Here is a 56,601-nt window from a genome sequence, read left to right on the forward strand (position 1 = left end):
CGGTCGGTGCCGGGGGCGGTGCCGGTGGTGGTGCGGTCGGTGTGAGGGGCGGGGGCGGTGGTGGCACGGTCGGTGCCGGGGGCGGTGCCGGTGGTCATGTGGTCGCTCCTGGGGGAAGGCGGTCGGTCGGAGGTCAACGGCACAGCGCCAGGGGGTTGGGGACGGACGTCCATTGCGCGGCGCCCGGGTTGGCGGACAGGCGCATGGCGACGGTCGCCTTCAGCGGCATCGTGTCCCCGAAGAACGCCGCCGCGTCCTCCTGGTCCGGCAGGTCGGCGAAGACACGGCGGCCGGCCTCGGCGACCGTGCCCCACAGCGTCCGCGGCTCGGCCGCCCGGGTCCGGCCGAGGACGTCGACCAGCTCGCTGAAGACGCCGCTCACCAGGCCCCCGAAGAGCTTGGTGCGCAGCGCGCCGATGTCGTCGCCGGCGCGGCTGCCGAGCAGCGGAGGCAGCGTGAAACCGCACCGGGCAAGGCGGCGCGGGCTGACCCGGACGCCGTCCAGGTCCCGGTACAGCACCCGCACCGGCCGTCCGTCCCGCAGGACGACCAGGGTGTTCTGGCCGTGTGCCTCGAGGGCCACCCCCATGGACAGCAGCGTCAGGGCCGGCGGCAGGACGAGACCGGCGAGGTCCGCCAGCCAGCGCACCGGGTCCCCCGCCACCACGGCGGCCCCGGTCGCGTGCACGGCCGTGAGCGGCACGGCGATCTCACCGGCGTCGAGATGGCACTCGGTCGATTCGCGGATCATGGCCGTCAGGCTCGCGGAGGGCCGCCCGTCCACGCGCACCGAGCCGCCGCCCAGCTCCCGCAGGACGCGCAGGACGCCGCCGTGTCCGGCCTTGTCGATGACGGCCGCGACCAGCTCGGACAGCGGGGGGCCGTCGGCGACCTCGGCCGCGGAGATGGTGCGCCGGTAGTTGGTGACCTGGACGTCGAGCGCGGTCTTGACGTGGCAGCCGGGCAGGGCGCCGCCCAGCGGGGCGAGGGTACGCAGCGACAGCAGCGGGCGGGCCGGGACCGTCTCCTCGACGACCACCAGGTCGCGGTGGTGCCGGAGCACGTGGTCGCGCTGCCAGGGGTGCACCGGCAGCAGGTGGGCGTCGCCGTCGCGCAGGGTCGCCGGCCAGTCGCCGGCGCCCTGCCACCGGTCGGCCGGGACCCGGAGCAGCGCCAGCCGGACGACCGGGTGGTGTTCGGGCGCGTAGGCGAGCACGTCGGTGACGGACATGCCGGTGCGAGTCCGGCAGCAGGGGTGCTGCGGGTGGCCGTCGACGACCGCCTGCTCGGCATCCGCCGAGTCGGCCGGAGCGGCCTTCCGGCCCGCGTTCGCGGCTCTGGCGAGGGCCAGGTTGACGACGCTGTTGTCGAGTTCGGCCGCCAGCCGCTGCGCCGCGGTGGTACGCAGTCCCAGCTGTGCCAGCAGCCGGGCCGGATCGCCGATCGGTCCCTCCGGCCCCGACACGGCGAAGTCGGGCGGTACGTCGGCGAACGGCCGCGCGTCCGCCTCGGCCGCCGAGAGCGAACCGCCCCGCCGCAGGTGCACGACCAGGGATCCGGACGCACGGCGACGCGTGGTCACACCGGGCAGCGGTTCTCGTGCGAACGCGCCCCACAGACGGGCAAGCACGGTGGCGCGTGCTCCCGGGAGCGCGGTCGTGAAGGGCTCCACCAGGTCCGGGCGGACGCGGCGCAGTTCGTCGATGGGCATGCGGTGTCCCTGGTTCTCGCGGTGGCGGGTGGTCCGGTGGTGCTCCGGTGGCACCGACCGCCCGGCCGACGCTACGGGAAGACGATCAAGGGAACTGCCAGAGCGAAGACAGCGAGAGGGGGCGCGGACACCTCCGAAACAGCGTTTCTGCCGGCGCGGTTCGGCCGGACCGGACACGGACGACACCGGGGCCCCCGGGCCGGCCCTGGATCGGCATCCGGGCCTCACCTGGGAGACCGCGGGCCGGGCGTCCGAGGTCTTAACCCTCGGCTTACGCCACGCTGGCCGGATCCTTGATGTCGTCAGGAAACCGCGCCCCACCGAATGAGCCGGTCGTGGAAGATCACTGACTCGGGGGAGCTTGCGGCGTTTGCGCCACGCGCCGGGGCCGGCGTCTGTGAGCCTTTCGGCATGCGTGTCTTGCTGATCGAGGACGACGAGCGGGTGGCCGGGCCGCTGACGGAGGGGCTGCGCCGGTTCGGGTTCACCGTGGACCACGCCAGAACGGGGGCCGAGGGCCTCGCCGCGCCGGAGGCGGCCATGGTGCTGCTGGACCTGGGGCTGCCCGACATGGACGGCATCGACGTCTGCCGGGCGCTGCGGTCCCGCTCGGCCGTGCCGATCATCATGATCACGGCCAGGGACGACGAGGTGGACCGGGTGCTCGGGCTCGAACTGGGCGCGGACGACTACGTCTCCAAGCCGTTCGGTGTCCGGGAGCTCGTCGCCCGGATCCGTGCCGTCACCCGCCGTGCCCGCCCGGCCCTCGCCGACCCCCCGGGTGGCTCGGCGCAGGGCGCCGACGGCCCTGATCGTCCCGGGACGCCCGGCGTCCAGCGGATCGGCCCGTTGACCATCGACTGCCGCACCCGGCAGGTACGCCTGCACCGGTCGTCCATCGCCCTCGCCCCCAAGGAGTTCGACCTGCTCGCCTGCCTGGCGGAGGACCCCGGCGCCGTCTGCTCCCGCCGGCAGATCCTCGACACGGTCTGGGAACCGAACTTCTTCGGCCCCACCAAGACCCTGGACGTCCACATCGCCGCGCTGCGCCGAAAACTCGGCGACGCGTCCTGGATCGAGAACATCCGCGGAATCGGCTTCCGCCTCGTCCCCCCGGCAGAGATCCGGTGACCCGTCGCCTCCTGCTCAGCCACCTGGGCCTGATACTGCTCGTCCTGCTCACGCTCGAAGTGCCCTTCGGCGTCTTCTACGCCCGCAGCGAGCTGGCCCGCTTCTCCCGGACGGCGGAGCAGGGGGCGATGACGCTCGCCGAGGTGTGCGAGGACAAGATGGAGCACGGGCTGACGGCCGACCTGCCCGACCTCGCCCGCGCGTACGGGCGGCGGACCGGCGCCACCGTGCTCGTCGCCGACCGCCGGGGCGTCGTGCTCACCGACACCGCTGCCCACGCCCCGGTCGGCACGGACCTGTCCGCCGAGCCGGACATCTCCACGGCGCTGCGCGATCGCCCCGCCGTCGGCACGCGCCGGGCCCCGTCCGCGGACGGTGGACTCCTCTTCGTCACCGTGCCGGGCGGCTCCGCCCCCACCGTCGCCTGTGTGGTGCGAACGGTGTACGCGCTGGGCCCGGTCAAGGCCAGGGTGCGCACCACCTGGCTGGTCCTGGCCGCCGTCGGTCTCGGAGTCCTCGCGGCGGCCTCGCTGATCGGGTTCGCTCTCGCGCGTTCGATCACCCGCCCCGTGCAGGCCCTGGAACGCGCCACCGCGCAGCTCGCCGAAGGCCGGATCACCGATCCGCCGGCCACCGGCCACGGGCCGCCGGAACTGCGCCGGCTCACCGCGTCGTTCACCCGGACCGCGACCCGGCTCCAGCACCTGCTCCAGGCGCAGCAGGCGTTCGCCTCCGACGTGTCACACCAGCTGAAGACCCCCCTGACCTCGCTGCGCCTGCGTCTGGAGAACTTCGAGCCGCACCTCGCCCCGTGCGCCCAGGACAGTCTCGACCATGCGCTCGGCGAGCTGGAGCGGCTCAGCCGCATGGTGCAGGGGCTGCTGGCACTGGCACGGCTGGAGAACACGGAGATCCGGGCAGAAGCCGCCGACCTGAACGCCGTCGTCTCCGGCCGCGCGGACATCTGGACGGCCTTCGCCGACGAACAGCAGGTCGACATCCGCGTGACCGGAGGAACGTCCGTGCCGGTGCTGGCGGTCCCCGGCGCACTGGAACAGATCATCGACAACCTGCTCTCCAACGCGCTCCGCGTGTCCGCACCGGGAACCGCCGTCACCCTGGCCGTCGTCGCCGCCCCCGCGCGGGGCGCCCGTACCCCGGCCATGACCGAGCTGCACGTGATCGACCAGGGTCCCGGCATGACCGAGGCCGAACGGCACCGGGCCTTCGACCGCTTCTGGCGTGCTCCCCACGCCGACCACGACGGGACCGGCCTCGGCCTGCCCCTGGTACGGCACCTCACCCGCGCGGGAGGGGGCGAGGTCACCCTGGAGGCGGCCCCCGGCGGTGGTCTCGACGCCGTGGTCCGCCTCCGGCACGCCGAAGGCCACGGCCAGTGCGCCGTACCGGTCGCGCACGCCGGGCATCCCGACCCGAGGCCCTGCCACTGACCGGCCTCGCGACCGGTCGAGGATCTCCGTCACCCGGCCGCCAGAAGGCCGCGACGGTCGGCAGGTGTGGGTGTGCGGCAGTTCGTCCGGGCCGACTACGCGGGGGCGCCCGGGGTACGGGAGCAGCCGTGGCTGCGGATGGACGGGCGCCGTGTCTTCCGCTGGGCCATGGAGGGGGTGGGCCCGGCGGCGGGGGTCGCGCCGGCCGAGCTGGACGTGTCCGCCTCCGTGCTGAGCTGTCCCCGCCGCTGAGGGCAGGGACCGGTCATCGTTCCGTGCCGCCGTTCGAGGCGGACTGGGAGAAGCTGTCGTGCCACGCCGCCTTCGCGCCCGAGTCGCCGATGCGGTAGACGTCCACCACGGCGCCCGCCGCCACCGCCAGCGAGAGGACCACCGCCGCCACCCGCAGCGGCGTGCCGGACCAGACGGAGCCGCCCGCGGAATCCGGGCCCGCCGCCGCGGCCGACGACCGGCCGGCCCACCAGACCAGGGCCGCCAGCACGAACAGGCCCAGGGCCCAGGGAAGCAGCCCGTCCCCGAGGTCGGCGTGCCGGCGCACCAGGGCGTCGTCGGTGACATGGCGCTCCAGCCATTCACCGGCCTGCGTGGTGAGCGGCACCCCGACCAGCGTGACCAGCGCGAGCAGCGGCAGCACCACGCCCATGCGCCGGGCCGCCCGCGGCGAGACCGCCGCGACCACGAGCGCCAGCGCGGTCAGGGGGACGAGGACCACGACGAGGTGCACGAGCAGGACGTGGGCGGGCAGGCCGTTTATCAGGGTCATGAATCAGGTCCTTGGGGGAGGAGTCACTGGGATACCGGGGTGCTCAGGCGCGCCAGCGTTGCACAGGAACCTCTCAGTCACCTCTCAAGGGCGCCGTCGTCCGGTCAGGGCGCAGTGGACGTCGACGACTCCGGGTACGGACCGGGCCAGCAGGGTGGCCAGCGGGACGAGCACGGTGTCCTCGACGCGTCCGGTGATCGTGACGACCCCGTCGCACACCTCGACGGCCACGGGTGCCGGGAAGGTGCCGAAGAGATGGCCGACCACCTGCCGGCGTACCTCAGCGGCGATGTCCTCGTCGTCACGCAGGAAGACCTTCAGCAGGTCGGAGCGGCTGACGATGCCCACGAGCGCCCCGTCGTGACCGACGACCGGCAGCCGCTTCACCCCGCGGCGGGCCATCAGCCGGGCGGCGTGGGCGAGGGACGCCCCGGGCGGCACGGTGACGGCCGGGGCGGTCATCAGCTCACCGGCGGTCACGGCATCCGCCTTGCGGGCGTCGGCCAGGTGCCGCAGGTGCTCCCGGGGGTTCTCCGCGCCCTCGCGGTACACCTCCTTGGGCAGCAGGTCCGCCTCCGACACGACACCGGCGACGTGCCCGTCGCCGTCCAGCACGGGAAGGGCGCTGACGCGCCACTCCCCCATGGTCTTCACGATGTCCTTGAAGGTCGCGCCCGTGCGCAGGGCGACGACGGTGCGGGTCATCACGTCGTTCACGGTCGGAGCGGTCGGCTCGGTCGGAGTTGCGTCCACGTCCTCAGCCTGCGCCGGCGGGACCGGGCACGGCTTGGGCCGAGTGGCCCCTCGCGGGGTTCGTGCGGCCCATGCCCGCCCCGGTGGTGACCGGTCACGCTGGGAGCGGGGCCCGGCGAAGGGAGTCATCGTGACCGCTCAGCACGTGGACGCGAACACGCTGACCGCACTCGTGGCCGACGCCACCACGGCGCCGTCGCTGCACAACGCACAGCCGTGGCGCTTCCGTTACCTGGCCGCCGACGCCGTCCTGCGCCTGTACGCCGATCCCTCGCGCGCGCTGCCGCACACCGACCCGGACGCCCGCGGCCTGCACATGGGGTGCGGTGCCGCGCTGTTCAACCTGCGGGTGGCCGCCTGCGCGGCCGGGTGGGCCCCGGTGGTACGGCCGCTGCCGGATCCGGCGGACCGTACGCTGCTCGCCGAGGTGACCCTGGACGCCACCGCACCAGCCGACCGGGCCCTCGCCGCTCTGTATCCGGCGCTCCCCCGGCGCCACTCCAGCCGTCGCCCCTTCAGCGAGCGGCCGATACCGGCCGGGCTGCGGGAGCGGCTGTGCGAGGCGGCGGACGCCGAGGGTGCGCAGCTGGTCTTCCCCGGCACCTGGCACGTGCAGGAGCTGCTGGAACTGGTGCAAGACGCCGAGGGCCGGGAAGCGGTCGACCCCGACCTGCGCGCCGAGACGGCCCACTGGGTCCGGTCCGGCCCGGCGGGCGGCTCCCCCACGTCGGACGGCATCCCCGTCGAGGCGCTCGGCCCCAGCCGGTACGGTCCCGCGACCGCGGTGCGTGACTTCGCCGCCGGGCACGCCGTGCCGGGGCGCGGCTGGGCGGTGTTCGAGCGGAATCCGCACCTCGCGCTGCTGGGCACCGGCCGGGACGGGCCGGCGGACTGGCTGCGCGCGGGGCAGGCGCTGGAGCGGGTCCTGCTCACGGCCACGGACGGCGGGCTGGTCGCCTCCATGGTGTCCCAGACCCTGGAGTGGCCCGAGCTGCGGCGGGTGACCCGCGACCCGGGTTCCGGCATGGCTCATGTGCAGATGGTGATCCGGCTCGGCTACGGCCCCCTCGGCCACCCCAGCCCCCGGCGTCCGGTGGCCGAGGTGCTCGACGTCGTGCCGTCCCGCCCCCGGGAGGTGGCGTATGAAGGTGTCCGAGGTGATGACCGCCCCGCCGGTGACGGTGGCCCCTGACGTGGGACTGGCCGAGGCGGCCCGGCGGATGGCGGCGGCCTCCGTCGGATCGGTGCTGGTCGTCGACGACGAGGGGGTGCTGGTGGGTATCGTCACCGACCGCGACGTCGCGCTGCGCGGGCTGGGCGGCGGCCTCGACGGAGACGCGGGGGTGGAGGCGGTCATGTCGGCCCGGGTGGTCACCGTCGACGCGGGCGACGACCTCCGGGCCGCCTACCGTGCCTTCCGCCGCACCGGGGTGCGTCGGCTGCCGGTCCTGGAGCTGGGCCGGGTGGTGGGCGTGCTGACCGTCGACGACCTGTTCCTCGACGTGTTCCGCGGACTGGCCGACCTGCTGGGGCCGGTCGCCCGGACCGTCCTCCAGGAACCGCCCTGAACCGGCATCCCAGGTGTGCGGGGCTCAGTCGGGGGCGGGGCCGGGAGCGGTCGGACCGTGCGGGGCTCAGTCGGGGGCGGGGCCGGGAGCGGTCGGACCGTGCGGGGGACGGTCGGCGGGGGGGCCGGGAGCGGTCGGACCGTGCGGGGGACGGTCGGCGGGGGGGCCGGGAGCGGTCGGACCGTGCGGGGGACGGTCGGCGGGGGGCGGGAGGACGAGTACGCAGGTCTCACCCGGTTCGACGCACACCGTGCGGTCCGGCAGCCGGACGTCGATCGGCGACTCGTCGGACGACGGCACGGCCACCTCCAGACGCCCGCGCCGCAGCCGGAGCTCCACGCCCCAATGCCCCCGGTAGCGCAGGGACATGCCGTACGACGACAGTTCCGGCAGCGGCACCGGGTCGACCCAGAGCGCTCCCTCCCGGGTCTCCAGCCCCGTCAGCCCGCGCTGGACGAGGTCGAGGGTGCCCGCCATGGCGCCCAGGTGGATGCCCTCGCCGGTGGTGCCGCCCTGGACGTCGGCGATGTCGCCGCGCAGCGCCTCCTGGACGAACGCCCAGGCGTCGGCGCGCCGGTCGCGGGCCAGGACCCAGCCGTGCACCAGACCGCTGAGGGTCGAGCCGTGGCTGGTGCGGCACAGGTAGTGGTCGACCGTGCGGGTCCAGGTCTCCTCGTCGAGTTCGTGACCCAGCCGGGCGAACAGGGACCGGAGTTCGGCGGGCGAGAAGAGGTAGCCGAGCATCAGGACGTCGGCCTGTTTGGAGGCCTTGTAGCGGTTGACGGTGTCGCCCTCGGCCTCCAGGAGGCGGTCCAGCCGGCGGATGTCGCCGTACCGTTCGCGGTAGCCGTCCCAGTCGAGTTCGGCGAGATCGCCGTAACCCTCGAACTGGCTGACGACACCGTCGTGGAAGGGCACGTGGAGGGTGCGTGACACCTCCTGCCACCGGTGCAGCTCGGCGTCGTCCAGGCCGGTGCGCGCGGTGAGTTCGCGGCGGCGGGGTCCGGGCAGGGTGTCCAGCAGTTCCAGGGTGCGGGTGAGGACCCAGGCGGCGGTGACGTTGGTGTACGCGTTGTCGTCGAGGCCGGGCCGGCTGGCGCCGGGGTAGGCGTCGTGGTACTCGTCGGGGCCGACCACACCGCGGATGCGGTGCCGTCCGAGCTGGTCGTCCCAGGTGGCCGAGTCCGCCCAGAACCGGGCGATCTCCAGGAGCATCTCGGCGCCCTTGGTGTGCCGGAACTCCGTGTCGCCACTCGCCTCGCAGTACCGCCACACGTTGTAGGCCACCGCCGAGCCGACGTGCCGCTGGAGGTGCGAGTGGTCCGGCAGCCAGCGTCCCGACCGCGGGTTGAGGTGCAGTGCCTGGGACTCCTCGCGTCCGTCGGTGGCGCTCTGCCAGGGGTACATCGCGCCGCGCCGGCCGATCGCGCGGGCGGCGGCGCGGGCGCGTTCCAGGCGCCGGTACCGGTAGTGGAGCAGGGCGCGGGAGACCTCGGGGAAGTGCAGGTCGAGGAAGGGCAGGACGAACAGTTCGTCCCAGAAGACATGACCGCGGTAGGCCTCGCCGTGCAGGCCCCTGGCCGGGACGCCGACGTCCAGGTCGGCGGTGTGCGGGGAGAGCGTCTGCAGCACGTGGAAGAGGTGCAGCCGCAGGATCTCGCCGGCCCTGCCGGGGACGTCCAGGGCGGTCCGGCGCCACAGCTGGTCCCAGGCCCGCCGGTGGGTCCGCAGCAGCGCGTCGAATCCGGGCGCGGCGCCCACCCGGTCGACGGCGGCCGCCACGGGGTCGGCGATCGCGGGGTCGCGGGAGGTGTGCACGGCGACGGTCTTGTCCACGGTGCGGGTACGGCCGGGCGACAGCGGCAGCCGCAGCCGTTGTACGGCTCCGCGGGGGCCGTCGCCCGCCGCGACCGGGGCGGCCGGGCCGAGGCGGGCGGCCATGCCGATCCGGATGTCCGAGGTGCGGGTACGGCAGCGCAGCCACACCGTGTCCGGGGCGGCGGCACCGGTGCGCACGCGGGTCAGGTGACGGCCGTCCAGCTCCCGGTAGCGGGCCACCCCGGCGTTGCGGACGTCCGCGTCGAGCGCCGCCTCCACCTCCAGTTCGCCGGTGACGCCCTCGGCGGTGAACTCGGTGCGCAGCGCGGCGAGATGCGGGTCCCCCATGTGCACCAGCCGCCGCTGGCGCACGTCCAGCACCCGCCCGGCGCCGAGCCCGTAGCGGGTCCGCCGCTCCAGTACCCCGTCGGTCAGGTGCAGGACCTGCCGGTGCTCCAGCACCGGCGCGGTCTCCGGGGTGAGCCAGTCCCCGCCCGGCACCCGGAACCGCAGCGGCAGCCAGTTCGGGAGGTTCACCAGGTCCTCGTTGTCGACCCGGCGCCCGGCGACCTGGGAGGTGAGCCGGTCGTAGCAGCCGGCCACGTAGGTGCCGGGGTAGTGCACGTCGTCCGCCGCGCACTCCGGCAGGGCGCCCCGGGTGGCGAAGTAGCCGTTTCCGAGCGTGCACAGCGACTCCCTGAGCCGCTCGTCGGCGGGTGCGTAACCGTCGTACTCCCAGTGCTCCCACCTCACCTCGGTGCTCCCCTCGGCTCCCCTCGCCACCGGCGGCGCTCACACGCCGTGCGGTACGACGGCCACCGGGCAGTCCGCCTGGTGCAGCAGGGTGTGGACCACCCGGCCGAACTGGAGGCCGTGGTGGCCGTGCCGGCGGTGGGCGCCCAGGACGACGAGGTCGGCGGCGGCCGAGCGGTGGACCAGGATCCGGTGGGCCGGGCCCTCGACCGTCACGGTGCGTACCCGCACGTCCGGGTACGCGGCCGCCGGTTCGCGCAGCAGCGCGTCGAGCAGCGCCGAGGCCCGCGCCTCGGCCTCCCGGGCGGGTGCCTCGGCGGTGCCGGGCCGGCGCCAGGCGCGGACCACGTCCAGGACGCAACCGCGCACCGCCGCCTCACGGAAGGCGAAGCGCGCGGCCGCGGCGCCGGAGGCCGGGTCGGCGGCGCCGAGCAGGATCCGCTCGTGGGTGCCCGCCAGGCCGGCTGCGTCCCCGCGGACCACGGTCACCGGGCAGTGTGCCCGGCCCGCGACCGCCAGGCCGACGGAGCCGAGGAGAAGTCCCGTCAGCTCGCCCCGGCCCCGCGACCCGGTGACGACCAGGGAGGCGTTGTTGCCCTCGTGCAGCAGGGCGTCCACCGCGTCCTCCGGGAGGATGTCGGTGGTGACCTTCACGTCCGGGGCGCGCCGGGCCGCGCGGTCCGCAGCCGAGGCGACGATGTGCTCGGCCAGCACGCGTTCGGACGGGCGCTCGGTGCCCACCTCGGGGAGGCCGCCCTCGTAGCGCTCCCACAGGGACCCGTACACCAGCCGCAGCGGCACGTCGTGGCGGGCGGCCTCGTCCGCCGCCCAGTCGACCGCCTGCAGGCTGCCGTCGGACCCGTCGACGCCCACGACCAGGGGAAGCGTCATCGCCGTCATCGTCCCCACCGCCGTTCCTCGGACTGCCACCTCGCGCGGCAGATGGATCCCCTCTCACCATCGCACCGGCGGCCGGCCGGCAGGAGGGGCCACCCGGCCCCCTCGCCCGCCCCGCTCAGCCCTGGTGCCCGGGCCGGACCGGGCCCACGCTGGGAGGAGATCCGAGGAGCTCCGAGGAGGCAACCATGCACGGCAGCCCGCACACCGTCGGCGACGTGATGACCCGCGGTGCCGTCGCCGTCGGCCGTGACGCCCCGTTCAAGGACGTCGTCTCGTCGATGGACCAGTGGCAGGTCAGCGCCCTGCCCGTGCTGGAGGGCGACGGCAGGGTGATCGGCGTCGTGTCCGAGGCCGATCTGCTGTTCAAGGAGGAGTTCCGGGACAGCGATCCGGACCGGTTCGTGCAGCGGGAGCGGCTCGCCGACCTGGCCAAGGCCGGCGGGGTGACCGCCGGTGAGCTGATGAGCGCGCCCGCGGTGACCGTGCACGCCGACGCCACCCTGGCCGAGGCCGCGCGCATCATGGCCCGGCGCGGCGTCAAGCGGCTGCCCGTGGTGGACGGTGTGGGCCTGCTCTCGGGCATCGTCAGCCGGGCCGACCTGCTCAAGGTCTTCCTGCGGGACGACGAGGAACTCACCGAGGAGGTGCGCCAGGAGGTCGTCGAACCGCTGTTCCCCCTCTCCGCCGACCACATCCGGGTCGAGGTCAGCGAAGGAGTCGTCACCCTCTCCGGCTGGACCGACGGGACGGATCTGGCCCCGGTCGCCGAACGCCTGGCACGCGCCGTGGAGGGCGTGGTCGACGTGCGCTGCCTGCTCTCCCCCGTCTCCGTCCGGAACGACAACGGCTGAGGAGTGAGCCCCATGCACGGCACGCCGCACATCGTCAGCGACGTCATGACGACGACCGTCGTCAGCGTCGGACGCGACGCCTCCTTCAAGGAACTCGTCCAGCTGATGCGGGACTGGCGGGTCAGCGCCCTGCCCGTGGTCGAGGGCGAGGGCCGGGTCGTCGGCGTCGTCTCCGAGGCGGACCTGCTGCCCGTGGAGGAGCTCCGGGACGGCGACCCCGACCGGAGTGGCCGGCCGCGCCGCGTCCACGCCCCGGCCGGGGCCGCGACGGCGGGCGAGCTGATGACGTCGCCCGCGCTCACCGTTCCCGCGAACGCGACGCTCGCGCAGGCCGCGCGCGTCATGGCACGGGCGAAGGTGAAGCGGCTGCCGGTGACCGACGGTCTGGGCGTCCTCCAGGGCGTGGTGAGCCGCGCCGATCTGCTGAAGGTCTTCCTGCGCGACGACGAGGAGATCGCCGAGGAGGTCCGCCGCGAGATCGTGTCGTACCTCTTCCCCGCCCCCGACTCGGTGCTGCGTGTGCACGTCCACGACGGGGTCGTGACGCTCGCGGGCCGGATCCGGGACACCTCCCTGGTGCCCGTGGGGGCCCGCCTGGTCAGGGCCGTCGAGGGCGTCGTGGACGTGGAGTTCGACCTGTCCCCGGGGCCGGTGCCCGCTGCGCCGGACGGCCGGGAACGCACGAGTGGGGCCGGACGGCCCTAGTGCGTCCCGCCGCGCGGCGCGATGATCCTCCTGGGCAGCCCGCGGCCCGCCGGGCGGCCGCCGAGGACGAGAGGTCGTCATGACGGAGTCACGCACCTTCACGGAACAGGATCCGATCCGGGTGTTCCTGCTGGACGACCACGAGGTCGTCCGGCGTGGCATCACCGACCTCCTCGACGCGGAGCCCGACATCTCGGTCGTCGGCGACGCCGGTACGGTCCAGCACGCCCTCGCCCGCGGCCCGGCGCTGCGTCCGCACGTGGCCGTCCTCGACGTCCGCCTGCCCGACGGCGACGGCATCACGGTCTGCCGGGAACTGCGCGACCAGATGCCCGGCCTGGCCTGCCTGATGCTGACGTCGTTCGACGACGAGGAGGCCCTGCTCGACGCGATCATGGCCGGGGCGTCCGGCTACGTCCTCAAGCAGATCAAGGGCTCCGACCTGGTCTCCGCGGTCCGCACGGTCGCCTCCGGCCAGTCGATGCTGGACCCCGCGACCACGGCCCGCCTGATGCGCTCCCTGCGCGCCGACCCCGCCGACACGCCCTCCGTGCCCGCCGAACTGGCGAGTCTGTCGCCCCGCGAGCGCGACATCCTCGCCCTGATCGGCGACGGCCTCACCAACCGCGAGATCGGCAGGAAGCTCTACCTCTCCGAGAAGACCGTCAAGAACCACATCTCCCGTCTGCTCGCCAAGCTGGGCGTGCAGCGCCGGGTGCAGGCCGCGGTCCTCGCCTCCCACCTGGAGCAGCCGGCGACCGGCGGCCACCCGGCCAGGTGACACAGCGCCCGTCCCGCGCACAAGACGGCCAACAGTGCGCCGTACCAGACAGGTTCGGCCGGTCACGGCCAGTAAACGACTTCTCCCCGCCCGAGCGCGTCGCACGCGCTGAGATGACCGCAGTAACCGGCGGGAAGGGGTGGGGCGGACATGGCCGGCTCCCTCGAGGACGAACGGGCGCGTGTGAGGGTCACGACGGAGGCCGAGCGCTGCGGGTGCGGCCGTGCCACTGCACCCGGGCAGGGGACCGGAGCCGCGGAGGAACGCTTCCGCGGTCTGCTGGAGGCCGCGCCGGACGCGATGGTCATCGTCGACGGCACGGGCCTCATCAAGCTCGTCAACGCCCAGACCGAGGCGCTCTTCGGCTACCGGCGCGAGGAACTCCTCGAACGTCCGGTCGAGTTGCTGATACCGACCCGCTTCCACAGCCAGCACACCCGGCACCGGGGCGGCTACTCGGCCAACCGCCAGGTCCGGCCGATGGGCGCCGGCCTGGAGCTGCACGGGCTGCGCAAGGACGGCACCGAGTTCCCGGTGGAGATCAGCCTCAGCCCGATGGAGACGGAGGACGGGCTGCTGGTGTCCGCCGCCGTGCGCGACGTCAGCGACCGCAAGGCGGCCGAGGCCCGGATCAACGAGCTGGCCGCCCTCGTGGAGTCCTCCCAGGACGCGATCCTCGCCAAGACCCTCGACGGGTACATCACGTACTGGAACGCGGCGGCGCAGGACCTCTACGGCTACACCGCCGAGGAGGCCATCGGACGGCACGTGTCCATGCTCGCCCCGCCCGAGCTGCGGGGGGACATCCGCGCCCTGCTGGCCCGGCTGCGCAAGGGTGAGAAGGTCGAGCACTTCGAGACGCTGCGCGTGACCCGTTCGGGCAGGCTGCTCGACGTGGACGTCACCCTGTGGCCGACGCGGGACACCCGGGGCCGGGTCGTCGGCGCCTGTGCCATCGTGCGGGACATCAGCGACCGCAAGCGCGCCGAGGCCGAACTGACCGCCCTGTACGAGCAGCAGCGGCACATCGCCCTCACGTTGCAGCGCAGCCTGATGGGCACGCCGCCGGCCCTGCCCGGCCTGGCCACCGCCAGCCGCTACCGGCCCGCCACCCAGGGCGCCGGGGTGGGCGGCGACTGGTTCGACCTGATACCGCTGGGTGCCGACCGGGTGGGCGTGCTGATCGGGGACGTCATGGGCCGCGGGCTGGAGGCCGCCGCCGTCATGGGCCAGTTGCGCTCGGCGGCGCACGCGCTGGCCAAGACCGGGATGGAGCCCCGGCTGCTGATGCAGGCCCTGGACTCCTGCGTGGCCGACCTGGACGTCCCCGACCAGCTCGTCACCTGCTGCTATCTGGTCATCGCCCCCGACTCCGGGACCGTCACCGTGTGTTCGGCCGGCCATCTGCCGACGCTCGTCGCGGGCGCCGCCGACGGCGCGGTCGGCATCCTCGACTCGCCCGTCAACGCCCCGCTGGGGGTGGGCGGCATCCTCTACGAGCAGTCCTGCTCGGCCGTCCCGCCCGGGGCGACCCTCGTCCTGTACACCGACGGGCTGATCGAGACCCCGGGCAGTGACATCGAGGTCCGGGTCGCCGAACTCACCGTCGTCCTGGAGAAGTTCTTCGCCGACTCGCCGAGCCTGGAGACCGCCGCCGACCATGTGCTGACGAGTCTGCTGCCCGACGCGGAGAGCCACAACGACGACGTCACCCTGCTGCTGGCGCAGCTGCCGGCCGGGCCGCTGGCCGTTCTGAGCACCGATCTGGCGGCCTGCCCGTCCTCGGTGCCGGCGGGGCGGGCGTTCCTGCACCGGGCGCTCACCGCCTGGGACTGCGTCGCGGGCGCGGACGACGCGCTGCTGCTGCTGTCGGAGACCCTCACCAACGCCGTCCAGCACGGCGAGGGCCCGATCGGCCTGCGTCTGCACCGCACCGCCACCGACCTCACCGTCGAGATCAGCGACCGCAGCCCGCAGCTGCCCCGGCCGCGCCTGGCCGCCGAGGACGAGGAGTCCGGCCGGGGCCTGCTCCTCGTCCGTACGCTCGCCGACAGCTGGGGGGTGCGGCCCACGGACGAGGGGAAGACCACCTGGTTCACCCTGCGGCTGTGAGACGCCGGAGGAGGGACCCGGTTCAGCTGTCAGCTGGACGTCGGGAAGTTGAACCCGGCGGTGTCCTGGTGCCTCGGTTCCGGCCAGCGGCTCGTGACGACCTTGGGCCGGGTGTAGAAGCGGACGCCCTCGGGGCCGTGGATCGGGGAGTCGCCGATGAGGGAGTCCTTCCAGCCGCCGAAGGAGTAGTACGACATCGGGACCGGGACCGGCACGTTGATGCCGATCATGCCGACCTTGATCTTCCGCTGGAAGCGGCGGGCGGCCTCTCCGGAGCCGGTGAACAGCGCGGTCCCGTTGCCGTACGGGTTGGCGTTGACCAGGTCGATGGCCTGGTCGAGGGAGTCGGCGCGGACGACCGCGAGGACCGGGCCGAAGAGTTCCTCCTGGTAGGCGTCCATCTCGGTGGTGACGTGGTCCAGGAGGGAGGGGCCGGTGAAGAAGCCGTCGGCGTACGCGGGATCGTCGAGCTTCAGCCCGCGGCCGTCCACGACGACGGTGGCGCCCTGCGCCGCGGCGACCCCGACCGCGTTCTCGACGCGCTCCTGGGCCGCCTTGGTGACCAGCGGGCCCATCTCGGTGCCGGGCGCGTCGCCGGGGCCGACCCGCACCTCGTTCGCCTTGCGGGTGAGGATCTCCACCAGCCGGTCGGCCGCGTCACCGACGGCGACGGCCACCGACACCGCCATGCAGCGCTCACCGGCGGAGCCGTAGGCGCCGGCCGTGATGTGGTCGGCGGCGAACTCCAGGTCGGCGTCGGGCAGTACGACGGCGTGGTTCTTGGCACCGCCGAGGGCCTGCACCCGCTTGCCGTGCGAGGTGGCCTGCGCGTGCACGTACTGGGCGATCGGGGTGGAGCCGACGAAGGAGACGGCCTCGATGCCGGGGTGGGCGAGGATCGCGTCCACCGCGTCCTTGCCGCCGTGCACGACGTTGAAGACGCCGTCGGGCAGGCCGGCCTGCTGGTACAGCCGGGCGACGAAGGTGGCGGCGGAGGGGTCGCGCTCGGAGGGCTTGAGGATGAACGTGTTGCCGGTGGCGATGGCGACCGGGTGCATCCACAGCGGCACCATCGCCGGGAAGTTGAACGGCGTGATGCCCGCGACGACACCCAGCGGCTGACGGAAGTCGTGCACGTCCACGCCACGGGAGACCTGGTCGGAGTACGAGCCCTTCAGCACGTCACCGAGACCGCAGACGTATTCGACGACCTCACGGCCGCGGGTGATCTCGCCGCGGGCGTCGTCGACGGTCTTGCCGTGCTCGGCGGAGATGATCCGGGCCAGTTCCTCCTCGTGCTCGACGAGCAGCTGGCGGAAGGTGAACATCACCTGGACGCGCTGGGAGAGGGAGGAGTCCTGCCAGGTCTCGAACGCGGTGGCGGCGGCCCGGACGGCGGCGTCGACGTCGGCGCGGCCGCCGAGGACGACCTGGGCCTGCTCGGCGCCGGTCGCCGGGTTGAACACGGGCTGGGTGGCCGTGGCGGCGCCCTGGGTGAGGGCGCCGTCGATCCAGTGCTGGATGGTGGTCACGGTGCGGGTTTCCTTTGCGGGGGCGGGAGTTACAGGTAGTGCCGCTGGGCGCGCTTGTGGTCCAGGTAGGTGGCGTGGGCGGCTCGGGTGGAGTCGAGGGCGGAGGTCTGGCCGACCGGGACGTCCCACCAGGCGTGGCCGGGCGGGTTGGGCCCGTACAGGTCGGTCTCCACGTGCACGACGGTGGTGCGGGTGGCGGCCTTCGCCTTCTCCATCGCGGAGCGGAACTCCTCGACGGAGCCGGCGTGCAGGACGTCCGCGCCCAGGGAGGCGGCGTTCGCGGCGAGGTCGACGGGGAGCACCTCGCCGTCGAGCCGGCCGGAACCTGGGTCGCGGTAGCGGTACTTGGTGCCGAAGCGCTGGGAGCCGAGGGACTCGGAGAGGGCGCCGATGGACGCGAAACCGTGGTTCTGGACGAGGACGACGATGACCTTCAGGCCTTCGGAGACCATGGTGACGATCTCCTGGGCCATCATCAGGTAGGAGCCGTCACCGACCAGGACGACGACCTCCCGCGAGGGGTCGGCCATCTTGGCCCCGACGCCCGCGGCGACCTCGTATCCCATGCAGGAGTACGCGTACTCGACGTGGTAGGCCTTCGGGTCCCGGGCGCGCCACAGCTGCTGCAGGTCACCCGGCATGGAGCCGGCCGCGTTGATGACCACCGCGCGGTCGTCCAGGACGTCGTTCAGCGCGCCGACGATCTCGGTCTGGGCGGGCAGCGGGCCGTGCCCGACGTGGAAGCAGGCGTCCTCGATCTCCCGGGTGCGGGCGACGAGTGCACGGGTACGACGCCGGTACTCCGGGGCGACCTCCCAGCCGTCCAGGGCTCCGGCCAGCGCCTGGATGCCGAGCCGGGCGTCCGCGACCAGCGGCTCGGCGGAGTGCTTGACGGCGTCCAGGCGGGCCACGTTGAGGTTGACGAACGCGACCTCCGGGTTGCCGAACACGGTGTGGCTGGCCGTGGTGAAGTCCGAGTACCGGGTGCCGATACCCAGCACGACGTCGGCCTCGCGGGCCAGCTCGTTGGCCGCGTACGAACCGGTGGAGCCGATGCCGCCGACCGCGCAGGGGTGGTCCCAGGCCACCGCGCCCTTGCCCGCGTGGGTGTCGGCGACCGGGATGCCGGTGGCCTCGGCGAACGCCCGCAGCGCGGTCTCGGCGCCGGAGTACACGGCGCCGCCGCCGGCGACGATCAGCGGCTTGCGCGCGCGCCGCAGCAGCCGGGCGGCGCGCTCGACCGCGGCGGGCTCCGGGACGGGGCGGCCCACGTGCCACACCCGGCGCCGGAAGAGGTCGACCGGCCAGTCGTACGCCTCGGCCTGCACGTCCTGGGGCAGCGCGAGGGTGACGGCACCGGTCTCGACCGGGTCGGTCAGCACGCGCATGGCCGCCAGCGCGGCCGGGATCAGCTGCTCGGGCCGGGAGACGCGGTCGAAGTACTTCGAGACCGCGCGAAAGGCGTCGTTGACGGTGACGTCGCCGCCGCGGGTGTCCTCCAGCTGCTGGAGGACCGGGTCGGCGGCGCGGGTGGCGAACATGTCGGAGGGCAGCAGCAGGACGGGCAGGCGGTTCGTCGTCGCCAGCGCGGCACCCGTGATCATGTTCGTGGACCCCGGACCGGTCGAGGCCGTGCAGGCGAAGGTGGCCAGCCGGTCCCGCATCTTGGCGTAGGCGACGGAGGCGTGGACCATGCCCTGTTCGTTGCGGGCGAGGTAGTAGGGCAGGTCGGCCTCGCCGGTGGTGGCGGCCTGGAGCAGCGCCTGCCCGATGCCGGCCACGTTGCCGTGGCCGAAGATGCCCCACACCCCGGGGATCAGACGCTGCTCCTGGCCGTCGCGCTCGCTGTACTGGGCGGCCAGGAAGCGGACCAGCGCCTGGGCGGTGGTCAGTCGTACGGTGTTCATCGGTCCTCTCCGAAGGGCAGCCGGTCGTCCACGTCCTGGGCGTCCCAGGTCCCGCGCACCCAGCCGTGGGCCGGGTCGTCGCAGATCAGCCAGGCGCGGTCCTGACCGGGGCCCGCCATGACGTTGAGGTAGTAGAGGTCGTAGCCGGGCGCGGCGACGGAGGGGCCGTGCCAGCCGTGCGGGATCAGCACCGTGTCACCGGAGCAGACCTCGGCGAGCACGTCGATCGGCCGGTCCGGGGTGCCGTACACCCTCTGGTAGCCGAAGCCGCTCTGGCCGGAGACCTCGAAGTAGTAGATCTCCTCCAGCTGCGACTCGACCGGGGTGCCGTCCGCGTCCGTGCGGGACTCGTCGTGCTTGTGCGGCGGGTACGAGGACCAGTTGCCGCCGGGTGTGAGCACCTCGCACACCAGCAGCTGCTCGGCGTCGAAGGTGCCCGGCAGGCAGTAGTTGTTGACCTGGCGTGAGCAGGCCCCGGCGCCGCGCAGTTCCACGGGGACGTCCTCCTTGCGCCCGTGGCGGGCCGGGTGACCTCCCCGCTCGGTGCGGGCGGAGGGCAGCGCGAACCGGCCACCGGACGCGCTGCTGATCACGGCCGCGGCCTGCCGGGGCAGGTAGGCGAAGTCGGTGGCCGAGTCGAACACGCCCGTCCGCCCGGCGAGTTCGAAGGTGCCGCCGTCCGTGGTGACGGTGCAGGAGCCCGCCAGCGGCAGCACCAGGAACTCCGAGTCCCGGGTGGACAGGGCGTGCGACTGGCCCGGCCCGAGGGTCAGGATCCGCAGGCCGGAGTATCCCCAGCCCGCCGACTCCGGCGTGACCAGGAGGTCGTAGGGGCCGTCGGCGGCGGTGCCGGCCGGCAGGTGGTACTTACCGCTGTCGCTCACAGCAGGCTCACCGCCTTGTCGACGGCGCCGGCCACGTCGCCGCCCGCCGGGTAGAGCAGGGAGCGGCCGACGACCAGGCCCTGTGCGGTCGGCTGCCGCAGCGCCCTCCCCCAGGAGGCGAACGCCGCCTCGGCGTCCCTCACTTCGCCGCCGAGCAGCAGCGCGGGCAGGGTGGAGGCGGCCAGGACGCGCTCCATGTCCTCGACCACGGGGAGTTTCAGCCAGGTGTAGGCCGTGCGCCGGCCCAGTCCCGAGGCGATGGTGACCGACGTGATCACGGCGTCGGTCGACAGGTCGTTGCGGATTCGCCCGTCCTGCCAACGGGAGATGAACGGCTCGACCATGGCGACGAGGTGCCGGTCGTTGAGCTCGTTGACCGCGCGGGCGGTGTTCTCCAGGACCGACGGGGTGGCCGGGTCGTCCAGCGCGATGCGGGTCAGGGTCTTGCCGCCGTCGAAGCCCATCGCGGCGATGGTCTCGGCGTCGTACCCGGTGAACCGGTCGTCGATCTCGAAGACGGAGCCGGCCAGCCCGGCACGGTTCATCGAACCGAAGACGGACTTGCCGTCGAGGACCCCGAGCAGGAGCAGGTCCTCCAGGATGTCCGCGGTGCCCAGGACGCCGGTGACGCCGGGGCGTTCCAGGGCGACGCACAGCCGGTCGAGGAGTTCGAAGCGGTCGGCCATGGCGTGGGGGTCGGCGCCCACACCGTTCGCGCCGCGGGCCGGGTGGTCGGCGGCGATGATCATCGCCTTGCCGTGCTCGCCCAGCAGCGAGGTCGCCTGCACCCGGCGGGCGGCGGCCGTCGCGACCGCACCGGGGTCGTTGACCCGGGCGTGCACGATCCGGTTCAGGTTCTCAGGCAGCACGGGTCACCTCGTCCAGTTCGGCCAGGACCTCGGCCTCGGTCGGCATCGCGTCGGAGCAGGACAGCCGGCCGGCCACGACGGCCCCGGCCGCGTTCGCGAAGGACACCGTGCGCCGGGTGTCCCAGCCGGACAGCAGCCCGTGGCAGAGCGCGCCGCCGAAGGCGTCACCGGCGCCCAGGCCGTTGACCACGTCCACCGGCACCGGCGGGATCTCGCTGGCCGTCCCGTCCCGGTCCACGGCCAGCACGCCCTTCGGGCCCTGCTTCACCACGGCCAGCTCGACGCCGGCGGCCAGCAGCGCCCGCGCGGCGGCGTACGGTTCCCGCTCACCGGTGGCGACCTCGCACTCGTCGATGTTGCCGACCGCGACGGTCGCGTGCCGGAGCGCCCGCCGGTAGTACGACCGCGCCTCGGCGGGGTCTTTCCAGAACATCGGCCGCCAGTCCAGGTCGAACACCGTCGTGCCCGCCTTCGCCCGGTGCTCCAGCGCCGCCAGCGTCGCCGCGCGGCTCGGCTCCTCGCTCAGCCCGGTCCCCGTCATCCAGAACACGGTGGCCTCGCGCACCGCCGCCAGGTCCAGCTCGTCCGGCCGGATGTCCAGGTCGGGAGCCTTCGGCAGGCGGTAGAAGTAGAGCGGGAAGTCGTCCGGCGGGAAGATCTCGCAGAACGTCACCGGGGTCGGCGCGATGTCCGACACCCCGACGAAGCGGGCGTCCACGCCGTAGCCGCCGAGGGCCGTGCGGACGAAGTCGCCGAACGGGTCCCGGCCGGTCTTCGTGATGACCGCCGCGGAACGGCCGTAGCGGGCCGCCGCCACCGCGACGTTCGTCGGGCTGCCGCCCAGGTACTTGCCGAACGAGGTGACCTCCGCCAGCCCCACCCCGGTCTGGAGCGGATACACGTCCACCCCCACGCGGCCCATGGTCAGCACTTCGAACGGCATCACGCAGGTTTCCCTTCACTCCGGAGCTGGCCTCTGCACGATGACCCATGTGCGAATGTCATGTCAATAGGTCAGAGCGGCGGACCGTGGCCGGGACGTGCGGGGCGTAGTACCGCGGTACGACCCCGGGGCCCCCGTTCAGCCCCCGGTACCACCGGATCGGGGTGATCGCGGACTTAGCGTGGCCAAGAGGCGTCGGATTCGACGGGCGCCGAATCCGAGTGAAGGAGCTCCGATGATCGACGCGCGGCAGCTGACCAAGAGGTACGGCGAGAAGACGGCCGTGGACGGCCTGGAGTTCGTCGTGAAGCCGGGTACCGTGACCGGCTTCCTGGGGCCCAACGGAGCGGGGAAGTCCACGACGATGCGGATGGTCGTCGGCCTGGACGCCCCGACCAGCGGCTCCGTCACGGTGAACGGCAGGCACTACGCGCAGCACCGGGCGCCTCTCCAGGAGGTCGGCGCCCTGCTCGAGGCCAAGTCGATCCACCCGGGCCGCTCGGCCCGCAACCACCTCAGGGCGCTGGCGCTGACGCACGGCATCCCGCGCAGCCGGGTCGACGAGGTCATCGAACTCGCCGGTCTGGGCAGCGTGGCCGCCAAGCGGGCCGGTGCCTTCTCCCTCGGCATGGGCCAGCGGCTCGGCATCGCGGCGGCCCTGCTGGGCGACCCGCAGACGGTGATGCTCGACGAGCCCGTCAACGGCCTGGACCCCGAGGGCGTCCTGTGGATCCGCAACCTGCTCACGTCACTCGCCGAGGAGGGGCGCACGGTCTTCGTCTCGTCGCACCTGATGAGCGAGATGGCGCTGGTCGCGGATCACCTGATCGTGGTGGGGCGGGGGCGGCTGCTGGCCGACACGACCGTGCGGGAGCTGGTGCGACGGGCCGGCGGCGACACCGTGCACGTGGCCACGCAGGATCCGGCGCGGCTGCGGGAGGCCCTGGCGGGTCCTGGCGTCGACGTCACCGGCCGCATCGGCTCCGAGGAGCTGGAGGTGACCGGGCTGAGCGCGCGGGAGATCGGCCTGAAGGCCGCCGAGCACGGCATCGCGCTGTTCGAACTGAGCACGCGCGAGGTCTCCCTGGAGCAGGCCTTCATGGACCTGACCAAGGACGCCGTGGAGTACCACGGCTCCACGACCGCCGGCGAGACCGCCGAGTCCCTCGGGAGGACGGCATGACCACCACGCTCACCGCCACCACCGACACTCCCCCCGCCGTCGCACGCCCCGCCTACCGGGTGACCGGCAGGCGCGTGCTGGCCTCGGAATGGGCCAAGCTCTGGTCACTGCGGTCCACCTGGATCACCCTCGGGGTGGGCCTGCTGTTCCTCGTCGCGTTCGGGCTGATCGCGTCGAGCCGGTACAAGTCGGGGATCGGCTCCGCCCACATGGACCCGGACTTCGCCCGCTCGACCGCCGTGAGCCTGTCGTTGTTCGGCACGAACTTCGCGCAGCTCGCCCTCGGCGTCCTCGGCGTGCTGGTCACGGCGGGCGAGTACTCGACCGGCATGATCCGCTCCACGCTGGCGGCGGTGCCGCGCCGGCTGCCGGTGCTGTGGTCCAAGGCGGCCGTGTTCGGCCTGGTCGCGCTGGCCGTCGGCACCCTCGGCGTGTTCGTCGCCTTCTTCTTCGGCAGCCGTATCGTCTCCGGTACGCCCGCGGCCATGGGCTTCTCCCATGCCGGTGCCGTACGGAGCCTGCTGGGCGCCGGCCTCTACCTGGGTCTGGTCGCCGTGATCGGCACGGCTCTCGGCGCGCTGCTGCGGTCGGTGGCCGGTGGCATCTCGGTCCTGGTCGCCACGCTGATGCTGGTCCCCGGCCTGGTGTCGCTGCTGCCCAGCTCCTGGCGGGACGACATCAGCCGCTACCTGCCCAGCAACGCGGGCGAGTCGATGTTCGCCCTGACCCACGACTCCACGAGCCTGTCGCCCGGGGCCGGTCTGCTGGTCTTCGCCGGCTGGACGGTGCTGGCGCTGGCCGGGGCGGCGTACCGGCTGCTGCGCACCGACGTATGACACCCGCATGATGGGCAGGTGACCCCCGTGACCTCCGTGACCTCCCAGGTCACCGCGCCCACCACCGCGACCGCCGACGACCTCGGCGGGATGGGGCCGCTGGTCGCCCGGTTCTCCCGGGCCGGCCAGCGGCTGCGGCATGCCGACCGGGCCCGTCCGTGGGTGCTGGACACCGCGGTGGTGACCCTGGTCTTCCTGCTGTTCTGCCTGCCGGACCTGCTGCACGCGGCCGGCGGCGACCACGACGGCGAGCCGCACCACCTGCGGCTGGCGTTCACCCAGCCGCCGGTCACGGCGATGCTCGCCCTCCAGGCCGGCCTGGTGCTGCCCCTGCTGTGGCGCCGGCGCAGGCCCGCCGCGGCCTTCGGCGCCGTGGCCGCCGTCTTCGTGCTCCAGTGGTCGCTGGACGTCCCGCTGCGTGCGGACGTGGCCCTGTTCATCGCCCTGTACAGCCTCGTCCTGCACGGGCGGCTGCGGGGGCTGCCCTGGGCCTGCGGGGTCATGACGGGCGCGATGGCGCTGGTCGCGGCACGGGTGTCGGCGGTGGTGCCGTTCTGGGACGCACTGTTCTTCCTGCTGAGCACGGCGACCGCGGCGCTCGCGCTCGGCCTCGCGGTCCGCATCCGGCGGGCGCAGCTCGCGGCGCTGCGGGACCGGGCCACCCGTCTGGAGGTGGAACGCGACCAGCGCAGCAGGCTCGCCGCCGCGGCCGAGCGCGCCCGGGTGGCCCGCGAGATGCACGACATCGTGGGCCACAACCTGGCCGTCATCATCACCCTCGCCGACGCCGGCGCCTACGCCACCGGCAACGCTCCGGACCGGGGCCGGGAGGCGCTGCGGCTGATCGGTGACACGGGCCGGCAGGCGCTCGGCGAGCTGCGACGGGTGCTCGGGGTGCTGCGGGAGGCGTCGGACGGCGCGCGGGGCGAGCCCGAGCTCAGCCCGCAGCCGGGCCTGGCCGACCTCGACGCGCTGTGCGAGGGGGTGCGGGCCGCGGGTCTGGAGGTCCTCTACCGGACCGCGGGCGACGTCGACGCCCTGGACAGCGGGGTGCAGCTGACGATCTACCGCATCGTCCAGGAAGCCCTGACGAACACCCTGAAGCACGCCGGGGCCGACACCCGCGTGAACCTCGCGATCGTCGTGGACGAGACGCGGCTGACCATCACGGTGCAGGACACCGGCCCTCCCGGGGCCGGCCGCCGTACCGGCCCGGCGAACGAGGAAGGACACGGTCTGGTGGGCATGCGCGAACGGGCGGCTCTCTACGGCGGGAGCCTGAAAGCGGGCCCCGCCGACGCGGGCTGGACGGTCGAGGCCGTCCTCGACCTCACCCCCCAGGGCGGTGGCCGGTGACGACCGTACTCATCGTGGACGACCAGCCGCTCCAGCGGTACGCCTTCCACCTGCTCCTCGACTCGGTCGCCGAGACGGACGTCGTGGGCGAGGCCGCGCACGGCACGGAAGCGGTCCGCATGGCGGCCGAACTCCGTCCCGACGTCGTGCTCATGGACGTCCGGATGCCCGGCATGGACGGCATCGAGGCGACCCGTCGCATCACCGCCGCGGGCGACCGCTCCCGGGTCCTCGTGCTGACCACCTTCGACCTCGACGAATACGTGCACGCGGCCCTGCGCGCCGGAGCCAGCGGCTTCCTCCTGAAGGACGCGCGCCCCGAGGAGCTCATCGCCGGCATCCGGGCCGTCGCCACCGGTGACGCGGTGATCGCGCCCTCCCTCACCCGCCGCCTGCTGCACGAGTTCTCCCGTCTCGTGCCGCCCCAGGCCGGCGACGCCGGCGAGAACCCGAGGCTGGGCTCCCTGACCGAACGCGAACGCGAGATCCTCGTGGCCATCGGCAAGGGCTGGAACAACAGCGAGATCGCCGCCCGCTTCGTGGTGTCGGAGTCCACGGTGAAGACGCATGTCGGCCGGGTCCTGGCGAAGATCGGCGCCCGCGACCGCGTCCAGGCCGTGATCTTCGCCTACGACCACGGCCTGGCCCGCCCGCACGCGGAGTGAGCCGTCGGTACTCCCTCGGGGCCTACCGGGGCAGGCCGGGAACGCCGTGTTCGCGCAGCGGGCCCACCTGCCAGCCGCGGGTCCCGCAGGTGTCGAGGATGTGGGGCAGGGCGGCGAGGGTGGTGCGCCAGGAGCCGGTGGCGGAGGTGCAGTCGGAGTCGTGCAGCAGGACGGTGCCCCCGCCGCGCAGGTCGCGCAGGACGGTGTCCCGCACGGACCGGGGGGTGGCCCGGGCACGCCAGTCCTCACCCCAGCAGGTCCACAGCACGGGGGTGAGATCCAGCCGCCGGCAGGCCAGGTGGGCGGCGGTGGTCATGACGCCGTACGGCGGCCGGAAGAGCGTGGGCGGTTTCCCGGTGACGTCGGCCACGGCGTCCCGGGCGCGGGCGAGGTCGTCGTAGGTGGCGCGGGGGCCGCGCAGCAGCAGGGGGCGGTGGTGCCAGCCGTGGACCGCGATCTCGTGCCCGGCGGCGGCCATGTCCTTCGCTGTTCCGGGCGAGCGGGACAGCATCGAACCGAGCAGGAAGAAGGTGGCACGCACCCGGCGTGCCGCGAGGAGGGTGAGGAAGTGCGGGGTGGACAGGTGGTCCGGGCCGTCGTCGAAGGTGAGGGCGACGTGGTCGGGCCGGCCCTGCCCGGCCAGGCGGGGCATGGCCCGGTTGCGCAGCGGGCCGAAGGTGGAGACCACGGGTGCGGCGTGCAGGGCGGCGAGCGCGGGCAGTGCCGCCGCCGAGGCGAGCGCGGTGGAGCGGGCGAGACGTGACGGGGTCATCGTGCGGCTCCGTCCAGGTAGTGGGCCACGGCGGTGAAGCGGACGGGGGTCTCGGTGCAGGTGTGGGCGAGCGGGGCGGCGACGCCCAGACCGACCGTGGCGGCCACGGCGACGGCCGTCAGTCCCCGCCGACGGCCTCGCGGACGCTTCGGCGCGGGCCGGGCCGGCGGGGCGGGCAGGCTGGGCCGGGACCCGGATCTGGCGGCGATGGCGGGTACCGGTCCGGGTGCGGAGCGGTGCAGGGCGAGCCCCGCCGCGCGCTGGGTCCGGCCGCGCGGTCCGGCCAGGAGTTCGGCCAGTACGGGCCCGAGGTCGGCCGGGTCGCGGATCCAGGGCGCCAGGCCCGCCTCCTCCAGGGCGGCGGCGTTGGTGTGGCCGTGACCTGGTATGCAGCGGTAGCTGAGCACCGGCAGCCCGGCGGCGAAGGCCTCCAGGGAGGTCAGTCCGCCGGCGTTCTGCACCAGCACGTCGCAGGCGTGCATCAGACCGGGCATGTCGTCCACCCAGCCGAAGGCGTGCTCGACGCCGTCCCGGCGCAACCGTTCCGCGAGGCTCTGGTTGCGTCCGCAGACCACCACCGGGACCGCCGCTCCGGTCCGCCGTATCTCGGCGGCGGTCCGGCGCACGGCGCCGACTCCCCAGGAGCCGGCCACCAGCAGGGCCAGGGGCGTGTCCGCGGGCAGGGCGAACCGCAGGCGGGCGGCGGCCCGCTGCCCGGGCGTGGGCGGGGTGAAGCGCTGATCGGTGACCGGACCCGCGACGGTGACGGCCGCCGCCCCCCGCGCGTGCGCCTGGGCGGCCGGTACCGCGTGGACGGCCAGGTGGGCGTCGATGCCGGGGGCCACCCACAGGGCGTGCACGGAGAAGTCGGTCAGGTAGGTGAGGGCCGGAACGGTCAGCAGGCCGCGCCGGCGCAGCGCGCCGAGGACCTGGCCGGCCCCGGGGTAGGTGGACACGACCGCGCGGGTGTCCGGCGCGAGGGCCCGCAGGGTGCGCGGCTCGGCGGCGCGGAACAACGCCCGCCACACGGCGCCGGGGCGGGCCGCCCGGTCGGTGGCCGCGTACAGGCGCTGGTAGCCCTCGGGAGCCCAGGTCAGCATGCGGTGGTAAGCGCCGCACAGCAGTCGGCCCGCACCGGCGGGCAGCAGGTCGAGGAAGTCGTGGCGGTCCACCTGGAAGCCCTGCGCGGTCAGCCGCGCCGCCAGTCCCGCGGCGGCGCCGTCGTGCCCCGCGCCGACACGCGCGGAGATGATCGCGATCCGGCCGCCGTCCGTCGCGGCCTGCGGCGGCGTGAGGGCCGGCGGCGGTGCCGGCTCCGGCACCGGATCGTCACAGTGGAGCACGGTCGATCAGCCTCCTGACGGACTACGGGCTGTGAATTGCGGGGCATGGAGCGTGACTTCGCCGGCGCCGCGAGGTGAAGCTACTACATGATGTAGAACTTAGGGAACGCTCATCCGGGCGCCCACCGGAACGGGCCGCCGCGCACCGGCCGCCCGACCCCTACAAGATGTAGTAGATTTACCGGGCGATCATCTCGACATCACCGTGACATCACCGGGATGTCACCGGCAGACGGAAGGACGTCCCGCTATGACCGCGGCCGCCACCGCGCACCTCGCCCTCGACGGATCCGGCATCGACGGCTCGTGGTTCACCTCGGTCACCGACCTGGCCCGCGACACCAAGTGGCTCAACACCCCGATGGAGGTGTGGACCAACGTCGGTCTGGGAGTCTTCGCGGTCCTCATGGTCATCGGCTGGTGGCGGGCCCGGCGCCGGGACGCGCGGGCGATGACCCTCGCGCTGGCCGCGCCGGTCGCCGTGCTGACCGCCTTCGCCGCCGCCGAGGTCGTCAAGAAGCTCGTGGCCGAGGTACGGCCCTGCCGCTCACTCCCCCATGCCTACTTCGTGGACAGCTGCCCGGCGCCGAGCGACTACGCCTTCCCCAGCGGACACGCCACGGTCGCCGCCGCGAGCGTGGCCGCGCTGTTCCTGCTGGACCGCCGGCTGGCCGCCGTCGCCGCCGGGTTCGCCGTCGTGGAGGGCTTCAGCCGGGTCTACGTCGGGGCCCACTACCCGCACGACGTCCTCGGCTCCGCCGTCCTCGCCCTCCCCGTCGCCTACCTCGTCAGCCTGGCGCTCGGCCGCTGGGCCGCCCCGCTGATCGGCTCCCTGAGCCAGGGGGCGCTGCGCCCGCTGCTGACGGCCGGCCCCGCCGTCGCCCCGGCGACCGCCCCGCAGGCCGCTCCGGCGGCCGGCGACCCCCGTTGAACCGAGCGTCCCAGGACGGCGCGATCACCGCGCGACGTAGGCGTACACCCCGCCGTCCAGGTGGACCCGCCGCCAGTCCCGGGCGTACCGCGGTGGTACGCCGTCCTCGGTGGTGAGGAAGGCGACCGGCATCCGGCGCGCGGTCCGCACGAGGGCGGCCGGCGTGGTGTTCTCGTTGTTGCCGCCGGTGTCGGCGGAGGCGCACCCGGCGTAGAAGGCGACCGGAATCGAGGGTGTCGTCGGGTCGTTCCCGGTGAGCACACAGGGCGCGCGGACACCGTGGTCGTGCAGGGCCGCGGCCACCCGGGCCCAGCGCTGGTGGCCGGTGGTCGTACGGTCGACCAGGCGCTCCAGCACCACCGCCTGGACGGCCAGGTGCCCGGCGACGCCGACGGCCACCACGGTGACGGCGAGCGTGCGCCGGCGGCCGCGCGGCGCCGACACCAGGAAGAGCAGCGCGCCCGCGACCGGCAGGGACAGCAGGGCGTAGGCGGGCAGCAGGAAGCGCGGGGCCGCGTAGCCGATCAGGAAGAGGTAGGGGAAGGCCGTCGTGGCCGCGCAGGCGCAGAGCAGCGCGGCGGGGGCGGCGCGACGCGCCCGCACGGCCACCACCAGGCCGAGCACGGCGAGGACCGGCAGCACGAACCACCACAGGGTCACGGCCGCGTGGGGCACCGCCCCCGTGCACGGGCGGCACAGCGTGCGACCGCTCAGGCTGCGCACCTGGTCGACGACGGCGTCGTGCCAGCCGAGGCCGCCCTGGACGTCGGAACCTTCGGAGAGCCGCCGGGCGAGGCCGCCGTAGCTGACGTACGCCTCGATCACCCATTGCGCGGCGCCCGCCGCCAGGCCGCCGAGGAGCGCGAGGAGCGCCCGGCCGTGCCTCCACCGGGGTACCGCCACCAAGGCCGCCAGCAGCGGCAGGCACACCCACACGGCGTCCGTCGGGCGCATCAGCGCCATCAGGGCGGCGGTCACGGCGAGCCCCAGGAGCGGCCCCCGGCTGCTCCGGTCCGTCTGCGTCCGCAGGAAACATCCCACCGCGGCGAGCGCGGCGAGCGCGACCCAGAGGTTGGGCATGGCCTGCGGGCCGTAGAACAGCGTCACCCAGAGCGAGGCGAACAGCCCGCCGCCCAGCACCAGCACGCGGACCGGCAGCAGGCCGTGCCAGGCGCGCAGGGCCAGGAACAGACCGAGGCCGGCCAGCACCGCGAGGTACACCCGCAGCAGGGGCGTGGACGATGACCAGCCGGCGACCGGCGCCACCAGCAGGGAGATGCCCCGGGCCCGGGGAGCGCTGAAGAACGCGGCCGGGGCGTGCCCGCTGACCTGGCTGACGTAGACGGACTCGTCCCAGCCGAGCCCCATCCCCGGTCGTACGAGAGCGAGCTGGGCGACGGTGTACCCGGCCCCCACCGCGGCGAGCCAGGTCCGGTCCCGCCGGTACCACGGCGCGGCGTCGGACGGCCGGACGGCACGGGAGGCCGCCGCGTACGAAGTCCCCGGCATCGACCCACCTTCACCCGCTACGAACTGTAGTTCTGTGGTCACCCTACCGGGTGGCGTACCGACGGCGCGTCGGGGCGCACCGGCCGTGCTGCTCGGCCGGCGTCCGGACGCGCGGCGGCGCGCAGGGGGGCGGAGGGAGCGGCGAGCGGGCGGCGGGTCAGAGGTGCCGCTGGGTCGGCTCCGGGTGGTCGCGGTCCACGCGGCAGCCGTCCGGGCCGCGCTCGTCGTCGTGAGCGTGGCCGGCCGGCGCGGCGGCGGTGCCCGCGGGGGCGTGCGCCGAGCACAGTGCCCACTGGGCGCTGTCCAGCATCCTGTCGCTGTCGGAGGCGGCGTTGGCCAGGCTCCCGCAGCAGAGCGCGAGCAGCAGCCCGCCCGCGAGCAGGGGCAGTCTCCGGCGGGCGGGCGGCGGGGCCATGAGGGCCTGGACCCGCTGGGGCACCGCCCCGCCGGTCAGGGCCAGCGCGACGGGACGGGCCGCGCCCGCCGACGCCAGGGCGGCGCGGCCCACCGCGTGGGCGACCACCTCTCGGCTCCCGACCCGCTCGGCGGCCTCCTCGTCGGCCCAGCGCTCCAGGACGAAGTCACCCGCCACGGCCACCGGCCTCAGCAGGGGGGTGAGGGCGGCCGTGAGCCGCCACACGCTCTGGAAGACGTGGTGACGGCCGCGCAGATGCGCCCGCTCGTGGGCGAGCAGGGCCTCGCGCTGATCGTCGTCGAGACAGCGGAGCATGCCCCGGGAGACCACGATCCGTCCCGGCGAGCCGGGCAGCGCGAAGGCCAGCGGGACGTCGTCGTCGAGCACCGCCAGTTCGGTCGCGCCGGGCAGCAGGGCGCACTCGCGCCGGGACCGGACCAGCCGCCGGCCCTGCCGGACGGCGGCTACACCCAGGGAGACGACGCCCGCCGCGAGCACCAGCGTGCTGACGGCCGCCACGACCAGGTACACGGGGTCCTCGGCGCGCAGCGCGGCCACGGACCAGCGGCCCTCCGCGGCGATCTGGGGAATCTGCGCCACGCCGGTGAACGCCAGCAGGGCGAGCGAACCCGCCCAGCCGACCGCCGTCACCAGCGCGGCGCAGGCCAGCGCCCAGGCCGCCGGGCGCGGGGGCAGCCGGCGTGCCACGGGAGGGGCGAGCACCGCGAGCGCGGCGGTGACGAGGAGCGGGACGTAGACGTTGACCAGCACCGGCTCACCGCTTCCCGCGCGGGCTCTTGCTCTCGGCGGGCGCCTCGGAGGGCCCGGACAGCAGCTGGTGCAGCAGATGCTCGTCGTGCTCGGACAGTTCCGAGACGAAACGGGCCAGCACCGCCTCGCGGTCGGAACCGCCCGCGAGCAGCGAGTGCATGCGCTGGGCGGTGTGGGACGCCTCGTCGCGGGCCGGTTCGTAGGCGTAGCCGCGGCCCTCGCGGCGCCGGACGAGCATGCCCTTGTCGAACAGCCGGGACAGGATGGTCAGGACGGTCGTGTAGGCGAGCTCGCCCGGGAGCCGGTCCTGGACCTGGCGGGCGGTCTGCGGACCGTCGGCCGCCCAGAGCGCGGCGAGCACGTCGCTCTCCAGTTCGCCCCGCGCCCGCCTGCCGGACGCCTCTCGGGCTTCCTCGTCTCCTCGGCCCGTCACCCCACCGTCCGCCTTCCCTCGCCGTCGTTGCGGACAGGCTACCCGGCCACCTCCTCCTTGTCGTAGGACGCGGGAGTCCCCCGGCGGCCCGGTGGTCACGAGGGCGACGCGGCGGGCAGCCGGGCCGTCGTGATCGTCATCGGGGTGCCGGTGACCGCGATGAGGTAGGTCCGGGAGTGCAGGACGCGGAAGCCGCCCGGCGGGATGACGACGTACTCGGCGGTGGCGTGCGGGCCGAGGGTGGCCGGGCCCGCGGTGACCTTCCACCAGTCGGAGGCGCCCTGACCGGTGCGGCTGGCGAAGTGCGGGGAGAGCCGGGTGCCCGTCCTGTTGACGGCGCGGACCTCGACGGCGGTGACGCCCACGCGCGCGTGCCGGGTGGCGAGACGCGCGGCGAGGGTCATCCGCAGGGGCGGGGGGCTGGCGGCGGCGACCGCCACGCACAGCAGGGCCGGTGTGAGCAGCGCCGCGGCCAGTGCGGCCCGCGCGCGGCGCCCGGTGACCCGTGGCAGGGCGGGCTGCCAGGCGGTGGCGAACGCGGCGGGTGGGGCCGTGGCGGCGGCCGCCAGCCACAGCGGGGTCATCAGCAGGAAGTAGCCGTCCTGGGAGCGGGTGGCCAGGTAGAACGCGAGCCACGGCAGGACCGTGAGGGCGGGGCCGAGCCGGCGGACGAACAGCACGGTGGCGGCGAGCAGGCCGAGCAGGAGCAGCATGCTGCCGTAGGAGTAGTAGTCGAGGCGGCTGCTGCCGGCGGTGAAGTAGTAGGAGATGCCCATCACGCCCTGGCCGTGCAGGATCGCCTTCTGCTGGAGCGGCAGCAGGATGCCGTGCAGCCAGCCGGAGAGGTCCTGGACGGCGAAGTACGCGTTGACGGTGGCCCAGGCGAGGGCGGCGGTGCCCGCGTAGCGCAGGGTGACCGCCAGCGCCCCGCGGCGGCCGAGTTCGCCGCGCCGGACGGCGTAGAGGCCGATCAGCAGGAACGGCGCCAGGAACCAGGCGAGCTGCTGCGCGGCGCAGGCGGCGCCCAGGCAGAGCGCCCGCAGGAGTCCCCAGGTGCCGAGCCGGCCGCCCGTGCCGGTGTCCGGCCAGCGGACCACCGTGGGCACGAGCAGGGCGAGGGCCGTGATCGCCGGATAGCCGTAGTAGGCGTACTGGGGCAGCAGGCCGAAGCCGAGGCAGACGGCGGTGGCCGCGGACCGCCACACGGCCGGGAGCAGGAACCACAGCAGGACCGAGGAGGCGAGCAGCAGGGCCGTGGTGACCAGGGTGGCGGCCGCCGTCGAGTGGACGACGGCGTGCACGGGGGCGGCGAGCAGGGCGGTGAGCGGCGGGTAGCCGTAGGTGTAGTCGGCGCCGCCGGACATGGTCTTGGTGATCCCGACCTGCGGGGTGCCGAAGAGCCACGGCCAGGGCTGCCCGTAGACGGGGTGACCGCGCAGGATCTCGCTCGCGGCCTGGGCGGTCAGCACGCCCTCGTCGCTGCCCGCGTGGTCGAGCAGGTAGCCGCAGGTCACCAGGGCGACGGCGGTGGCGAGGACGACGGCGTCCACCCGGATCAGCGAGCGCCGGTCGCGTACCGTCAGGCACAGGACGCCGCAGACGAGGATCGAGGCGTAGCAGACGGAGATGGCCGCGGCGACGGGCGGGGCGGACGTCATGGCGGTGGTCCAGGCGGTCCGCGTCCCGATGAACAGGCTGATCGTCGCCAGCAGGGTCATCCCGCGGTGCAGCTGCCGGGGCCCCGCACCGGTGCCGCCGGGAGCCGGGGACGGCGTCGCCCGGTCCGTCACCCTCCGCAACCGTGTCCTGGTGCCGGCGCCTGCACCGTAGGCGTCGGCCATGACGCCCACCTCCCTCGCCTCGTACGGCCAAACGGCAACTACATCATGTAGAGGTAGGCATACGGTGAGAACGCGACAGGAATGCACCCACTCGGCGTCTAGAGTTGCATGTCGCGTCTACACACCTGTAGTCCTGCCGGCGTTTCCGTGCCGATGTCCACCCGGACGGCCCCGTCCCGGCCGAGGTACGAAGATCCGACGGAGGAAGATGCGTCACAAGATCCTGGTCGTCGAGGACGATCACGCGCTGCGGGACGTGCTGCGCCGCGGCCTGGCCGACGAGGGGTTCGAGCCCGTGCCCGCCCCCGACGGCGCCACCGCCCTGCGCCTCGCCGCCGACGGCATCGGCGCGGTCGTCCTGGACGTCGGACTGCCGGACGCCGACGGGCGGGACGTGTGCCAGGCGCTGCGCGGCAACGGCTTCGGTGCCCCGGTCATCTTCCTGACGGCCCGCCACCACCTGACCGACCGGCTGTCCGGGTTCTCCGCCGGGGGCGACGACTACCTGCCCAAGCCGTTCCACCTCGCCGAACTGGTGGCCCGGCTGCGGGTCGCGCTCCGCCGCTCCGGGCCGCCCGCCGTGGCCGCCACCGGCGACCTGGTCCTGGACGCGACCCGGCACAGCGCCCGGATCGGCGGCGTGGAGACCGGGCTCTCCCCCACGGAGTTCCGCCTGCTGGCCGCTCTGGTGGCGGCGGACGGCGGCACCGTGAGCCGCCGGGACCTGGTCGGGGCCGCCTGGCCGGCCGGCGCCCACGTCGGCGACAACACCCTGGACCAGTACCTGAGCCGGCTGCGCCGCAAGCTGCGCGAGGCGGGCAGTCACCTGGTCCTGCGCACGGCCCGCGGGGTCGGCCACCGGCTGTCATGACGCGCTTCCCGCGCCGCCCGGGCCCGCGCACCCTGCGCGGCCGGCTCGCGCTCGTGGCCCTCACCACCGCCACCCTGCTGATGGCCGTGCTGACCGTGGTGTTCAACGTCGTGGTGGAACGGCACCTGCGGCACCAGGCGGACGACGAACTGCACACCCGGGCGGCCGCCGTCGCCACGACCGTCGACACCGGCGGACGCCGGGTGCGGGTGGTGGAGACCGCGGGCGACGGCCTCCTCGACGCCAACGCGTGGATCTACTCCGGAGCCCGGCTGCTGGAGAAGCCGCCGACGGCCCCGGCCGACGGGGCGCTGACCCGGGCCGCCGACCGGCTCGCCGTGGGCGGCCGCGCACGGTGCACGACGGTCGGGGCCGAGGGCTCCCGGCACGTCCGCATGTGCTCCCGGCCCCTGTACGGGCACGGCGGTGCGGCCGTGGTCGTCACCGCCCTGGACCTCGCCCCGTACCGCAACTCGGCCAGGACCCTGCTGCTGGGTTCCCTGGTCCTGGACGCCGTCATGCTCGCCTGCACCTACGCGCTGACCCGGCTCGCCGTCGGACGGGCGCTGCGCCCGGTGCGCACCATGAGCGACCTGGCCACCGAGTGGAGCGCCGTGGGCTCCGACGAGCGTTTCGGCGGCGCCGGCCAGCCGGCCGAACTCGCCCGGCTGGGCGCCGCCCTGGACGGACTGCTGGACCGTATCCGGACCGTGCTGCGGCACGAACGCCAGCTGACCGGTGAGCTGTCCCACGAACTGCGCACCCCGCTCACCCGGATCGTCGTCGAACTCGACTGGTGGCGGGCCCGGCCGCGCACGGACGCCGAGACCCGCGCCACCCACGACGTGATCGCTCAGGCCGCCCGGTCCATGCGCGCCATCTGCGACACGCTGCTGAGCGAGGCCCGCGACGGCGCGCCGGACACCGCCACCGCCCCCGGTGCCACCGCGGTCCTGCCGGTCCTGTCCCGGCTGGCCGACGGCCTCGGATTCCGGACCGGGGTCGAGGTCGTCGTCGAGGCGGCGGATCCGGAGCTGGTGGCGGGGGTCGCGCCCGCGCTCCTCGAGCGCATCGTCAGCCCGCTGCTGGCCAACGCGGGCCGTTACGCCGGATCCACCGTGACCGTGGGCGCGCGCCGGACGCCCGGCGGAGTGCGGATCAGCGTCGCCGACGACGGCCCGGGCGTGCCGGAGGCGTTCACCGGTGAGCTCTTCCAGCCGGGCCGCCGCGCCGATCCCGACGACGGGCACGACGGCGCGGGCCTCGGGCTGCCGCTGGCGCGGCGGCTGGCGCGCGCCGCCGGCGGCGAGGTGTCCCACGACCCCGGGCACACTCCGGGCGCACGCTTCCTCGCCGACCTGCCCGCCGGCTGAGCGCGCGCGGAACGCGCCCGTGCCCCCGCCGGCACGGCGCGGTTCACCCGGTCGGGTCGTGATCGGACGGTGGGCGCATGCCGGGCCCGGCGCCGGGGGAGCATCCTCGCGGTCCACGACGATCGGTTCGCGGCGGCACGGTGCAAGGTGAAGGAAACAGCGATGGCCCAGGGCACGGTGAAGTGGTTCAACGCGGAGAAGGGGTACGGGTTCATCACTCCGCAGGACGGCAGCGCGGACCTGTTCGTGCACTACTCGGAGGTCCAGGGCACCGGCTTCCGGAGCCTGGAGGAGGGGCAGCACGTGGAGTACGAACTCGGCCAGGGCACCAAGGGCCCACAGGCCGTGGGGGTCCGGACGATCGGCTGAGCTGCGTCGGGGCCCAGCGTGTCGGAGGGTCCGTGGGGGGCACTGGAGGACGATGGGGGTGCTCGGGCAGTCGGAGGCGGGGCGGAGGGACGGGAGCCGCATGGGGCCGCGGGGTGCAGCGGAGGACGAGGGCGTGCAGCCGGCGCCCGACGTGCGCCGGCTGGTGCCGCGCACCGACGCCCTGCTGCGGGAGCCGCGGCTCGCCGAGGCCACCCGGCTGCTCGGTGCGCCCGTGGTCAAGGCCGCCGTCCGTCAGGCGCAGGAGCGGGCGCGGGCCGGGCGGGTGGCGCCCGAGGACGTGGCGGGCGAGGCGCTGGCGCTGCTCCCGGACACGGCGGGCGGACTGCGCCCGGTGATCAACGCGACCGGCGTGCTCCTGCACACCAACCTGGGCCGGGCCCCGCTGTCGGACGCGGCCCGGCGCGCGGTGGCCGGGGCCGCCGGGCCGACCGACGTGGAGCTGGACCTGGAGACCGGGGTACGGGCCCGGCGCGGACGCACGGCGTTGCGGGCGCTGGCCGACCGGGTGCCGGCGGCGGGGGCCGTGCACGTCGTCAACAACGGCGCCGCCGCGCTGGTGCTGGCCGCGACCGCGCTCGCCGCCGGGAGGGAGATCGTCGTCAGCCGCGGCGAGATGGTGGAGATCGGCGACGGGTTCCGGCTGCCCGACCTGCTGCTGTCCACCGGCGCCCGGCTGCGCGAGGTGGGCACCACCAACCGCACCACGGCCGGCGACTACGCCGCCGTGGTCGGCCCTGACACCGGGTTCGTGCTGAAGGTGCACCCGTCCAACTTCCGTATCACCGGCTTCACCCGGGCGGCGGAGGTGCACGAACTGACCGGGCTGGGTGTCCCGGTCGTCGTCGACATCGGCTCCGGGCTGCTCGCCCCGCACCCACTGCTGCCGGACGAGCCGGACGCCACGACCCAGCTGCGGGCCGGCGCCGCCCTGGTCACGGCGAGCGGCGACAAGCTGCTCGGCGGCCCGCAGTGCGGGCTCCTGCTCGGCGAGGAGGGCCCGGTCCGCGCCCTCGCCCGGCATCCGCTCGCCCGTGCCCTGCGCGTGGACAAGCTGACCCTGGCCGCCCTGGAGGCCACCCTCACCGGACCGCCCACGCCGACCGCCGCCGCGCTGACCGCCGACCCCACCGCCCTGCGCGAGCGCGCCGACCGGCTCGCCGCCTCGCTCGCCGCCGACGGCGTCGACGCACGGTCCGTCGGCAGTGCCGCCACGGTCGGCGGGGGCGGGGCACCCGGGGTGACGCTGCCCAGTGCCGCGCTGTCGTTGCCCGAGCCGTTCGCCGCCGTGCTGCGGGCCGGACGGGTCCCGGTGGTCGGGCGGCTGGAGGCGGGGCGCTGTCTGCTCGATCTGCGGGCGGTGCCGCCCGAGGACGACGCCCGGCTGGCCGCGGCGGTCCGCGCCGCGGCGCACGGGTAGGAGGCGGACGTCGTCATGCGGGTGCTGGCCACCGCGGGGCACGTCGACCACGGCAAGTCCGCCCTGGTGCGGGCGTTGACGGGCATGGAACCGGACCGGTTCGAGGAGGAGCGCCGCCGCGGGCTCACCCTGGACCTGGGGTTCGTGTGGACCCGGCTCGGGGCGGACGGCGAGGAACTCGCCTTCGTGGACGTGCCGGGCCACGAGAGGTTCGTGGCGACGATGCTGGCCGGTGTCGGCCCGGTGCCCGCGGTGCTGTTCGTGGTGGCCGCCGACCAGGGCTGGCAGCCGCAGTCCGAGGAGCACCTGGCGATCCTCGACGCCCTCGGGGTACGGCACGCCGTCCTCGCCGTCAGCCGCGCCGACCTGGCGGACCCGGCACCCGTGCTGGCCGATGCCCGCGAGCGGCTGGCGGCCACCTCGCTGGGCACGGTCCCGGCCGTCGCGGTCAGCGCGGTGACCGGCGCCGGACTCGACGACCTCCGCTTCGAACTGGGGAAGTTGGCGGCCCGCCTGCCGGTGCCGTCCGCCGCCGCGGACGTCCGGCTCTGGCTGGACCGGGCGTTCACGGTGCGCGGGCACGGCACGGTGGTCACCGGCACGCTCGGGGCCGGCACCCTGCGGGTCGGGGACCGGCTGGTGACGGGTGACGGCAGGACCGTGCTGCGGGTCCGCGGGCTCCAGGCCCTGCACGAGGACCGTTCCGCCGTGCGCGGGGTCGCGCGCGTGGCCGTCAACGTGCACGGCCCCGGCGTCGGCGGGCTGCGGCGCGGCGAGGTCCTGCTGACACCGGGACGCTGGCTGGGTACCGGGCTCGTGGACGTCCGGGTCGCCGGGGCGGCCGTCGCCGACCTGCCCCGGAGCGTGACCCTGCACATCGGCACCGCCGCCGTCCCGGTGACCGTCCGCCCGCTGGGCGAGGACACCGCCCGGCTCGCCCTGGGCCGGGAGCTGCCGATGCGCGTCGGCGACCGGGCGGTGCTGCGCGAACCGGGCGGCCGACGCGTGCCCTGTGCCGCGACCGTGCTGGACGTCCGGCCGCCGCGGCTGTCCCGGCGGGGTGCGGGGCGGGCGCGGGCGGCGGAACTGGCCGGTATGAGCGGCTGCGCGGACGGAGCGGCCGAGCTGCGCAGGCGCGGGCTGATCCGGCGCCCGGAGCTGCTCGCGATGGGCGTCCCGGCGCCGGTCGCCCCCGTGGCCGGGGACTGGCTCGTCGACGCGGACCACTGGGCGCGGCTGGGCAGGAGCCTGGCCGAAGGGGTGGGCCGGCACGCCGCCGAGCATCCGCTGGACCCCGGGCTGCCCACCGAGGCGGCCCGCCGGCTGCTGGGCCTGCCCGACCGGGCCCTGGTCGACGCGCTCGCCACCGGGGATCCGGGGCTGACGGTCCGCCAGGGCCGGCTGTACGGCGCCGAGGAGCGCCGTCCGCCCCTGCCACCCCCGGTACGGAAGGCGGTGGACGCCGTGCGCGCGGATCTCGAACGGGCGCCGTTCCGCGCCCCGGACGCCGGGCGGCTCGCCGAACTGGGGCTCACCCGCAGGGCGGTGGCCGCGGCGGAGGCGGCCGGGGAGCTGCTGCGGATCGCCGACGGGATCGTGCTGCCGCCGGGCGCGGACGGGCGGGCGGCCGCCGTACTCGCGGGGCTCCCGCAGCCGTTCACGCTGAGCGAGGCCCGGCAGGCCCTGGACACCACCCGGCGGGTGGCCGTACCGCTGCTGGAGTACCTGGACGCCCGCGGGTACACGGAGCGGGTGGACGACACCCGCCGACGCTGCCGGCAGCAGGCGGGGGACGGAGGCGGACGGGAATCGAACCCGCCTGCCCGAGATCCTCGGGCACCTCGGTTTTGAAGACCGGGAGGGCCACCAGGCACCCACACGCCTCCACCGACCGCCACGCTAGTTCCCCAGGAGAGCGCGATGACACCAGCGACCCGCCCGGCGCCCGTACGGCTCACGCAGTTCGCCCACGGCGGCGGCTGCGCGTGCAAGATCCCGCCGGGTGAGCTGGAGGAGGTCGTCAGCGGGCTGACCGCGCCCTCCCTCAGCGGCACCGACAGCCCGCTGCTCGTCGGCCTCGCCACCGGCGACGACGCGGCCGTGGTCACCGTGCCCGGCGCGCGGGGGACGGCTGTGGTGTGCACCGCCGATTTCTTCACGCCGGTCGTCGACGAGCCCTACGACTGGGGGCGGATCGCCGCCGCGAACGCGCTGTCGGACGTGTACGCGATGGGCGGCCGGCCGCTGCTCGCGGTCAACCTGCTCGGCTGGCCCCGCGACCGGCTGCCGTTCGAGCTGGCCCGTGAGGTGCTGCGCGGCGGCCTCGACGTGGCGACCGAGGCGGGCTGTCATGTCGGCGGCGGGCACAGCGTGGACGACCCGGAGCCCAAGTACGGCATGGCGGTCACCGGGGTCGCGGACCCGGCGCGGCTGCTGCGCAACGACACCGGGCGGCCAGGACTGCCGCTGTCGCTGACGAAACCGCTCGGCGTGGGGGTGCTGAACAACCGGCACAAGGCGACCGGCGAGCGGTTCGAGCAGGCGGTCGCCACCATGACGGCCCTGAACCGGGACGCGTCCGCCGCCGCGCTGGCCGCCGGGGCGGGCTGCGCCACCGACGTCACCGGGTTCGGTCTGCTGGGCCACCTGCACAAGCTGGCCCGCGCCTCCGGGGTGACCGCCGTGCTGGACACCGCCGCGGTGCCCTATCTGGAGGGTGCCCGGGAGGCGGTCCGCGACGGGTACGTCAGCGGCGGCACCCGGCGCAACCTGGAGTGGGTGGCGCCGTACACCGACTTCGGGGACACCGACGCCGACACCCGGCTGCTGCTGGCCGACGCCCAGACCTCCGGCGGGCTGCTGGTGGCCGGGGAGGTGCCGGGGGCGCCGGTGATCGGGGAGCTGGTGCCGCGCGGGGACCACTCGCTCGTCCTCAGGTGATCTCGCCCTCGGGTGATCAGGGCTCCGTGCCCGTGCGGTCGTCGATGCCCGCCCGGGCGCGGTAGGAGCGCACCAGTGCCGGTGCGGCCGGGCCGCGCGGGCGGCGGCCGGGGCGGATGTCGACGGCGAAGGCCTTGGTCTCCTGGATGTGGGTGTTGGGGTCGAGGGACATGTGCAGCAGTTCGTTGGCCGCGTCGCCGGTGCTGTAGCCGTTGGGGCCCCAGTGGTAGGGCAGGCCCACCTGGTGGAGCCGGCGGCCCTGCACGGTCAGCGGGGCCATCCGGTCGGTGACCAGCACCCGGGCCTCGACCACACCGCGGGCGCTGACGATCGTCGCCCAGCCGGTGTGCTCCAGGCCGCGTTCGGCGGCGAGTTCGGGTGACACCTCGCAGAAGAACTCGGGTTGCAGCTCCGCCAGGTAGGGCTGCCACCGGGACATGCCGCCCGCGGTGTGGTGCTCGGTGAGCCGGTAGGTGGTGGCCACGTACGGGAAGACCTCGGAGCCGGGCTCGGAGCCGCTGGGCTGGTAGCGGTTGTCGGGGTGCGGGGACAGCAACTGCCGTACCGGGTTGCGCTGCTGGCGGTAGAGCAGGTTCGGGAGCGGCGAGTCCTGGGGCTCGTAGTGGGTGGGCAGCGGGCCGTCGGTGAGGCCGGAGGGCACGTACAGCCAGGCCTTGCCGTCGGCCTGCATGATGAACGGGTCGGTGCCCGAGAGGGCCTCGGCGGCCGTCGCGCCGGGCGGCGGCCGGTGCTGCGGGGACTTGTCGCCGGCGAAGTCGGGGATGTCGTGGCCGACCCACTTCGCCTGTTCCTCGTCCCACCACACCAGGGCCTTGCGCGCGCTCCACGGCTTGCCGTCCGGGTCGGCGGAGGCGCGGTTGTAGAGGATGCGCCGGTTGGCGGGCCAGGCCCAGGCCCATTCGTTGGCGACCCAGTTCTGTTCGTTGCCGGGTTTGCGGCGGGCGGCCTGGTTGACGCCGTCGGCGTAGACCCCGCAGTAGATCCAGCAGCCGCAGGCCGTGGAGCCGTCGGCGTCGAGCTGTTCGTAGGAGGCGAGCGGGTCGCCCTCGGCGTCGTAGCCGTTGATCTCGGCGAGGACGGCCTCCGCCTCCGGTTCGGCGTGCTCGCCCTTGGTCGGGTAGTCCCAGGTCAGGTCGAGCACCGGCTGGTCCATGGGGTCGGTGGAGCCGGCCAGCTTCTCGCGGATGATCCGGCCGAGGTGGAAGGCGAACCACAGCTCGCTGCGGCAGTCCCCCGGCGGTTCGACGGCCTGGTGGTGCCATTGGAGCATCCGCTGGGTGTTGGTGAAGCTGCCGTCCTTCTCGGTGTGCGCGGCGGCCGGCAGGAAGAAGACCTCGGTGCGGATGTCCTCGGTGCGCATTTCGCCGGTTTCGATCTCGGGGCCGTCCTGCCACCAGGTGGCCGACTCGATGAGCGAGAAGTCGCGGACCACCAGCCAGTCCAGGTTGGCCATGCCCAGGCGCATCATCTTGGAGTTGGCGTTGCCGACGGCGGGGTTCTCGCCGAGCACGAAGTAGCCCTTGCAGACGCCCTCCAGCTGGGCCATCGTCGTCTCGTAGGTGGAGTGGGAGCCGGTCAGGCGCGGCAGGTGGTCGAAGCAGAAGTCGTTCTCGGGGGTGGCCGCGTCGCCCCAGTACGCCTTGAGCAGGCTCACCAGGTAGGAGCGCATGTTGCCCCAGTAGCCCTTGCGGGCGGCCTCCGCCTCCACGTAGGCGTCCAGGTCCTGGTTCTGGTGGGCGTGCGGCATGGGGAGGTAGCCGGGCAGCAGGTTGAACAGGGTGGGGATGTCGGTGGAGCCCTGGATGGAGGCGTGTCCGCGCAGCGCGAGGATGCCGCCGCCGGGCCGGCCGATGTTGCCGAGCAGGGTCTGCAGGATGGCGGCGGACCGGATGTACTGCACGCCGACGGTGTGCTGGGTCCAGCCGACCGCGTAGGCGAAGGCGGTGGTGCGGTCCCGTCCGGAGTTGTCGGTGACCAGTTCGCAGACCTGGCGGAAGACGTCCTGCGGGACCCCGCAGATCTGTTCGACGATCTCCGGTGTGTAGCGGGCGAAGTGCCGTTTGAGGACCTGGAGGACGCAGCGCGGATGGGTGAGCGTCTCGTCCCGCTCGGGTTCGCCCTCGCCGATGTCGGCGCCGCCGGAGCCGTGTGCCTCGCCGCGCGCGGCCTCGGCCACCGAGCTGCCGCCGCCGGTGCGCTTGTCGTACTCCTGGTCGCGTTCCCCGGAGGCGGCCTGCATCTCCATGCCCTCGTACTGCCAGCTGCTGTTGTCGTAGGAGCGGCTGTCGGTGTCGAGGCCGGAGAAGACGCCGTCCAGGTCCTCGGTGTCCCGGAAGTCCTCACTGACGATCACGGGCGCGTTGGTGTACGCGACGACGTACTCCCGGAAGTACTTCTCCTGTTCCAGGACGTAGTTGATGATCCCACCGAGGAAGGCGATGTCGGTGCCCGCGCGCAGCGGTACGTGCAGGTCGGCCAGGGCGCTGGTGCGGGTGAACCGCGGGTCGACATGGATCAGCTTGGCGCCGCGGGCCTTCGCCTCCATGACCCACTGGAACCCGACCGGGTGGCACTCGGCCATGTTGGAGCCCTGGACGACGATGCAGTCCGAGTGCTGGAGGTCCTGCTGGAAGGTGGTCGCGCCGCCGCGTCCGAACGAGGTTCCCAGACTGGGAACGGTGGAGGAGTGTCAAACACGCGCCTGGTTCTCGATCTGGATCGCGCCGAGCGCGGTGTACAGCTTCTTGAGGAGGTAGTTCTCCTCGTTGTCGAGGGTGGCCCCGCCCAGACTCGCGATGCCGAGGGTGCGCCGGGTGCGGGCGCCGTCGACCTCCCACTCCCAGCCGGCCCGGCGGGACTCGATCACCCGGTCGGCGATCATGTCCATCGCGGTGTCGAGGTCCAGGTGCTCCCAGGTGGTGCCGTGCGGGCGCCGGTAGAGCACCTGGTGCTCGCGGGAGTCGCCGGTGGTCAGCTGGAGGCTGGCCGAACCCTTGGGGCAGAGGCGGCCGCGGGAGACCGGGGAGTCGGGGTCGCCCTCGATCTGGGTGACCCTGCCGTTCTCGACGTAGACGTTCTGGCCGCAGCCGACCGCGCAGTAGGGGCAGACCGACTTCACCACGCGGTCCGCGCTCGCCACCCGGGGGGTCAGCCGGGCGCTGTGCCCGCTCTTCGCGGCGGCGCCGCGGCCCAGCGGGTCGGTGCCGGTGAGCTGACGGTAGACCGGCCAGGAGTCGATCCAGGTGCGTACGCCCACGGTTCAGTCCTCCCGTTCCGTGCCCCGGCGGTCGGCGGGCCGGCCGCCGAGCGTGTCCCGGACGTGGTCCATGACCGCCGCGGCGGTCCCGGCGCCCGCGACGGCCGCGGCCGGTCGCCGCGGGGCCGGCGGGTGGGGGCGGGTCGGTGCGGCCCGCCGGGCGCGCACGACCTTCTCGCCGAGCCGCTCCCGGTCCTCCTGGGAGAGATTCTCCCGCAGCCGGGCGAACACGGCATCCTCGAAGGCCACGGGCCGGCGCAGCTGGTCGACGAGCTGTCCGGCGAGGCCGTCGGACTCCTCGCTGTCGGCGGCCTCGGCGCCGAGCGCGGCCGGGGTGCGAGCGCCCTCGCGTTCCTGCGCCGGCGCCTCGTCGGCGATCCGGTCGCCGTCGTGGTCGAGGCCGGACGCGAGCCTGCGCGGCACCTGGTTCCTGGTGGGCACCGACGCCACCTCCTCGCGTGTACCGGCCCGGTCGTTGCGCCGGAGTACCCGTGGCGGTCCCACCGAAACCGCAGCGGTACCCGGCAGGTGTGAACCGGCGCTTCGGACGGCGAGCACTCCCCCGCCGTCGGCCGCCCTACCCTCCCGCTCCGTTCGCGTTCAGCCGCTCCCGCTGCGGTACGACCGTGTACTTCGGGTCCTCGGCCGAGGCGACCCCGGCGTGGAACACACCGAAGCGCAGGGCCGCCGAGCCGGTCAGCAGGGCCGCGCCCGCCACCGCCGCGAGGGCGCGGTGGGGCCGTCGGCCGCCGAGGGCCGCGAGGGCCGCGCCGGTCGCCGTGAGGAGTTCCGACGTGCGCAGCAGGCTGTGCGCCCGGCCCTGTTCGTACGGCTCGGACAGCAGGCCGCCCATCCGGTGCTTCATGAGCTGGAAGCAGCCCAGCTCCAGGGCGGCGCCCAGAGCCGCGAACCGCCGGGCGGGCCCGGTCTGGGCGGGCGGCGCCGCCAGCAGCGCCAGCCCGGCCGCCGCGGTGGCGCCGGAGCCCGCGAAGACGAACGGCAGTTCGCGGTAGCCCTCGTGCCAGGACGGCACGGCGGTGTCCGCGATCAGCACGGCGGTGTAGCTGACGACCGCCGGTCCCAGCACGGCGGCCGACGCGGTGGCGGCCGCGCCCACCGGCCGGTACCGGTTCGCGACGTCGCTCGCCGCGGCGGCCATGGTCAGCGGGGCGTACCCGGCCAGCAGCCAGGAGCCCACGCTCATCGGCGAGGTCGGCTTCAGGACGCGCAGCATGTTGAGGAAGCGGGCCGGGCGCCCCAGGTCGTGGACGAGTGCGGCCAGCGACAACGAGATCCCGCCCGTCGCGGCCAGCTTCGCGGCCCGGGCCAGCGCGGGACGGCCGGTGAGCTGCCCGCCCGCGGCCAGCAGCGAGGAACTGCCCGCGAGCCCGCCCAGGTACAGGTAGCCGGCGATGTCCAGCGGCTTCCAGGTGGGCTTGTTCAGGATCGGCTTGCCGTAGTACGACGAGAACTCGGCGTCCGGCACCATGCTCCGCTCGCCGCGCCCCTTCCCCCTCTTCCCCTTCCGGCGCCTTCCGTACGCGCCGGTGACGGCGTCCCGGCCGGGCCGTACCCCCCGGACGCCGTCGCGTGTCACGTCGGAACCGCTCATCGCCGCCTCCTCGGGCCGACGCGCACGAAACTGCCGGCGGCGAGCGCCACCAGCGTGGCCGCCGCCAGCGCCGCGTGCCGCCACATGTCGGGCAGGTCGCGGGTGGTGACCACCGGGTCCGGGGGCAGGCCGTACACCTCCGGCTCGTCGAGGAGCAGGAAGAACGCCCCGTCGCCGCCGACCCCGTCGCCGGGATCCTCGCCGTACAGCCGGGCGTCGGCGACGCCCGCCGCATGCAGCCGGCCGACCCGCTCGGCCGCCCGCTCCCGCAGCTCGTCCAGGGGCCCGAACTGGATGGAGTCGGTCGGGCACGCCTTCGCACAGGCCGGTTCCATGCCGACGCCGAGCCGGTCGTAGCACAGGGTGCACTTCCAGACCCGTCCGTCGTCCTCGCGCTGGTCGATGACGCCGTAGGGGCAGGCGGGCACGCAGTAGCCGCAGCCGTTGCAGATGTCCTCCTGGACGACGACCGTGCCGAACTCGGTGCGGAACAGCGAGCCGGTGGGGCAGACGTCGAGACAGGCCGCGTGGGTGCAGTGCTTGCACACGTCGGAGGCCATCAGCCAGCGCAGTTCGGTGCGCCCGTCCGGGGTGACCGGGGAGATCTCGCCGGCCGGCGCGCCCGCCGCCCCGGTGCCGGCGCCCGCCCCGGTGCCGGCGCCCGCCCCGGTGCCGGTGCCCGGGGCGGTGCCGGTGCCCGGGGCGGGGGCCGTGGCTCCGGGACCGGGCGACGAGGCGGAGGTGCCGAGGACGCGGGCGGCGGCGAACACGTCGACGTCGTCGTGGGCGACGCCGGGCTCCTGGACGGCGAGCGGCTTGCGCTGTTCGATGAAGGCCACGTGGCGCCAGGTGTCGGCGCCCAGCCCCTGGGTGTTGTCGTAGGACATACCGGTCAGTTCGAGGCCGTCCTCCGGGACCGCGTTCCACTCCTTGCAGGCCACCTCGCACGCCTTGCAGCCGATGCAGACGGTGGTGTCCGTGAAGAAGCCCATGCGCGGCGGGCTGTCCGGGTAGCCGGCCGCCCCCGCCACGTCGGGTTCCGGACCGGACAGCAGGTTCCGGCGGCCGGGATCCGGCCGTGCCCTGCGGGTCGCGTCGTCGGCGCCGCTGTCGGTCATGACTCGGCCTCCTTCACGTGTCGTCCCGGCCGGTGCCTCGGCGGTCGGAGGCCCGAAGGCCCGGACAGGCCCGCTTCGGGGCGTGGTGGGCGAGAAACGGGCGCACGGAGAGGGATGTCCGGAAGACGTGCGTCAGCAGCTCCAGTCTGACCTGGAAGCGGTACGCCGGCACGTCCTGGCCGGCCCGCCCTCGGCAGCACGGCGACGGTCACGGTGATGTGATGTCGCGCGGTTCCAGTGGCCGGACCGCCGGGCCCTGGAGGATGCGGCCGTCGGGATCGAAGCGGGAACCGTGGCAGGGGCACTCCCAGGCCCGCTCCGCGCGGTTGAAGGCCACCAGACAGCCGAGGTGGGTGCAGCGGGCCGAGACGGCGTGCAACTGGCCGCTGTCGTCCCGGTGGACGGCGCACTGGTGGCCGTCCACCCGCAGGACCGCGCCGTCCCCGGGGGCCAGGTCCTCGGGCGCGGGTGCGGTCCCGGACGGCAGCCGGTCGCCGACGAAGTGCTTGGCCACGTGCGCCTGGTTCTTGAGGAAGGTGCCGCCCTCACGGACCACGGAGGCCAGCCGGCGGGGGTCGTACAGGCCGGCCCACTCGGGCTCCCGGCCCTCGACCAGGTCGGCGATCAGCCGGCCGGCCATGATGCCGCCGCTCAGGCCCCAGCCGCCGAAACCGGTGGCCACATAGGTGTGCCGACTGCCGGGATGGAGGCGCCCGACCAGGGGGACGGAGTCGGTGGAGTCGTTGTCCTGGGTGGCCCACCGGTGAGTGGGGGTCAGGCCCGGGAAGCGGCTCTCGGCCCAGGCGGTCAGCCGGGCGAAGCGTTCCTCGACGTCCGCGGCGCCGGGGGCGCCCGGCGTGAAGTGCTCCCCGGTGACGACCAGCAGACGGGTGCCGTCGGTGGAGGGGGCGCTGCGCACGGACCGGGTGTTCTGCTCGGTCGTGATGTACATGTCGCGGGGCGCCAGGTCGGCGTCGATCGGGCCGGCGACGACCAGCTCGCGGCGCGGGGAGAGCCGGGTGAAGAGCAGGGCGCGGTCGAAGATCGGGTAGTGGGTGGCGACCACCACCTCGCGCGCCCGCACCGACACGCCGGTGTCGGTCTCCAGGACACAGGGTTCGCCTTCGGTGAGGCCGGTGACACGGGTGCCCTCGTACACGGTGCCGCCGTGCCGCTTCAGGTCGTCGGTGAGGGCGCGCAGGTACTTCACGGGGTGGAACTGCGCCTGCCCGGTCACCCGGACGGCCCCGGCCACCGGGTAGGGCAGCTCGGTCCCGGTGACGAACTCGGCCGGCAGGCCCGCCTCACGTGCCGCCTCGGCCTCCGCGCGCAGGGCCCCGACGTGCTCGGGGGCCTCGGCGTACGTGTGGGCCGCCGCTTCCTCCCAGTCGCAGTCGATCCCGAGGTCGGCGACCACCTCGGCGGCCCGGCGGAGCGCGGCCGACTGCGAGTCGGCGTACAGCCGGGCACCCTCGCGGCCGCGGGTGCGGCGCAGGTGGTCGTAGACGAGCGTGTGCAGCGCCGTCAGCTTGGCGGTGGTGTGGCCGGTGACGCCGGCGGCGATCCGGTCGGCCTCCAGTACGGCCACCTCACGGCCCCGGCGGGCCAGCTCCCAGGCGGTGCTGAGGCCCGCGATCCCGCCGCCGACCACGGCCACGTCGACGGAGACGTCCCCTGCGGGCGGCGGAGCGGGGGCGCCGCCCGGCGCGGTTTCCAGCCAGTACGATCCCCGGATCTCTCGCTCGGCGTTCATGGCCCCCGAGTTCCCGCCACGCCGGAATGACACCACCCCCCGCCCGGACCGCGGACGCGCCCCGAACGGTGGGAGAGGCACGGCTCCGGACGGGTGGGCAGGCCCCGGCCGGGTGGACCGGCACGGCCCCGGGATGGGCAGGCCCCGGACCGGGTGGACCGGCACGACCCCGGGATGGGCAGGCCCCGGACCCGGTGGACCGGCACGGCCCCGGGCGGACGGACAGGGCCCGGACGGCAGGCACGGCCCCGGACCCGGTGGACCGGCACGGCCCCGGGCGGACGGGCGGGGCCCTGGACGGCAGGCACGGCCCCGGGCCCGGTGGACCGGCACGGCCCTGGACGGACAGGGCCCGGACGCCAGGCACGGCCCCGGACGGGTGGACCGGCACGGCCCCGGGCGGATGGACGGGGCCCTGGACGGCAGGCACGGCCCCGGGCCCGGTGGACCGGCACGGCCCTGGACGGACAGGGCCCGGACGGCAGGCACGGCCCCGGACGGGTGGACCGGCACGGCCCTGGACGGACAGGGCCCGGACGGCAGGCACGGCCCCGGACGGGTGGACCGACACGGCCCCGGGCGGACGGGCGGGGCCCGGACGGCAGGCACGGCCCCGGACCCGGTGGACCGGCACGGCCCCGGGCGGACGGACAGGGCCCGGACGGCAGGCACGGCCCCGGGCGCGGTGGACCGGCACGGCCCCGGGCGGATGGACAGGGGGCCTGGGGGAACACGATGGTTGAGCGGTACCCGATACGAAGGGGGTGGACGGGGCGGATGGGGGCCTGCCCGTGAGGCGGCCGTACCCCCTGGGAGGCGGTGTGAGTCGAGACGCGGCGCCGCACGACACGGCGACCGAGACGCTGGACGCCGCCCTGTTGGACGTGGTCCGGCAGAGCGGGGCCTCCAGGGGGCTGCTCTACGTCCTGCCGTACGGCGGCGACGCGCTGTGGCTGATGACGCTGACGGGCGCGCCGCGTGAGATGGCCGTGCCGTGGACCCGGGTCGGTCTCGCCGACCGGGTGGCGGTGGCCGACGCGGTCCGCGAGGGCCGGCTGGTGTGGGTCGGGGACCTGGAGGAGATGGCGCGCCGCTACCCGCGCACGGCACTCGTGCTGCCCTACGACTTCGCGCTGGCCGCCGCGCCGCTCGTCGACCGGGGCGGCCCGGTGGGCGGTCTGGTGCTGCTGTGGCCGGGTGGCCACGCGCCGCGGCTCAGTGAAGGCGAGCGCGCCGCCGTGGACGCCGGCTGCCGCCGGCTCGGCGGGCTGCTGGCGTGGGCGCACCGGAAGCGGGAGCGTCCGCCCTCGCGGCCGCGCATCCTGCCGCACCCCTCGCAGCCGCGGACGCTGCCCGGCGAGGCGGGCGAACTGGCCGCGTTCATCGACCGGCTCCCCGGCGGGGCCTGCGCCCTGGACGTGACCGGCCGGTTCACGTTCGTCACGCCGGAGGCGGCCCTCCTGCTCCGGGCGGACGTGGCCGAACTGATCGGTGCCACGCCCTGGGAGGCGCTGCCGTGGATGGACGTGCCCGACGTGGAGGACCGTTACCGCCGTGCCGTGATGAGCGGACGGCCCATCTCCTTCAGCGCCACGCGACCGCCCGGCACCCGGCTGGTCTTCGACCTCTATCCGGACCCCACGGGCATCAGCGTGCGGATCCTGAACGCCGACCCCGGCGGTGATCCGCTCCCCCCGCCGTCGGGGACGCCGGCCGCCCCCGTCGACACCGCGGCGGCCCCCGGCCGGGCGAGCCTCCTCTACCACCTCATGCACCTGGCCGGCACCCTCACCGAGGCCGTCGGTGTCCAGGACGTGGTGAACCAGGCCGCCGACCAGCTGATGCCCGCGCTCGGCGCCACGGCGATGGCCCTGATGGCGCCCCGTGACGGCCGGCTCAGAATGCTCGGCCACCGTGGCTACGACCCCGGCCTGATGGCGTACTTCGACGATCTGCCGCTCAGCGAGGACACCCCCGCCGTACGCGTCCTCGACACGTGCGGCGCCCAGTTCTTCAGGAGCTTCGAGGAGCTCCAGGAGCGCTACCCGCACGCCGTCCACCTGGACGACAAGGTCTCCTGGGCGTTCCTCCCGCTGGTCGCCTCCGGCCGCGCCGTCGGCTCCCTGGTCCTCGCCTACGACCGGCCCCAGCACTTCCCGCCCTCCGAGCGGGCCGCGCTCACCGCGCTCGTCGGACTGGTGGGCCAGGCCCTCGAACGCGGTCGTCTGTACGACACCCAGTACACCGTCGCCCACCGGCTCCAGGACGCCCTGCTGCCCCGGCGCCTGCCGTCCGTGCCGGGGCTGGCCGCGGTGGCCCGGTACCGGCCGGCCGGGCACGGCCTGGAGGTGGGCGGCGACTTCTACGACCTGATCCGCCTTGACGAGCACCGCGCCGCCGCCGTGATCGGCGACGTCCAGGGCCACGACATCGACGCGGCGGCGCTGATGGGCCAGGTCCGCGTGGCCGTGCACGGCCACGCGGCGGCCGGGGCCGCTCCCGGCGAGGTGCTGGCCGCGACCAACCGGCTGCTCGGCGACCTCGCCTCCGACCGGTTCGCCAGCTGCCTGTACCTGCACCTGGACCTCGCCCGCCGCCGGATCTGCCTGGCCAGTGCCGGACACCCGCCCGCCGTGCTCCGGCATCCGGACGGCCGTACCGAGGTGCTGCGGGTCCCCGCCGGGCTCCTCCTCGGCATCGAACGGGAGGCCGGCGGCTACCCGGCCGCCGAACACCGGCTTCCGGCCGGCTGTGTCCTCGTCCTGTACACGGACGGGCTCATCGAGCGTCCGGGCCTCGATCCGGACGCCGCGGTCGAGGCACTCGCCCGGCTCGTCGCCCGCACGGACCCCGGCGACCTGGACCGCATGGCCGACCGGCTGCTCGGCCACGTCTCCGACCCGGCCGACGACGTGGCGTTGCTCCTCCTGCGCCCGCAAGCGGCGGCGCCGGACGACAACGGCACCGGCTGAGCCGCCCGCCCGGCGGCGGCACCGGCTGAGCCGCCCGCGCCCGGATCGGTCGCCGGATGTGCGAGTCGACCTCCCCGGGTCGGGTACGCGGGCGAAACCATGAGCGCCGACGGCGCGGGAGCGCTGTACAGGCTTCGCGTCCGGCGTCTCATCCCCGGTCCGCGGCTCCGGCTCCCCCGGCGGGCGCCACGGCCGGGGGACGAAGGGTTGCAGGGCACGACCCGGGTCGCGCCGCGATGCGCGTCCCCTCAGGCGAAGGGCTGGTACCCATGGGCGAGAGCAATCCCCTCAAGCGAGCGGCCGAGAAGGTCTCCGACGCGCTGCGCGGCGACCACACGGGCCCCGTCGGCGACGTCCCCGGCAAGCCGGGGCCCGAGTCTCCCCCGGTCGCGGAACCGACGGAGGCACGCGGTCCGCTGCCGCCGAAGCCGGACCAGAGCGGCCCGGACACCTACTCGCCGACCGGGCAGCCCACCGGGGCCGGCCGGGACCGGGTGGCGCAGGCGGGCAGTTACCTCACGGACGCCCAGGGGCACCGCCGTCCCGACACCGACCACTCGCTGAAGGCGGGCCCGCGCGGTCCGGTCCTGTTGCAGGACCACCATCTGCGCGAGAAGATCATGCACTTCGACCACGAGCGGATCCCGGAGCGGGTGGTGCACGCGCGGGGCGCCGGCGCGCACGGCGTGTTCCAGAGCTACGGGACGGCGGCGTCGGTGACGAAGGCGGCGTTCCTCGCGAAGGACGTCGAGACACCGGTCTTCGTACGGTTCTCCACCGTGCTCGGGTCCCGGGGATCGGCCGACACGGTACGGGACACCCGCGGCTTCGCCACCAAGTTCTACACCGGCGAGGGCGTCTTCGACCTGGTCGGCAACAACATGCCGGTCTTCTTCATCCAGGACGCCATCAAGTTCCCGGACGTGGTGCACGCCGCCAAACCGCACCCGGACCGGGAGATCCCGCAGGCGCAGAGCGCGCACGACACCTTCTGGGACTTCGTCACCCTGCACACCGAGGCCACCCACCACACGCTGTGGAACATGTCCGACCGGGGCATCCCGCGGTCGTACCGGACCATGGAGGGCTTCGGCGTCCACACCTTCCGCCTGGTCGACGCCGAGGGCGCGACCACGCTGGTGAAGTTCCACTGGAAGCCGAAGCTCGGCGTGCACTCCCTGGTGTGGGAGGAGGCGCAGATCATCAACGGCGTCGACCCGGACTTCCACCGCCGGGACCTCGCCGACGCCATCGAGGCGGGCGCCTACCCCCAGTGGGAGTTCGGCATCCAGACCTTCCCCGACACCGAGGACCAGAGCTTCGAGGGCATCGACCTCCTCGACCCGACCAACCTGGTCCCCGAGGAGCTGGCGCCGGTGCAGCCGATCGGGCTGCTGACCCTCAACCGCAACCCGTCGAACTTCTTCGCGGAGACCGAGCAGGTCGCCTTCCACGTCGGCCACCTGGTGCCCGGCATCGACGTCACCGACGACCCGCTGCTCGCCGGCCGCCTCTTCTCCTACCTCGACACCCAGATCACCCGTCTCGGCGGCCCGAACTTCGGCCAGCTGCCGATCAACCGCACGCACGCGCCCGTCAACGACATGCTGCGCGACGGCATGCACCAGACGGCCGTGCACCGGGGCGTCGCCCCCTACCGGCCCAACTCCCTGGACGGCGGCTGCCCGTTCGCGCCGGGCGCCGACCTCGGCGGGTACGTCGAGACGCCCGTGCCGGTGCCGGCGGCGCACAAGGTGCGGGAGGCGCCCGAGTCGTTCGCGGACCACTTCAGCCAGCCGCGGCGGTTCTGGCTCAGCATGAGCCCGGTGGAACGGGAGCACATCATCGGCGCGTACACCTTCGAACTCGGCAAGTGCTACGAGCCGGCCGTCCGGGAACGCGGGCTGCGGGTGCTGGCCAACATCGACCCGGAACTGTGCGCACAGGTCGCGGCCGGTCTGGGGCTGCCCGCGCCGGAGCCGACCGTGCCGCTCGCCGACGTGGCGCCCAGCCCCGCGTTGTCGCAGGTCGGCCGGACCTGGCCCACCGAGGGCCGGATCGTCGGCATCGTCACCGGCCCGGACGGCGACCTCGACGGCGTACGCGCCGTACGGGACGCCGTGGCCGCGGCGGGCATGGTGCCGCTGGTGGTGGCCCCGACCGGGGGGTTCCTGGGGAACGGCGACGGCGAGTTGCCGGTCCACCGCACCTACGCCACCGCCCGGTCCGTGGAGTTCGACGCCGTCCTGGTCGCCGGCGCGCCGGGCCTGGGCGACGACGCGTACGGCGCCCGGGACGCCAAGGCGGGTACGGGCAACGGCGGCCGGCCCGGCCAGGACCCCCGGGTGGCGCTGCTGCTGAACGAGGTCTTCCGGCACGGCAAGGCGATCGGCGGCTGGAAGGGCGCCGAGACCGCCCTGGAAGGGGCGGGCGTCCCCGCCGACGCGCCGGGCGTGATCGTGGGCGACGGCGGCCCGGAAACCCTCCAGCAGGTCATCGCCCTCCTGGGCGAGCACCGCGTCTGGGAACGCTTCCCCGCCCAGGTGTGACACTCCGCGTCGGCGGACCCGGGGCGGGGCCCGCCGACACGGGCAGCCGGGGGGCGACGTGTGCGCGTGGCCGTTCCGACGCGGGTTGTCGGGTACTCGTGCGGGGCCGTCGCATCGTGCGGGCGGCAGGAAGCGAGGCAGAGAGCCATGACGACATCGATGCCGGGGACCCGCCCGGGGACCCGCCGGGTCCGCACGGAGCTGCTCGGGATCTACCTCAACGACCACCTCGCCGGCGCCACCGCCGGGACCGGACGCGCCCAGTTCATGGCCGGGTCGCACAGTGACCCGCCGTTCGCGGAACCGCTGCGGAACCTCGCGGACGAGATCGCCGAGGACCGGGCGAGTCTGCTGCGCATCATGCGCGGCCTCGGCATACCGGCGCGCCGGTACAAGGTCGCGGCGGCCGGTGTGGCCGAGCGGCTCGGACGGCTCAAGAGCAATGGGCGCCTCGTGCGGCCGTCCCCGCTGACGCTGGTCGTCGAACTCGAGTTCCTCCGGCTGGGGGTCGAGGGCAAGGAGCTCGGCTGGCGCGCCCTGCGGTCCCTGGCCGACGCCGACGACCGCCTCGACGAGCAGGAGCTCGACGGGTTGCTCGCACGGGCCGAACAGCAGTTGAGCACCCTGGAGGAGCTGCGGGTGAGGGCCGTCAGGAAGGTGCTGCTCACCGGCTGACGGCGGAGTCGGGGCAGGCCCGTTCCAGAGCCGCGAGCAGGTGTCCGGAGGCGCTGCGCAGCGACGCCTCTTCGGTGTCGAGGGCGCCTGGTGAGGCGAGGCGCTCGACGAGCTCCCGGTGGGCCCGGCGCGCGGCGTCGAGTCCGGCCGGTTCGCCGTCGTGTGGGCCCTGGTCGTGGGGCCCCACGGCGAGGGCGGCGCCGCGCAGGAAGGCGAGGAGCGGGTCGAGGGCGTCCGGCGGGAGGGCCTTGGGGTGCGTCTCGATGTCCATGAGGGAGCGCATCAGTGCGAGCAGCCGGTCGGTGATGTCGTACCACGCCGTGTCCGCCACGGCGGGCGGCGGTGAGTGCGCCGGTTCGCGGTCCGTGCGGTGCCGCAGTCGGCGCAGGGGGTTGAGCCGGAGGCTCTCGTCGGACCAGCGGCGGGCCGCCCGCAGGTCGGTGAGGACGTCGCCCAGCCAGCGCGCCCGGTCGTCCCAGTCGTCCGGCTCGTCCGCCGCCTCCCCCTCGGCCAGCCGGTCCGCGGCGTCGGTGAGCAGCCGGGCGCTCTCGGCGGCCAGCTGGTGCCGCAGCCGGCGGACCCGGCGGTCGTGGACGGGGGGCAGCACGAGGGCGTTGACGCTCAGGCCCACCGTGGCCCCGAGGGCGGTCTCCAGCAGGCGGTGGACGATGTCCATCGGCCCGTAGGTGCCGTAGGCGATCACGAAGAGGGCGGCGGTGGGGGCGTAGACACCCTGCGCGCCGAATCGGGCGTACGAGCCCAGGAGGACCGTCGCCGGCAGGGCGAGGGCGAGCGCGGCCAGGGTGTCGCCGGTGACCACCCCCGCGAGGGCGGCCAGCAGGGTGCCCAGCACGACGACGGCGAACTGCTGCAACGCCGAGACGAGGGAACGGTAGACGGTGTCCTGGACGAGGAAGAGGGCGGTCCACGGCGCCAGGAGGGCGAACGGGGCGTGCCACCACCAGCCGGCCAGTGCCCAGGCGAGGACCGCGGCGGCCGCCGCCTTCAGCGACTGCACCGCCGTCTCCCGCTCCGGACCGCGCTCGGTCACCGATCTGCGGACCGAGCGGCCGACCGCACGCAGCTCACCCGTGGTGAAGCGGACGAAACTCATGGACCCCCGGTACCTCGCCTGGGCGGAGACAACCACCGGGACCCGCGGGTCGGACGGGGACTTCGGGGAACTCGGCGGACGGCAGGACGACAGCGGGAAGGGAACGGCGCCACCCGTGGCCGTCCGCTGGAACAGTCGAGAACAGTCGAGAACAGTGAGGAGAAGAGTGATGCCTGCCGGATCGAGTCCCAAGCGGGAACGGCAGTACGAGCACATCAAGAAGAGCGCCCAGGACCGGGGCGAGTCCACCGGGCGGGCCGAGGAGATCGCCGCCCGGACCGTCAACAAGGAACGCGCCCGGTCCGGCGAGTCCAGGACCGCGAGCAAGACCTCCACCCGTGACCCCAAGTCCGCCTCCCAGCGCGGCGGGGAGCGCTCGCACAGCGGCGCCCAGGGCCCGACCAGGGACCAGCTGTACGAAGAGGCCAAGAAGCGCGACATCCACGGCCGTTCCTCGATGACCAAGGAGCAGCTGCAGAACGCCCTCGGCCGCTGAGACCCGGACGGGCCGATCGCTCGCGGCCAGGGGGCAACGGCAGTCCCCACGGCCGCGGGCGGCGTCCGGCACGGGTCCGGGGACCGGGGGCACGTGGAGCGCGTCCGCCTCGCGCGGTAGTCCTCCCACGGCCCGGGAACTGGTGGATCATGTCTGCTGACCGTTCTCTCCCACGGGGAGGTGAAGACCATGGCAGCTGCCCCCTCCGCGCGCTCGTCCGGCGCGCCCTGCGCACCTACGCCGTGCGCGCCGACGACCGGCTCACGCAGGTCGCCCACGCCCTGGTGCACCGCGCCCTGCCCCCGGAGACGGTCCTCGCCGTCCCGGCCTGAGCGGTCCCGGCCTGAGCGGTCCCGGCCCGAGCGGTCGCGGCCCGAGCGGTCGCGGCCCGAGCGGTCGCGGCCCGAGCGGTCGCGGCCCGAGCGGTCGCGGCCCGAGCGGTCCCGGTCCAGGCGGTCCCGGTCCAGGCGGTCCCGGTCCAGGCGGTCCCGGTCCAGGCGGTCCCGGCCCGAGCGGTCGCGGCCCGAGCCATCGGA

46 protein-coding genes, 1 tRNA gene and 1 pseudogene are annotated in these 56,601 nt (G+C 74.6%); 25 read left to right on the forward strand and 23 right to left on the reverse strand.

What is annotated here, in order from left to right; genetic code table 11:
- Positions 1-133 precede the first annotated feature (133 nt).
- Positions 134-1,711 (reverse strand): IucA/IucC family protein, encoded by a 1,578-nt coding sequence (locus AB0958_RS07120; RefSeq protein ID WP_366889295.1) that lies wholly within the window; start codon positions 1,709-1,711, stop codon positions 134-136.
- A 411-nt stretch (positions 1,712-2,122) separates the two neighbouring features.
- On the opposite strand from AB0958_RS07120, the gene AB0958_RS07125 reads away from it, so the two are divergent.
- From AB0958_RS07125 to AB0958_RS07135, 3 genes are all read left to right on the forward strand, one after another.
- The gene (locus AB0958_RS07125; protein ID WP_366889296.1) at positions 2,123-2,842 is read left to right on the forward strand and encodes a response regulator transcription factor; all 720 of its coding nucleotides are present in this window, start codon (positions 2,123-2,125) and stop codon (positions 2,840-2,842) included.
- On the forward strand, positions 2,839-4,293 hold the full coding sequence (locus tag AB0958_RS07130) for a HAMP domain-containing sensor histidine kinase (RefSeq protein ID WP_366889298.1): 1,455 nt from the start codon (positions 2,839-2,841) through the stop codon (positions 4,291-4,293). Before AB0958_RS07125 ends, AB0958_RS07130 begins: the two co-directional genes overlap by 4 nt.
- 72 nt (positions 4,294-4,365) lie before the next feature.
- Positions 4,366-4,545: a hypothetical protein gene (locus AB0958_RS07135; RefSeq protein WP_366889299.1), complete on the forward strand. Its 180-nt coding sequence runs from the start codon at positions 4,366-4,368 to the stop codon at positions 4,543-4,545.
- Positions 4,546-4,558: 13 nt separating this feature from the next.
- On the opposite strand, the gene AB0958_RS07140 is transcribed toward AB0958_RS07135, so the two are convergent.
- Entirely contained in the window at positions 4,559-5,077 is a 519-nt protein-coding gene (locus AB0958_RS07140; RefSeq protein WP_366889300.1) for a DUF2231 domain-containing protein, read from the reverse strand.
- A gap of 84 nt (positions 5,078-5,161) precedes the next feature.
- A complete protein-coding gene (locus tag AB0958_RS07145) occupies positions 5,162-5,782 on the reverse strand; it encodes a CBS domain-containing protein (protein WP_366889342.1) in 621 nt (206 codons plus the stop codon).
- Between the two features lie 178 nt (positions 5,783-5,960).
- Here AB0958_RS07145 and AB0958_RS07150 point away from each other — a divergent pair, with 178 nt between their 5' ends.
- Both AB0958_RS07150 and AB0958_RS07155 read left to right on the forward strand, forming a co-directional pair.
- A complete protein-coding gene (locus tag AB0958_RS07150; RefSeq protein WP_366889301.1) occupies positions 5,961-7,022 on the forward strand; it encodes a nitroreductase in 1,062 nt (353 codons plus the stop codon).
- Positions 6,991-7,398, forward strand: coding sequence for a CBS domain-containing protein (locus AB0958_RS07155; protein WP_366889302.1), 408 nt, complete (start codon positions 6,991-6,993; stop codon positions 7,396-7,398). Before AB0958_RS07150 ends, AB0958_RS07155 begins: the two co-directional genes overlap by 32 nt.
- A gap of 66 nt (positions 7,399-7,464) precedes the next feature.
- On the opposite strand, the gene AB0958_RS07160 is transcribed toward AB0958_RS07155, so the two are convergent.
- Together AB0958_RS07160 and AB0958_RS07165 are read right to left on the reverse strand one after the other, a co-directional pair.
- A complete protein-coding gene (locus AB0958_RS07160) occupies positions 7,465-9,969 on the reverse strand; it encodes a glycosyl hydrolase family 65 protein (protein ID WP_366889303.1) in 2,505 nt (834 codons plus the stop codon).
- A gap of 39 nt (positions 9,970-10,008) precedes the next feature.
- Positions 10,009-10,860, reverse strand: coding sequence for a universal stress protein (locus tag AB0958_RS07165; protein ID WP_366889304.1), 852 nt, complete (start codon positions 10,858-10,860; stop codon positions 10,009-10,011).
- A gap of 194 nt (positions 10,861-11,054) precedes the next feature.
- Here AB0958_RS07165 and AB0958_RS07170 point away from each other — a divergent pair, with 194 nt between their 5' ends.
- The 4 genes from AB0958_RS07170 (at position 11,055) to AB0958_RS07185 (ending at position 15,318) form a co-directional block, all read left to right on the forward strand.
- Positions 11,055-11,720: a CBS domain-containing protein gene (locus tag AB0958_RS07170; protein WP_366889305.1), complete on the forward strand. Its 666-nt coding sequence runs from the start codon at positions 11,055-11,057 to the stop codon at positions 11,718-11,720.
- Positions 11,721-11,732: 12 nt separating this feature from the next.
- Positions 11,733-12,425 carry a CBS domain-containing protein gene (locus AB0958_RS07175; RefSeq protein ID WP_366889306.1) on the forward strand — a complete coding sequence of 231 codons (693 nt, stop codon included), beginning with the start codon at positions 11,733-11,735 and terminating at the stop codon, positions 12,423-12,425.
- Between the two features lie 79 nt (positions 12,426-12,504).
- The gene (locus AB0958_RS07180; protein ID WP_366889307.1) at positions 12,505-13,206 is read left to right on the forward strand and encodes a response regulator transcription factor; all 702 of its coding nucleotides are present in this window, start codon (positions 12,505-12,507) and stop codon (positions 13,204-13,206) included.
- Positions 13,207-13,356: 150 nt separating this feature from the next.
- Positions 13,357-15,318 carry a PAS domain S-box protein gene (locus AB0958_RS07185; RefSeq protein ID WP_366889308.1) on the forward strand — a complete coding sequence of 654 codons (1,962 nt, stop codon included), beginning with the start codon at positions 13,357-13,359 and terminating at the stop codon, positions 15,316-15,318.
- A 29-nt stretch (positions 15,319-15,347) separates the two neighbouring features.
- On the opposite strand, the gene AB0958_RS07190 is transcribed toward AB0958_RS07185, so the two are convergent.
- From AB0958_RS07190 to iolC, 5 genes are read right to left on the reverse strand one after another with little or no spacing between them, the layout of a single operon-like run.
- A complete protein-coding gene (locus tag AB0958_RS07190) occupies positions 15,348-16,850 on the reverse strand; it encodes a CoA-acylating methylmalonate-semialdehyde dehydrogenase (protein ID WP_366889309.1) in 1,503 nt (500 codons plus the stop codon).
- A 29-nt stretch (positions 16,851-16,879) separates the two neighbouring features.
- The gene (iolD, locus tag AB0958_RS07195; RefSeq protein ID WP_366889310.1) at positions 16,880-18,757 is read right to left on the reverse strand and encodes a 3D-(3,5/4)-trihydroxycyclohexane-1,2-dione acylhydrolase (decyclizing); all 1,878 of its coding nucleotides are present in this window, start codon (positions 18,755-18,757) and stop codon (positions 16,880-16,882) included.
- Positions 18,754-19,641, reverse strand: coding sequence for a 5-deoxy-glucuronate isomerase (iolB, locus tag AB0958_RS07200; RefSeq protein WP_366889311.1), 888 nt, complete (start codon positions 19,639-19,641; stop codon positions 18,754-18,756). The genes iolD and iolB overlap by 4 nt, the downstream gene beginning before the upstream one ends.
- Positions 19,638-20,510, reverse strand: a complete 873-nt coding sequence (locus AB0958_RS07205) for an aldolase (RefSeq protein WP_366889312.1) — start codon at positions 20,508-20,510, stop codon at positions 19,638-19,640. The genes iolB and AB0958_RS07205 overlap by 4 nt, the downstream gene beginning before the upstream one ends.
- Entirely contained in the window at positions 20,500-21,453 is a 954-nt protein-coding gene (gene iolC / locus AB0958_RS07210; RefSeq protein WP_366889343.1) for a 5-dehydro-2-deoxygluconokinase, read from the reverse strand. Before iolC ends, AB0958_RS07205 begins: the two co-directional genes overlap by 11 nt.
- Positions 21,454-21,688: 235 nt before the next feature.
- Between iolC and AB0958_RS07215 the strand changes: the two genes are divergently transcribed.
- The 4 genes from AB0958_RS07215 to AB0958_RS07230 all read left to right on the forward strand — a co-directional run bounded on the left by AB0958_RS07215 (position 21,689) and on the right by AB0958_RS07230 (position 25,493).
- Positions 21,689-22,636: an ATP-binding cassette domain-containing protein gene (locus tag AB0958_RS07215; protein ID WP_366889313.1), complete on the forward strand. Its 948-nt coding sequence runs from the start codon at positions 21,689-21,691 to the stop codon at positions 22,634-22,636.
- On the forward strand, positions 22,633-23,472 hold the full coding sequence (locus AB0958_RS07220) for an ABC transporter permease (RefSeq protein ID WP_366889315.1): 840 nt from the start codon (positions 22,633-22,635) through the stop codon (positions 23,470-23,472). The genes AB0958_RS07215 and AB0958_RS07220 overlap by 4 nt, the downstream gene beginning before the upstream one ends.
- Before the next feature lie 90 nt (positions 23,473-23,562).
- Positions 23,563-24,828, forward strand: coding sequence for a histidine kinase (locus tag AB0958_RS07225; protein ID WP_366889344.1), 1,266 nt, complete (start codon positions 23,563-23,565; stop codon positions 24,826-24,828).
- Positions 24,825-25,493 (forward strand): response regulator transcription factor, encoded by a 669-nt coding sequence (locus tag AB0958_RS07230; RefSeq protein ID WP_358976527.1) that lies wholly within the window; start codon positions 24,825-24,827, stop codon positions 25,491-25,493. The genes AB0958_RS07225 and AB0958_RS07230 overlap by 4 nt, the downstream gene beginning before the upstream one ends.
- Positions 25,494-25,515: 22 nt before the next feature.
- Here AB0958_RS07230 and AB0958_RS07235 read toward each other — a convergent pair whose 3' ends face one another.
- Together AB0958_RS07235 and AB0958_RS07240 are read right to left on the reverse strand one after the other, a co-directional pair.
- Complete coding sequence (locus AB0958_RS07235; protein ID WP_366889316.1) at positions 25,516-26,265, reverse strand: polysaccharide deacetylase family protein; 750 nt, start codon at positions 26,263-26,265, stop codon at positions 25,516-25,518.
- On the reverse strand, positions 26,262-27,608 hold the full coding sequence (locus tag AB0958_RS07240) for a glycosyltransferase (RefSeq protein WP_366889318.1): 1,347 nt from the start codon (positions 27,606-27,608) through the stop codon (positions 26,262-26,264). Before AB0958_RS07240 ends, AB0958_RS07235 begins: the two co-directional genes overlap by 4 nt.
- A gap of 250 nt (positions 27,609-27,858) precedes the next feature.
- On the opposite strand from AB0958_RS07240, the gene AB0958_RS07245 reads away from it, so the two are divergent.
- Positions 27,859-28,539, forward strand: a complete 681-nt coding sequence (locus tag AB0958_RS07245; protein ID WP_366889319.1) for a phosphatase PAP2 family protein — start codon at positions 27,859-27,861, stop codon at positions 28,537-28,539.
- 24 nt (positions 28,540-28,563) lie between these two features.
- Here AB0958_RS07245 and AB0958_RS07250 read toward each other — a convergent pair whose 3' ends face one another.
- The 4 genes from AB0958_RS07250 to AB0958_RS07265 all read right to left on the reverse strand — a co-directional run bounded on the left by AB0958_RS07250 (position 28,564) and on the right by AB0958_RS07265 (position 33,385).
- Positions 28,564-29,907, reverse strand: a complete 1,344-nt coding sequence (locus tag AB0958_RS07250; protein ID WP_366889346.1) for a hypothetical protein — start codon at positions 29,905-29,907, stop codon at positions 28,564-28,566.
- Positions 29,908-30,205: 298 nt separating this feature from the next.
- Positions 30,206-31,234, reverse strand: a complete 1,029-nt coding sequence (locus AB0958_RS07255; RefSeq protein ID WP_366889320.1) for a M56 family metallopeptidase — start codon at positions 31,232-31,234, stop codon at positions 30,206-30,208.
- A gap of 4 nt (positions 31,235-31,238) precedes the next feature.
- Positions 31,239-31,667: a BlaI/MecI/CopY family transcriptional regulator gene (locus tag AB0958_RS07260; RefSeq protein ID WP_366889321.1), complete on the reverse strand. Its 429-nt coding sequence runs from the start codon at positions 31,665-31,667 to the stop codon at positions 31,239-31,241.
- Positions 31,668-31,762: 95 nt separating this feature from the next.
- Positions 31,763-33,385 carry a hypothetical protein gene (locus AB0958_RS07265; RefSeq protein WP_366889347.1) on the reverse strand — a complete coding sequence of 541 codons (1,623 nt, stop codon included), beginning with the start codon at positions 33,383-33,385 and terminating at the stop codon, positions 31,763-31,765.
- 331 nt (positions 33,386-33,716) lie between these two features.
- Between AB0958_RS07265 and AB0958_RS07270 the strand changes: the two genes are divergently transcribed.
- The 5 genes and pseudogenes from AB0958_RS07270 to AB0958_RS07290 form a co-directional block, all read left to right on the forward strand.
- Positions 33,717-34,379 (forward strand): response regulator transcription factor, encoded by a 663-nt coding sequence (locus AB0958_RS07270; protein ID WP_366889322.1) that lies wholly within the window; start codon positions 33,717-33,719, stop codon positions 34,377-34,379.
- Positions 34,376-35,752, forward strand: a complete 1,377-nt coding sequence (locus AB0958_RS07275; RefSeq protein ID WP_366889323.1) for a HAMP domain-containing sensor histidine kinase — start codon at positions 34,376-34,378, stop codon at positions 35,750-35,752. Before AB0958_RS07270 ends, AB0958_RS07275 begins: the two co-directional genes overlap by 4 nt.
- 162 nt (positions 35,753-35,914) lie before the next feature.
- Positions 35,915-36,121: a cold-shock protein gene (locus AB0958_RS07280; RefSeq protein WP_366889324.1), complete on the forward strand. Its 207-nt coding sequence runs from the start codon at positions 35,915-35,917 to the stop codon at positions 36,119-36,121.
- A 100-nt stretch (positions 36,122-36,221) separates the two neighbouring features.
- On the forward strand, positions 36,222-37,559 hold the full coding sequence (gene selA / locus AB0958_RS07285; protein ID WP_366889325.1) for an L-seryl-tRNA(Sec) selenium transferase: 1,338 nt from the start codon (positions 36,222-36,224) through the stop codon (positions 37,557-37,559).
- 15 nt (positions 37,560-37,574) lie between these two features.
- Positions 37,575-39,317, forward strand: a pseudogene (locus AB0958_RS07290) (SelB C-terminal domain-containing protein); the annotation flags it as partial.
- A gap of 35 nt (positions 39,318-39,352) precedes the next feature.
- On the opposite strand, the gene AB0958_RS07295 reads toward AB0958_RS07290, so the two are convergent.
- Positions 39,353-39,445, reverse strand: a tRNA-Sec gene (locus AB0958_RS07295).
- Between the two features lie 34 nt (positions 39,446-39,479).
- Here AB0958_RS07295 and selD point away from each other — a divergent pair.
- A complete protein-coding gene (gene selD / locus AB0958_RS07300) occupies positions 39,480-40,499 on the forward strand; it encodes a selenide, water dikinase SelD (RefSeq protein WP_366889326.1) in 1,020 nt (339 codons plus the stop codon).
- Positions 40,500-40,515: 16 nt separating this feature from the next.
- Here selD and fdh read toward each other — a convergent pair whose 3' ends face one another.
- The 5 genes from fdh to AB0958_RS07325 form a co-directional block, all read right to left on the reverse strand.
- Positions 40,516-43,776: a formate dehydrogenase gene (fdh, locus tag AB0958_RS07305; RefSeq protein WP_366889327.1), complete on the reverse strand. Its 3,261-nt coding sequence runs from the start codon at positions 43,774-43,776 to the stop codon at positions 40,516-40,518.
- 3 nt (positions 43,777-43,779) lie between these two features.
- Positions 43,780-44,217, reverse strand: a complete 438-nt coding sequence (locus AB0958_RS07310) for a hypothetical protein (protein ID WP_366889328.1) — start codon at positions 44,215-44,217, stop codon at positions 43,780-43,782.
- A 136-nt stretch (positions 44,218-44,353) separates the two neighbouring features.
- Positions 44,354-45,388: an NrfD/PsrC family molybdoenzyme membrane anchor subunit gene (nrfD, locus tag AB0958_RS07315; RefSeq protein WP_366889329.1), complete on the reverse strand. Its 1,035-nt coding sequence runs from the start codon at positions 45,386-45,388 to the stop codon at positions 44,354-44,356.
- Positions 45,385-46,506 carry a 4Fe-4S dicluster domain-containing protein gene (locus AB0958_RS07320; protein ID WP_366889330.1) on the reverse strand — a complete coding sequence of 374 codons (1,122 nt, stop codon included), beginning with the start codon at positions 46,504-46,506 and terminating at the stop codon, positions 45,385-45,387. Before AB0958_RS07320 ends, nrfD begins: the two co-directional genes overlap by 4 nt.
- A gap of 208 nt (positions 46,507-46,714) precedes the next feature.
- The gene (locus AB0958_RS07325; RefSeq protein WP_366889331.1) at positions 46,715-48,259 is read right to left on the reverse strand and encodes an FAD-dependent oxidoreductase; all 1,545 of its coding nucleotides are present in this window, start codon (positions 48,257-48,259) and stop codon (positions 46,715-46,717) included.
- Between the two features lie 821 nt (positions 48,260-49,080).
- Between AB0958_RS07325 and AB0958_RS07330 the strand changes: the two genes are divergently transcribed.
- The 3 genes from AB0958_RS07330 to AB0958_RS07340 all read left to right on the forward strand — a co-directional run bounded on the left by AB0958_RS07330 (position 49,081) and on the right by AB0958_RS07340 (position 54,455).
- Entirely contained in the window at positions 49,081-51,231 is a 2,151-nt protein-coding gene (locus tag AB0958_RS07330; protein ID WP_366889332.1) for a SpoIIE family protein phosphatase, read from the forward strand.
- 269 nt (positions 51,232-51,500) lie between these two features.
- Entirely contained in the window at positions 51,501-53,780 is a 2,280-nt protein-coding gene (locus AB0958_RS07335) for a catalase (protein ID WP_366889333.1), read from the forward strand.
- Positions 53,781-53,927: 147 nt separating this feature from the next.
- On the forward strand, positions 53,928-54,455 hold the full coding sequence (locus AB0958_RS07340; RefSeq protein WP_366889335.1) for a hypothetical protein: 528 nt from the start codon (positions 53,928-53,930) through the stop codon (positions 54,453-54,455).
- Here AB0958_RS07340 and AB0958_RS07345 read toward each other — a convergent pair.
- Positions 54,445-55,569, reverse strand: a complete 1,125-nt coding sequence (locus AB0958_RS07345) for an aromatic acid exporter family protein (protein ID WP_366889336.1) — start codon at positions 55,567-55,569, stop codon at positions 54,445-54,447. The two genes, AB0958_RS07340 and AB0958_RS07345, sit on opposite strands and share 11 nt — an antisense overlap.
- Before the next feature lie 169 nt (positions 55,570-55,738).
- On the opposite strand from AB0958_RS07345, the gene AB0958_RS07350 reads away from it, so the two are divergent.
- Both AB0958_RS07350 and AB0958_RS07355 read left to right on the forward strand, forming a co-directional pair.
- On the forward strand, positions 55,739-56,065 hold the full coding sequence (locus tag AB0958_RS07350; protein WP_366889337.1) for a plasmid stabilization protein: 327 nt from the start codon (positions 55,739-55,741) through the stop codon (positions 56,063-56,065).
- A gap of 149 nt (positions 56,066-56,214) precedes the next feature.
- The gene (locus tag AB0958_RS07355) at positions 56,215-56,397 is read left to right on the forward strand and encodes a hypothetical protein (RefSeq protein ID WP_366889338.1); all 183 of its coding nucleotides are present in this window, start codon (positions 56,215-56,217) and stop codon (positions 56,395-56,397) included.
- Positions 56,398-56,601 lie beyond the last annotated feature (204 nt).

The sequence above is a fragment of the Streptomyces sp. NPDC006655 genome (assembly GCF_040703965.1).
Lineage (GTDB): Bacteria > Actinomycetota > Actinomycetes > Streptomycetales > Streptomycetaceae > Streptomyces.

Bases quoted from the DNA above. Each gene is read 5' to 3' on its own strand.
- AB0958_RS07120 (WP_366889295.1), bottom strand. From the start codon at position 1,711: ATGCCCATCGACGAACTGCGCCGCGTCCGCCCGGACCTGGTGGAGCCC.
- AB0958_RS07125 (WP_366889296.1), top strand. From the start codon at position 2,123: ATGCGTGTCTTGCTGATCGAGGACGACGAGCGGGTGGCCGGGCCGCTG.
- AB0958_RS07140 (WP_366889300.1), bottom strand. From the start codon at position 5,077: ATGACCCTGATAAACGGCCTGCCCGCCCACGTCCTGCTCGTGCACCTC.
- AB0958_RS07145 (WP_366889342.1), bottom strand. From the start codon at position 5,782: ATGACCCGCACCGTCGTCGCCCTGCGCACGGGCGCGACCTTCAAGGAC.
- AB0958_RS07155 (WP_366889302.1), top strand. From the start codon at position 6,991: ATGACCGCCCCGCCGGTGACGGTGGCCCCTGACGTGGGACTGGCCGAG.
- AB0958_RS07165 (WP_366889304.1), bottom strand. From the start codon at position 10,860: ATGACGCTTCCCCTGGTCGTGGGCGTCGACGGGTCCGACGGCAGCCTG.
- AB0958_RS07170 (WP_366889305.1), top strand. From the start codon at position 11,055: ATGCACGGCAGCCCGCACACCGTCGGCGACGTGATGACCCGCGGTGCC.
- AB0958_RS07175 (WP_366889306.1), top strand. From the start codon at position 11,733: ATGCACGGCACGCCGCACATCGTCAGCGACGTCATGACGACGACCGTC.
- AB0958_RS07180 (WP_366889307.1), top strand. From the start codon at position 12,505: ATGACGGAGTCACGCACCTTCACGGAACAGGATCCGATCCGGGTGTTC.
- AB0958_RS07185 (WP_366889308.1), top strand. From the start codon at position 13,357: ATGGCCGGCTCCCTCGAGGACGAACGGGCGCGTGTGAGGGTCACGACG.
- iolD (WP_366889310.1), bottom strand. From the start codon at position 18,757: ATGAACACCGTACGACTGACCACCGCCCAGGCGCTGGTCCGCTTCCTG.
- iolC (WP_366889343.1), bottom strand. From the start codon at position 21,453: ATGCCGTTCGAAGTGCTGACCATGGGCCGCGTGGGGGTGGACGTGTAT.
- AB0958_RS07215 (WP_366889313.1), top strand. From the start codon at position 21,689: ATGATCGACGCGCGGCAGCTGACCAAGAGGTACGGCGAGAAGACGGCC.
- AB0958_RS07220 (WP_366889315.1), top strand. From the start codon at position 22,633: ATGACCACCACGCTCACCGCCACCACCGACACTCCCCCCGCCGTCGCA.
- AB0958_RS07225 (WP_366889344.1), top strand. From the start codon at position 23,563: ATGGGGCCGCTGGTCGCCCGGTTCTCCCGGGCCGGCCAGCGGCTGCGG.
- AB0958_RS07235 (WP_366889316.1), bottom strand. From the start codon at position 26,265: ATGACCCCGTCACGTCTCGCCCGCTCCACCGCGCTCGCCTCGGCGGCG.
- AB0958_RS07245 (WP_366889319.1), top strand. From the start codon at position 27,859: ATGACCGCGGCCGCCACCGCGCACCTCGCCCTCGACGGATCCGGCATC.
- AB0958_RS07250 (WP_366889346.1), bottom strand. From the start codon at position 29,907: ATGGGGCTCGGCTGGGACGAGTCCGTCTACGTCAGCCAGGTCAGCGGG.
- AB0958_RS07265 (WP_366889347.1), bottom strand. From the start codon at position 33,385: ATGACCCTGCTGGCGACGATCAGCCTGTTCATCGGGACGCGGACCGCC.
- AB0958_RS07270 (WP_366889322.1), top strand. From the start codon at position 33,717: ATGCGTCACAAGATCCTGGTCGTCGAGGACGATCACGCGCTGCGGGAC.
- AB0958_RS07275 (WP_366889323.1), top strand. From the start codon at position 34,376: ATGACGCGCTTCCCGCGCCGCCCGGGCCCGCGCACCCTGCGCGGCCGG.
- AB0958_RS07280 (WP_366889324.1), top strand. From the start codon at position 35,915: ATGGCCCAGGGCACGGTGAAGTGGTTCAACGCGGAGAAGGGGTACGGG.
- selA (WP_366889325.1), top strand. From the start codon at position 36,222: ATGGGGCCGCGGGGTGCAGCGGAGGACGAGGGCGTGCAGCCGGCGCCC.
- selD (WP_366889326.1), top strand. From the start codon at position 39,480: ATGACACCAGCGACCCGCCCGGCGCCCGTACGGCTCACGCAGTTCGCC.
- nrfD (WP_366889329.1), bottom strand. From the start codon at position 45,388: ATGAGCGGTTCCGACGTGACACGCGACGGCGTCCGGGGGGTACGGCCC.
- AB0958_RS07320 (WP_366889330.1), bottom strand. From the start codon at position 46,506: ATGACCGACAGCGGCGCCGACGACGCGACCCGCAGGGCACGGCCGGAT.
- AB0958_RS07325 (WP_366889331.1), bottom strand. From the start codon at position 48,259: ATGAACGCCGAGCGAGAGATCCGGGGATCGTACTGGCTGGAAACCGCG.
- AB0958_RS07335 (WP_366889333.1), top strand. From the start codon at position 51,501: ATGGGCGAGAGCAATCCCCTCAAGCGAGCGGCCGAGAAGGTCTCCGAC.
- AB0958_RS07340 (WP_366889335.1), top strand. From the start codon at position 53,928: ATGACGACATCGATGCCGGGGACCCGCCCGGGGACCCGCCGGGTCCGC.
- AB0958_RS07345 (WP_366889336.1), bottom strand. From the start codon at position 55,569: ATGAGTTTCGTCCGCTTCACCACGGGTGAGCTGCGTGCGGTCGGCCGC.
- AB0958_RS07350 (WP_366889337.1), top strand. From the start codon at position 55,739: ATGCCTGCCGGATCGAGTCCCAAGCGGGAACGGCAGTACGAGCACATC.
- AB0958_RS07355 (WP_366889338.1), top strand. From the start codon at position 56,215: ATGTCTGCTGACCGTTCTCTCCCACGGGGAGGTGAAGACCATGGCAGC.